The organism is Flectobacillus major DSM 103 (assembly GCF_000427405.1).
Taxonomy (GTDB): Bacteria; Bacteroidota; Bacteroidia; order Cytophagales; family Spirosomataceae; genus Flectobacillus; species Flectobacillus major.
The window spans coordinates 3,645,474-3,703,144 of sequence record NZ_KE386491.1; the positions used below are offsets into that span (position 1 = coordinate 3,645,474).

Sequence of the window (57,671 nt, forward strand, 5' to 3'; positions counted from 1 at the left end):
AAATCGAAAGGGCTCTATCCTGATAATATTCTTTGAGTTTTACACCGCCTCTTACATCTACATCAAAAATCACGTGTTTGCCTTCAGCCCATAGCCTTTCTATTTCGGCTTTCAAAGTACCATAATAAGCCCCAGGGTACACCTCTTCCCACTCTACAAATTCGTGATTAACAATTTTTTTCTTGAATTCATCGGGTGTCATAAAATAGTAATCCTTACCATTTTCTTCGTTGCGACCACGTTTGTCACGTGTACACGCCGATATAGAAAAGCCAAGATTGGTATTATTGGCTAAGAGATGTTTTACAATAGTAGTTTTTCCCGACCCAGAAGGGGCTGAGAAAATAATAAGTTTTCCGTTTTCCAATTTCGAGAACAATTCAATGAGTGAAAGAAAGCCAACAAGCCTAAATAACCTAGGCCTGCGATACAAAATTAGTAGTGTACGAATGATTGAAATTTTCGGAGGTAGGATATTCGATTTATGAAACTTACACCTTCTTTATTCAATTCAATATTAATCATATCCCGAAACTTCATATCCGATATAACATCTAAACTTTTGTACACTTCTTATACAAAATAGCCGATAGCCATTTGTAAAAGCCTTCTGTAAGGCTACAAAATTAAAAGGTTATTAAGTTATATCCGTAAAAGTACGATAAAACTTAATAACCTAATGGGGTAATGTATTGTTAAAGAGACCTATACAATGCCACTTATTTTCTTTTTGATACAATCAATTAATGCAGTAGGTACACATTTTTTCTCTAGCCTCAGCTTCATAGCATCCTTAATACACGTCTCCAATTCATAACCTTTCTCACATGGCAAGCACTTATCCATGTTTTGTTTGAATTGGGCAATTTGTTCGTCTGTAGCTTGGCCGTCAACAATAAGTTGAACTAGCTTCATACATTCACTTTGATGCTCGCAATGAGTCTTTTTTTGTTGGGGAACACCCTGCACCTTCTCAGCCTCGGAAATCATGTCTTTATAGAATTAAGCAGTTAACTTGGTTATTTTCTCTTGAATTTGAATCTATTTTGTCAAAAAATTACCTAACAAATCACATAGCGTGATATAAATCAAGTAGTTAATGAACAGAGTGATTTTGAAAAAAATTCCTGAATTGTAAAAAAGTTTTAATTGTTGACAAATGTCATACTTTTTAGGGCTAATTTTCTGCCAAACTGTCAGCATTAACATCGTACCCTAAGGTTTTTGCATAGCTTTTCAACTTTTCTTTCAAAAGCATTCTAGCCCTGTGTAACCTTGAACGAACCGTACCAATCGGAATATCTAAAATCTTAGCCATTTCCTCGTAGGTAAATCCTTCAATATCACAAAGAATAATAACCGTTCTAAAATCAACGGGAAGGGCGTTTAAGGCATTGGCAATTTCGTCGCCAATTAAGTCTTGAACGGTTTCGGCACGTAAATCTACGGTTTGGGTAGTTTCGGCATCTTCTTCCGAGTTGTAGGTAGTTTCTACATCTTGATAGTCGACTTTTGAGGGTTCTTTTGATTTTTTTCTAAAATCATTAATAAAACTATTCTTCAGGATTCTGAACAACCATGCTTTGGCATTAGTTCCTTCCTCGAAAGAATTAATAAAACGGAATGCTTTGAGATAGGTATCTTGCACAAGGTCATTTGCATCGTCTTCATCGTTGGTCAGACGGAAAGCGAAGTTGTACATAGAATCTATATGAGGCATAAACTCCTTCTCGAAAACTCTGTGTTTTTCGGCATCCGTGTAGGTTTGGAGTGTTTGGATTTCTTCTGGCTCTGACATAGCTGATGATGATGAGTCTCTTTTAAAAATAAAACATTATCAATCTGATTTGCAAAGAATCTGTTTGTTTACAACACTATCCTTTTCGTAAAATCCTTTGAATCCAAATTCAATAACGCTGGAAAACTAATGTGTACAAACAATTTGCCAAGAATGATTTTTGTCAGTATCCTGACAAAAAGGCATGATACTAGGAACTTTCTATTGAAGATAGGTGTCAACACTTATTTACTACCAATAAAACAAACTATGCTTTGGGCTAGAATAACCAAAATAACAAGTATGGTGAAGTACAATATACTGAATTTCAGGCTAAAAGTAACTATTCCTTTCGGAAAAACTGCACAATGACAATCACAAAGTTAGTAAAAATCATACTAGCGGCCACTTTCAACAAAACATGAAAAAACAGTCCCCAATCCGACGCTTCTAGCATAAATAATACTAAATGATGAATGAATGTTAGTACCCCCAAATAAGACAAAAACCAAGTAAATCCCATAGAACGTAGGGTTAAGACTTGTCTTTCATCGTAGCCCCGCTGAGGGGTCAGTAATGTAATAACAGATGGCCTTAAATAGGCTACCAAAGTAGCAGCAGCGGCATTTGCCCCAATCGTATTATAAAAAATATCGACAAATACACCTGCCAAAAAACCTAATACGACCAATTGTAAACGGCTGGTTTCAAAGGGAAGTAAAAGTATGGCTGCAATATATACAAAACAAAAGGCATAGTCAAATAGCACAAGCTGACGAACAAAAAACACTTGTAAAAGTAGATAAAATACAAATGTTAAAATCTGTGGAATAATATTTCGAGGAGTCATTGATTTGAGTCGTGATTTTCAGTTAAGATACAGCCTATGAATACCTTCAAAAGTGGGTATTACACCGAGTATCAGACTTATTTTTTCTTGGTTGTAGGGGCCATAGGAACGTCCTCTAATTGTTTCAACTCCTTTTCAAGCTTATTCTTAATCACGTATACATACGACAACGAGTTGAAATTGGTTGCAACCTTCACCTGAATATCATGAAAAGTCATATCTTTTTTTACACCAACATTGGCCACATATCCAATCGTAATATCGGGTGGAAATACATAGTTATAATCAGACGTAACAATTGTGTCTTTTACCTGAACCGACTTGTAACGCGACACATCGGTCATTTCTACAAAATCAGGGTTCTTGCCGTCCCATTTTACCGAGCCTATTTCATTATTTCTTCGTACTTTGGCCGACATCGTGTACTCCGAGTGCAAAACCGATATTACCCTAGAAAGGTGTTCGCTACACGATTTGATTTTGCCAACAACCCCTGTCGATGAAATCACCCCCATACCCGGAGCCAGGCCATCGGCTGTACCTTTATCAATAGTAATATAGTTATTGAACTGGTTGGTACTCAAATCCAATACTTTGGCCACAATAGGATGAAAACGAGATGCCACAGCCGAATCAGCTTTGTAGTTGATCTTGGGCTGCACCAACTGTTGTGCTTGCATTCTTAAAACCGCTTCTCTCAATCGGGTATTTTCATTGGCCAAATCTCTATTGACATCCTGTAGGTTGGAATATGCCTTTATGGCATTTGAAGTTTTGAGAGCCTGTGCTGCATAATAATTAGTTGTATTAAAAAATACAGCATTAGGATAGTTATTATAAGAATAAAAAAACCACAAACTCAGTACTTCCAATAATACGAACACAATGAAAGCTCGTTGCTTTGAAATGAACTGGAATAGTCTATACATTTTGTACGAGTTGGATGTAAGTTCAAAACTTTGTGAAAACGAGAATGACAATGTTTTCTCAAAAAAAAAGTGAATGAAAGAATGACTTAATGCAAGCTCTCATTCACTTTAATCCGATTCAGTATTTCTATGAAATAAGAATTGGTTTATAATGATCAAGATGCTTCAAGACCTCGCCTGTGCCTCTTACTACAGCTCTTAACGGGTCGTCGGCAATATGGATAGGAAGTTTTGTCTTATTGGCAATACGTTTATCCAAGCCATGTAACAACGCTCCTCCACCTGTCAAGTGAATACCATTATGATAAATATCGGCCGAAAGTTCTGGTGGCGACACTTCCAAGGCTTTCATTACAGCTTCTTCTATTTTAGAAATAGATTTATCCAATGAATAAGCGATTTCAGAATATGTCACTTTTATTTCTTTCGGTATACCCGTCATCAAGTCACGGCCACGAATTTCGTAATCTGCTGGTGGGTTGTCTAATTCTGGCAAAGCCGACCCAACCTCAATTTTGATTAATTCGGCCGAACGCTCACCAATCAACAAATTATGTTCACGACGCATATAATCTACAATATCACGCGTGAATACATCGCCCGCAATACGTACCGAAGCCTCACAAACAATACCCGACAAAGCAATTACTGCAATTTCGGTAGTACCACCACCAATATCTACAATCATTGAGCCATTGGGCTGTTCAATGTCGATACCAATACCAATAGCCGCAGCAATTGGCTCGTGTACCATGTATACCTCTTTGGCACCTGCGTGTTCGCATGAATCTTTTACGGCACGTTTCTCAACCTCTGTAATACCCGATGGAATACATACCACCATACGATGCGAAGGTGTGAAAAAACGACTGCCAGTATCAATCATTTTAATCATACCACGAATCATCAATTCGGCAGCCGTAAAGTCGGCAATAACACCATCTTTTAAAGGACGAATTGTTTTTATATTTTCATTGGTTTTTTCGTGCATCTGCATCGCTTTATTGCCAATCGCCAATACTTTATTGGTAACTTTATCTAAAGCAATAATAGATGGTTCATCTACCACAATTTTATCTTTATGAATGATAAGGGTATTTGCTGTACCCAAATCAATAGCAATGTCGGAAGTCAGGAAACTAAATAATCCCATTTGATTAGTTCTTATTGGCTTGTTTTTTTTAAATCTAAATTTTGTACTAAACAACAAATGTTATTAGCTGGTCACATTCTATGTACTCCCAAACTGAGTACATTTCTTTAATCAAACTAGTGGTTTAAATCGGTATATTACCATAAATTAAAAGGTCAGTAATTGTACAAAATAAAAACAAATGAGCTATCCATTCAACTGATTATCAAACGCTTAATTACTCACTTAATCACTAATTTATTCAATTACTTAATAGGCTCATTGTCAGAACAAAATCTATCTATAAGTGTATCAAGGGCTTAGTGGGTGTGCTCTATTGTGTGTGTCAATGAATACATAAAACGAAAAATCTTCAGAAATATCGTATATGCACCTCTAAATACTATTGATAAACTATCTCTAACATAAGCATTTTCTGCAAGTTATCGAAAACTTTACACTATCCCAAACGCTAGTCTATTACGATATTCTTGTAAAAGTGCAAAATTAGATAGAAAGTTGGAGATTTTACCCTTATCGCTCGAAAATTTATGACTTAAATATTTTTCCCAAAAAAATAGTATGCAAGCATACTATTTTATATATTTGAAATGTTATAATTAAGCTTTTGTAATTTATATACGACATAGCTTTGGTAACGGCTATTGTTCAGATAATCAAGTAACAACAAGATTCACAGCAACAAAAGTTAGTAAGTATCAACGTCGATTAAATTAGTAATTATTACATATCATCAATTAGACTTATAATAGACTATGACTACGACATTTGAAGGATTAAGCTTTCAGCTTTCAGAAGAGCATTTGGCTGTTCAACAAGCCACCCGTGATTTTGCCCAGACAGAATTGTGGGCAGGAGTTATAGAGCGTGATGAAAAAGAGTTTTTCCCCGACGAACTTGTACAAAAAATGGCCAATATGGGACTCATGGGTATGATGGTTTCGCCCCAATATGGTGGGGGTGGTATGGACACCGTTTCGTATGTTCTTGCCATGGAAGAACTCTCAAAAGTAGATGCTTCGGCTTCGGTGATGGTTTCGGTCAACAACTCATTGGTTTGTTATGGGCTAGAAGCTTTTGGCACAGAGGAGCAAAAACAAAAATACCTTACTCGCTTAGCTACTGGCCAAACCATCGGGGCATTTGCCCTTTCTGAACCAGAAGCAGGTTCGGATGCCACCTCGCAGCATACTACAGCCATAGATATGGGCGATTATTATTTATTAAATGGTACAAAAAACTGGATTACTAATGGCGGCCGAGCAGGCATATATTTGGTAATTGCCCAAACGCATCCCGAAAAAGGCCATAAAGGTATCAATTGCCTCATTGTAGAAAAAGGCATGGAGGGTTTTCAGGTTGGTAAAAAAGAAAATAAATTAGGAATCAGAGGCTCAGACACGCACTCGCTGATGTTTACCGATGTAAAAGTACCTAAAGAAAATCGTATTGGACCCGACGGCTTTGGTTTTAAGTTTGCCATGTCGACACTTAACGGTGGGCGTATTGGTATTGCCTCGCAGGCTCTTGGTATTGCCTCTGGTGCTTACGAATTATCGTTGAAGTATGCCAAAGAACGCAAAACTTTTGGAAAGCCGATTGCCGAGCATCAAGCCATACAATTCAAACTAGCCGATATGGCTACCCAAATAGAAGCCGCACGGCTCTTGTGTTTTAAGGCAGCACTCGACAAAGACAATCACCACGACTATGTCAAATCGGCGGCTATGGCCAAGTTATTTGCTTCGCAAGTAGCCATGGACACCGCCATCGAAGCCGTACAAATACACGGAGGATACGGCTACGTCAAAGAGTTTCATGTAGAACGAATGATGCGAGATGCCAAAATCACCCAGATTTATGAAGGAACATCCGAAATTCAGAAAATTGTTATTGCTCGTGAAATTTTACGATAGTCCTTTGGGGCCAATCCCCCCCAAAAGGACTATTTATTGCTTACTATATTGCTGGATATTACTACAAAAAATTGTAGCGAAAAGGTGAGCGATTCATAACTTATATTGGTTGTGAATCGCTCACCTTTTTATTTTTTCGTTAATACTACAAAACCAAATTTTGTGCTATATCCTTGGAAAAACACAAAAACTATGAAATATTCAAATAATATTTTCCGTTATAACCCCTACAACAAAAGGCAATTCTTAGGATATTACAATAATATATTCGTCTAAATCGAATGATTAGATAAAAAAATACTAATACTTTTTTTATTTATATTTTGGAATTTTAATGCGATTTATTAGTTTTGTCCTAAATTTATCTATCATTGTTTTCAATTTATCGAAAATAAGCCGCAGAAATGGAAGATTATAACAAAATAATAGAGTCACTTGGTGTTAAGTTCATCAAATCTCGTAACATTAGAATATTACAACCAATCAGAATCAAGAATTTCTATGATGTAGAAAACACACTCTTGATTTTGTACAACGGTGAGGTATCATTTGGCGAAGAAGCCACCCATGCAGAAGTTGGAGATATGCTATTTATCCCAGGAGGAAAGATGCTTTCTCTTACTTATGGTAATGCCGATAAGCCCAAAATTGTTACCAACGAAGAGTTCATGACACATCGTGAATTGTACTTTGAGCCAAATATGGATTCATCTCGTATTGGTCAAGTAGAAAACTCTTTTGGTTTGGTAGCTTTTGAAGCAAAGGTATTTGATTCGGTAAACTTCTTTACTTCGTTAGATATTCCTCCTTTTTTGATTAAAAGAGACGATAAACTAGCTCACATGCTCAACGAAATCCTTCGTGAAGATATGAGCGATGTACTTGGAAAAGGGCGTGTTATCAAAATCAAAACGGAAGAAATTGTTATCGAAATTATTCGTTACATTATCAAAAACCGTTTGTTTGTTGAACAACTTGCCACCAACAGTACTTATTTCAAAGACCCACGCTTAATCGACATCTTTGCGTATATCAAAGACAATATCGGTGGTGATTTATCCAATAAGGTATTGGCAAACGTTGCTAACGTATCAGAAGACTATGTTGGACAATATTTCAAAATGTTGACTGGTATCAACCCACAAGACTATATCGAGTATCAACGTATGGAAGCTGCTGTAGGTTTGTTACGTACTTCCAAAAAGTCTATCCGTGCTATCGGTGCTGAGGTTGGTTACAAAGATACCGCTTATTTCTGTCGTCGTTTCAAAATGATGTTTGGTATTCCTGCTGGAAAAATGCGTCGTCGTGAATCATTGATGAACCTATAACATAAGTTTTGTCGGCTTATAAGGATATACGATTTCACTTTCAAAATTGATATAGAAGCCTCTGGATTTATTCAGAGGCTTTTTTGCTAGATAGCTCATTCAAGGATTAATTTTATCATTAAGCTTACTTAATTGCTTAATATCTACCAAACGAATCACATCTTTCTTTGAAAATTTCAAAAGCCATAAGCCCAATAAATCTCCTTTTTGGCGATACACAATGCTATCAAGTTTAGTTTTGGCTGTCAATTCCTGTAATTGTGCTTGCGAAAGCCCCTTCAGTTGGTTTTCTAATACAATCGGAGCGGTATAATAATAATATTCTTGGTCGTCGCTTTTTTGGATATTATCAATTTGTGGCAGATGGTTCTCGGCATTATATTGATAGGCATCCAATATTTCATTAACCTTTGGACCCAAACTAGAACTTTGTAACTTTATGGGGCTTCCTACCCAAATACTAATCCGATACGTTTTCTGCAACGAGTCTAAAAGTGCTTGATTTTGCACATTTTTCACCAAATTTGTATTTAGCGTTTGGGTGATTTTTTTACCCCAGTCATCTACCTGAGCCGTAATTTGGGCACTATTGATGCGTTTTACCTGTCTTTCTTTCAGCTCCTTTACAGCAGCCGTTGTGTCTATTCTTTTACTAAAATCACAACTTAACAAAAGGCTGTTGCTCAATAGCACACAGACCCATATTTTTGAGATATTCTTCATAACAAAACTTTTTTGGCAAAGATACAAGCTTAACAACTGAATTGACACAAAAAAACCGAATCGTGTTGATTCGGTTCTATGAATATTCTACCATCGGCCTCGGCCACGATGTTTGTACGAATAACGTGGCTGGTGGCCATACCTTGGTGGTATAACTACTACGGTACGGGGTGGTGGTACTACGTATCGATAACTCGGACGGCCATAGTAAGGTCGGCGATAACCATAATCATAACCTCTTACATGCGTTACACACGACGAAAGCATCATTGATATTCCCATCAACAATACCATTATAAAACCTAGTTTTTTGATTTGAAGCTTTTCCATAGCAATAATATTTATTGTTTAAAACAATTACTGTGGTTTTATGAAGTATCGAGGCTTCATATTTTTTGTTTTTAGAATACCTTATTATCACAATAGTTTAATCTATTCCTAAAATAAACTATTGAAAATAAAAGAGATAGCTTTTACAAAACGGATAATATTGGATTATAGTCTGTAAAAGTAATAAATACCGTAGCCGCCCAAAGGTAGATTCTGAAAAGTAAGTGTAGAACCAAGAAAAAGTATTTTTACGATACTTGAGCTTTGATTGAAGCCCCAAGCTTGATAAACACACTCCTTCTTTGTGCAGGTATCTAACTATTAGACAATAACATATCAACTTACCCCTATTTTATGGCAAAGAATTTTGTATCTTTGCACCCTGAAATTGGAAAATATGGATTTAGTAATACCGAATTTGAAAACATTTCAAACCTAGGGCATGCTAGTTACCAACCAACATCTAACATCCACGACAAATGATAGAACAATTAGAAGCCATCCGTGAGCGTTTCGAAGAAGTTGCCCAACAAATTACGCAACCCGAAATCGTTTCGGATATGAAGAAATTCAAGACGATTAGTAAAGAATATAAAGACCTCGAAAAAATCGTAAATCAGTACAAAGAATACCAAAACGTATTATCTAATATTGATTCGGCTAAAGAGGTTATTGCCACCGAAAAAGATGAAGATTTTCGTGACATGGCCAAGGCTGAGTTAGACGAGCTTTTGCCTAAAAAAGAAGAAATCGAACAGCTTTTGAAAGAAATGCTTATTCCTAAAGACCCTAACGATTCAAAGAACATTATCCTTGAAATCAGGGCTGGTACAGGTGGCGACGAAGCTGGTATTTTTGCAGGCGACTTGTTTAGAATGTATCAGCGTTTTTGTACGCTACAAGGTTGGCAGTTTCAGGTAATGGACTTTACAGAAGCGTCGTCGGGAGGCTACAAAGAAATCGTGGCAAGTGTACAAGGTGAGGATGTTTATGGTAAAATGAAATTTGAATCGGGTGTACACCGTGTACAGCGTGTACCTGCTACCGAATCGCAAGGACGTATTCATACTTCTGCGGCAACTGTAGCGGTATTGCCCGAAGCTGATGAGGTAGATGTTGTCATCAATATGAACGATATTCGTAAAGATACGTTCTGTTCGTCGGGTGCGGGTGGCCAGTCAGTAAACACTACTTATTCGGCAGTAAGGGTAACGCACCTTCCTACGGGCTTGGTAGTACAATGCCAAGATGAACGTTCTCAAATCAAAAACTTTGAGAAAGCCATGACCGTATTACGTTCGAGAATCTACGAAATGGAATTAGAGAAACAACAGTCGGCTATTGCTGGTAACCGCCGTTCGATGATTGGCTCGGGCGATCGTTCTGACAAAATCCGTACTTACAACTATCCACAAGGCCGAGTAACCGACCACCGTATTGGTTATACAGTTTATAACCTTCCTGTAGTAATGGATGGCGAAATTGGTGATTTTATCGAAAACCTTCGTATTGCTGAAAATGCTGAAAGATTGAAAGAAGGTAATGTATAAATAGAAGTGCTAAATGCAGCCTCACTTCTTATATTACTATCAATACCCATGATGTACAAAAGAGAATTCTTTTGTACATCATGGGTTGTATTGGCCAAATAGCTATATTTTCCTTTCAAAAAAATGTGTATCCACTGCCATAATAGGAAAAGATGCTGGTAGGTCTTGTTTGGCAATCAAGCTAAAACCATTGCGTTCATAAAACCGAATAGCAGCTTGAAGGCGTTCTAGTGTGCCAAGATATATAGCATTGATACCACCCTCTTGAGCCGACGATAGCAACAAATCAAACAGTTTTTGAGCTATTCCAAATTCCTTGCCTCGGTACTCTTTTTTAACAAACATTTTACGGATTGCACCTATTTCGCCATCGCAATCTATCAGTGCAATAGTACCAACTACCTTATCTTCATGTTTGGCTACCCAAAAATTCCCTCTTCCTTGCTGATAAAAAGTAGGAATATTCAATAAATCCTGTTGCTCGTTGATAGTAATTGGCACTTGAAATTCTTTTTGCTGAATTGTCAAAATTAAATCTACAATCTGCTCAGTATCTTGATTTTCAAAAGATTGAATTTGTATCATATCTCCATTATTTTAGTTAACAGTCACCATAGGTAAACACTTACGTAAGTGATTACGCAAATATTTATTTTATTTATGAATTATCAAATAGCATAACCTTATTTTTTAATAAAACCCTTGAAATTTATTATTCTGCCTAAAAAACATGATAAAAAAAGGTGTAAACATGGTTGTGTTTACACCTTTAATATTATTTGAGTTTATTCTTTCGAGAGTTTAAAAGAGAAGGTAGTACCTCTGTCGGGCTTAGAAGCTACTGCAATTTTGGTTTTATGAGCATTTAAAATATGTTTAACAATAGCCAATCCCAAGCCTGATGAGCCATCCGAACGGCTACGAGCTTTATCTACTCGGTAAAATCTTTCAAAAATTCTACTCAAATGCTCTGGTGCAATACCTGGCCCATTATCTTTTACCGAAATTTTCCAATCTTTTCTGTCTTCTTCAAATACCACTACCACTTTACCTTTTTCATGCCCATATTTAATGGCATTTTCGACAAGGTTAGTAATTACCTGCCCTATTCGTTGGGAATCGGCACGTACCCACACCCGCTCTTCGGGCGATTTGATTTGTAGGGTAACCTCTTTGGTCAAAGCCTTGCTTTCGAGTTGCTCAAATACCTCTCGGGTAATCTGTTTAATATCAATTTTTTCACGGTTCATTCTAATATCACCCGTTTCCATTTGCGAAAGTGTCAGCAAATCTTTCACCAAAATATCGAGGCCATCCAAGCTTTTAGCAGCCTTTGTCAAAAACTTTTCCCGCACTCGTTCATCGTCCATAGCACCATCCAACAACGTATGGACAAACCCTTGAGCGGCAAAAATAGGCGTTTTGAGTTCGTGCGAAACATTGGCCAAAAACTCTCTGCGGTATTTCTCAAGTCGTTTTAGTTCATTAACTTCCTGCTCTTTTTTAGAAACATAAACAAATAGCTCGTCGTTGAGCTTTTTGAGCGGATTGGCATTTTTATAGAGTTTTTTGCGAGAAACGCCAAAATCCTTCATTTTGAGGCGATTAATCGTATCATACATCTTGTTGATTTCTTGAAAAACCAGATAATCGAGGGTAAAGTAAATCAATAACCCACCAATAATAAAAGACGCTACAAAACAGATAAAAAGGATATTGAGGTTGGCTTCGGGTAAAAAAGACAAAAAAGCCGTGGTCAGAATGGCAATAACAACGGCCAATAAAGAGGCTAATAACTTTGGATTTAATAACATATTCTCAATTTTAAGGATTGAATCTTCAAAGTTTGAGTTTTTTTTCCAAACTCTTTGTGTTTGTTGTGTTAAATCTAAAGAAGTGCAAGCAAAAACTTTGTACCTTTGCACTTTGAAAGCATAATTATGGAACTAAATCAATTAACTGCCATTTCTCCCGTTGATGGGCGATATCGTAAGCAAGTCGAAAGCCTTGCTCCTTATTTTTCAGAGTTTGGACTTATCAAGTACCGTGTCCGCATTGAAATTGAATATTTTATTGCACTTTGCCAAATTCCATTGCCACAACTTGAAGGTGTAAACGCCAATCTTTTCTCATCATTGAGAGACATCTATCTGAACTTTACAGAAGAAGATGCTCTTTGGATTAAAGAAACTGAAAAAGTTACGAATCACGATGTTAAGGCAGTTGAATACTTTATTAAGCACAAACTTGCTAATTTTGGTATTGAGCAATATTTGGAGTTTATCCACTTTGGCTTAACCTCCCAAGACGTTAACAATACCGCTATTCCACTTTCGTTGAAAGAAGCAATGGAAGATGTATTAGTACCCAAATTGCAGGAAGCCATAGCCAAAATTAAATCTTTGGCCAAAGAATGGAAAGACGTTGCTTTATTGGCACATACACACGGCCAACCAGCCTCTCCTACTCGTTTAGGCAAAGAGCTTTTGGTTTTTGCCGAACGCCTCGACCGCCAGATGGACTTGTTAGCTACGATTCCTTATTCAGCAAAATTTGGTGGAGCTACAGGTAACTTTAATGCACATCATGTTGCTTATCCCGAAACTAGCTGGGTAGATTTTGGCAACAACTTTGTACAATCGCTTGGCCTTTCAAGAAGTAAATACACTACCCAAATTGAACATTACGATAATTTGGCGGCATTGATGGATAACCTAAAACGTTTGAATAATATCATTTTAGATTTAGACCGTGATATTTGGACTTACGTTTCTATGGGATATTTCAAACAAAAAATCAAAGCTGGCGAAGTAGGTTCTTCGGCTATGCCTCATAAAGTAAATCCTATCGACTTTGAAAACTCGGAAGGAAACGTTGGTATCGCCAATGCCCTTTATGAATTTTTGGCAGCCAAACTTCCTGTTTCTCGTTTACAAAGAGACTTGACCGACTCTACTGTGCTTCGCAACCTTGGTGTACCAATTGGGCATCAGTTAATTGCATTAACGGCATTGTTGAGAGGCTTAAATAAACTAGAACTCAACCAAGATGCTATCAATACCCATTTAGAAGACAACTGGGCAGTAGTAGCAGAGGCCATTCAAACTATTTTACGCCGTGAAGGTTATCCACAACCTTACGAAGCCCTAAAAGCTTTGACTCGTAAAAATGAAAAAATCACCGACAAAACTATCGCCAATTTTATCGATGCCCTCGAAATTAGCGATAAGGTAAAATATGAATTAAAAAGAATTACCCCATTTAATTATTTAGGAATATTGGAGTAAGCTACAGCCTATATATTACTGGCTTGGGGCAATATTCAAATATTTTATGCAAACTTTTTTTGAAAACCGAATTTTCCGTTTATGTTTGCAGTCAAATAAAAAATACCCAATTCAAATAACAATGACTCATACATTCAAAAATACAGCATGGTGGTGGCAACTGACGAATCTCGGTTGAGCAGTACTATTTTGTATTTTCGATAAGACTATATATGTTCGAAAAGGCTTACTGTTCAACCAGTAAGCCTTTTTTGTTATCTATTGGTTTAAAAAAGTACAAAAAACCTTAACCCAATCGCTATTACACATACCCAATAACTATTAACCGAGTCCTAAAAGGTAGTGAGGGCTACCAGTCAAGCAACATGAAATTTACAGTAAAAACCACTCAAAAAAAGAAATTAGCGGATACTATCACTCCTGTAGGGGTTTTTCTTAAACTCCGCAATAAGTTTAAGAATACCGTAATTTTGGAAAGTGCCGACTACCACGGAAAAGAACACGGCTATAGCCATATTGCTTGCGACCCAATCGCAAGTTTTATTCTTGACAATGATATTGTTACCCAAACTTTCCCTGATGGCAGTACCGAAACTTTTCCCTTGGCCAAACGCAAAGATGCTGTACAGGCTCTTATGAATTTTGCTCAGCGTTTTGAATGGGAACGTAAACCCGATTTTGCTCCAATGGCCAATGGTATGTTTGGGCATATTTGTTACGATGCCGTCGAGTACTTTGAAGATATTGAGATTCAAGAGAAAAATGAGAATACCGAAATCCCTCAGATTATTTACTATGTGTACCGCTACGTAATTGCAATTAATCATTTCAAAGATGAACTTTCTTTGTATGCTCATCAGTATACCGACAACCAAACGGCTTCGCTAGACGAGCTAGAAATGTTGTTAGATATGCCTCATTATGCCACCAAATCGTTTAGAGTAGTAGGCAACGAAATTACCAATGTAACCGACGACCAAATGCGTGAAGTTGTCAAAACTTGTATTCAACACTGTTTACGGGGTGATGTATTCCAGATTGTACCTTCTCGCCGTTTTAGCCGCACATTTGAAGGCGACGATTTTCAGGTGTATCGAGCCTTGCGTTCTATCAATCCTTCGCCTTATATGTTCTATTTCGACTACGAGAACTATCGTATCTTTGGGGCATCGCCCGAAAAACAAATACAAATTAAAAATGGGCAAGCCGAAATTCACCCGATTGCGGGTACGTTCAGACGTACAGGCGACGATGAAAAAGATGCCGAATTAGCCAAACTCCTACACGCCGACCCCAAAGAATCAGCAGAACACGTAATGTTGGTTGACCTAGCAAGAAACGACCTTTCGAGAAGCTCAGACACCGTAAAAGTAGAGACCTTCAAAGAAGTTCAATTTTTCTCGCATGTTATTCACTTGGTGTCTAAAGTAACGGGCCAGATGACCGCAGGCACAAACCCACTACAATTAGTTGCCGATACTTTTCCAGCAGGTACGCTGTCGGGGGCCCCAAAGCACAATGCCATGAGTATTATCAATCGCCTCGAAACCACCAATCGCCATATTTATGGCGGAGCTATTGGCTATATGGATTTTGATGGCAATTTTAATCATGCTATTGCTATCAGAACATTCTTGAGCAAAAACAACACGCTCTATTATCAGGCGGGTATGGGTGTTGTGGCCAAATCGGTTATTGAAAGCGAGATGCAAGAAGTACACAACAAGCTGGCGGCTCTCAGAAAAGCCCTCGAAGTAGCCGAAACGGTATAATATTCTATTTTTCAAAAAACTTTACTTGACTGCTGAAAGCGATTTGCCCAAAGCCCAATCAATACAATCATGAAAATATTAGTGCTCGATAATTACGACTCTTTTGTATATAACCTTGTGTACATTCTAAAAGACATGGGGCAAGACGTAGATGTTTTCCGAAATGACAAAATTGCGTTGGAAGACGTAAAAAAATACGACAAAATTTTACTTTCGCCAGGGCCTGGTATTCCAGAAGAAGCAGGTATTTTATTAGATGTTATCAAAGAATATGCTTCTAGCAAAAGTATTTTTGGGGTATGCCTTGGCCACCAAGCTATTGGCGAAGCCTTCGGTGCAAAGCTCCTCAATATGGGCGACGTACTTCATGGTGTAACCACCAAATGTATTGTTACACAACCCAACGAGCTACTATTTCAGGGCGTACCTAACGAAGTGGAGGTTTGTAGATACCACTCGTGGACAGTAGTACCCGAAACCATGCCAGAAGATTTGATCGTTACGGCAGTTGATGAAAAAGGATTTGTGATGGCCGAAGCTCATACCAAATATGATATTCGGGGAGTACAGTTTCATCCTGAAGCCTATTTAACACAATATGGGGTAAAAATGGTAGCTAACTGGGTAAATTCCTAAGCGTTACAGCCTTTTTGACCATTGCCAACCGATAACATTATCTAAATCATGAAATTTTACCTCAATAAAAGAATAGCTGGAAATACCCTTAGCAAAAGTGAAGCCCAAGAGGCCTTATCTATTATAGGAAAAGGTGAAGCCAATCCGTCTCAGATTGCCTCTTTTCTTACTACCTACATGGTGTTTCCTATTACTCCCGAAGAACTCGAAGGCTTTAGGGATGCCATGTTGGACTTGGCGGTAACGGTAGACCTTTCGGCGTATACTCCCATGGATTTGTGTGGCACTGGTGGCGATGGAAAGGACACCTTCAATATCTCTACAACAGCTTCTTTTGTGGTAGCAGGAGCAGGACAAAATATTGCCAAACATGGTAATCATGGTGTTTCGTCGCTAGTGGGGTCATCTACGGTATTAGAATACTTAGGGGTGAAGTTTTCAAATGACGAAGCCTACCTTCGTCAAAAAATAGAACAAGCGGGTATTTGCTTTTTGCATGCACCGTTATTTCATCCGGCTATGCGATTCGTAGGGCCTATCCGAAAAGAATTAGGACTAAAAACCTTCTTTAATATGCTTGGGCCTATCTTGAACCCTGCCAAAGTTGAAAAGCAAATTACTGGTGTCTATAATGAAGAAGTACTAAAGCTGTACGGCTCTATTTTTCAAAAGTCTAACAAAAATTTTGGGGTATTATATGGCCTCGATGGCTACGACGAAATTTCGTTGACGGGCGATTTTCTATTGATTACTCAACGAGGTATAGAAACCATTTCGCCAAAACATTTAGGTTTCACAAAATGTAGTCCAGAAGAGTTATATGGTGGCTACACCGTTGAAGAGTCGGCCAAAATATTAACCTCTATCTTAGAAAACAGAGGAACTAAAGCACAGACAGACGTAGTCCTAGCCAATGCTGCTACAGCCTTGTATTGTGCCAATAATAATTTGAGCCTCGACGACGCTGTTTTACAGGCAAAAGAATCCTTAGCAAGTGGTAAGGCTTTAAATGCCCTGAAAAAGTTTATTGATTAGTAAATACTCAAAACCATTTTGCCCTTTATCCATGACAATTTTAGATAAAATTATAGCCAACAAAGCACTCGAAGTACAAGCCCGCCAAGCTCAGGTATCTATTGATACCCTAACGAAGAAAGGGTATTTTGCCAAAAGTACTAATTCGCTAAAAACGAGTTTGCTTAATCCTGCCTCGTCGGGTATTATAGCCGAATTCAAACGAAAATCTCCCTCTAAGGGTATTATCAATGCCAATGTTACCGTAGAAGACGTAACCAAAGGTTATGTAGAAGCTGGAGCTGCGTGCTTGTCGGTACTTACCGATATTGACTTCTTTGGAGGCTCTGACGAAGATATTCTCAAGGCCCGAAAAACCAACCCTACGATTCCTATTTTACGCAAAGATTTTATCATAGACGAATACCAAATCTATGAGGCAAAAGCTCTTGGAGCAGATGTTATTTTGCTGATTGCCGCCAACCTTACACCTACTCAAATATTGAAACTAGGCAAAGTTGTAAAAAGCTTGGGTATGGAAACTCTTTTGGAGGTACACGATAAAGGAGAACTTGATAGAAGTATCTGCGAATATATTGATGTTGTTGGGGTAAACAACCGTAATCTCAAAAACTTTGCAGAACAAAATGTCAATGCGTCGTTGGAACTAGCCGACAAAATACCAAGCAGTTTTATCAAAATATCAGAAAGTTGTATTTCGCAGCCCGAAACTATCAAGCAGCTTCAGGCAGTAGGTTATAAAGGTTTTTTGATTGGCGAAACATTTATGAAAACAGAAGTACCTTCTCAAACCTTAAAATCGCTAATTGCTCAAATTCAGTAAATTAATCGTTGGTTTGAGAACTTAAATCACTGAAAATTCTAATTTTTTTTCAGTATTTTTGTTTTTTATAAACATTTACAACCTAACACTAACCGTTCCATACCATGAGATTAAAAATCTGCGGAATGCGAGATGCCGAGAACATTCGCCAACTGTTAGCCTTACAGCCAGACTACATGGGGTTTATTTTTTACGAAAAATCAAGCCGATTTGTTGCCGACCAACTAGACGAAGACCTATTGAGGTCTTTCCCTAAATCAACTCGAAAGGTGGGTGTGTTTGTCAACGCAACACAATCATATATCCTTGATATGGTAAAAAAGTACAGCTTAGACTATGTACAGCTTCATGGCGAAGAACTTCCAGATTTTTGTAAAAATCTCAAATTTAAGGGTGTAAATATTATCAAGGCATTTGCATTAGATAATTCATTTAATTTTGGGAAACTCCACAATTATAAACCTCATTGCGATTTCTTTTTGTTTGATACTAAAGGCGAACAAGCAGGTGGCAATGGCATCACATTCGACTGGTCGTTGCTGAGAAGATACGACAACGAAAAGCCATTTTTTCTAGCTGGTGGTATTAGCTTAGAGAATGCTGCTCAGGTATTGGAAATGAGAACCCTCAAAATTCATGCGATTGATGTGAATAGTAAATTTGAAATAGCTCCTGCTTTAAAAGATATTGACAAAATAGCCGAGCTAATAAAAATATTAAAACCTGAAGAGGTTGAACTTTAGCTACTAAAGCTAGTACTAGCTTCCAAAAACATGACGACAACACAACAATATAATGTTAATGAAAAAGGGTATTATGGGCAATTTGGCGGAGCGTTTATTCCTGAAATGCTTTACCCGAACGTCGAAGAACTCAAAGAACGTTATTTAAGTATTATTGAAGAAGCATCTTTCAAAGCCGAATACAATGCTTTACTAAAAGACTATGTAGGCCGCCCAACACCTCTATTTCTTGCTGAAAGGCTTTCTGAAAAATACCAAACAACGATATACCTCAAAAGAGAAGACCTCTGTCATACAGGTGCTCATAAGGTAAATAATACGATTGGGCAGGCCTTATTGGCCAAACGCTTGGGCAAACGCAAAATCGTAGCCGAAACAGGGGCTGGTCAGCATGGTGTAGCTACTGCTACGGTGTGTGCCTTGATGGGGCTTGAGTGTATTGTATATATGGGCGAAATTGACATAGAGCGTCAAGCACCAAATGTTGCTCGTATGAAAATGCTTGGAGCGGAGGTTCGGGCGGCTAAAAGTGGCTCAAAAACACTCAAAGATGCAACCAACGATGCCATGCGTCACTGGATTAATAACCCTGTAGACACACATTATATTATTGGCTCGGTAGTTGGCCCACACCCATATCCCGACATGGTGGCTCGCTTTCAGTCGGTTATTTCGGAAGAAATTAAATGGCAATTAACCGAAAAAATCGGTAAGCCTAATCCCGACTATGTTATTGCCTGTGTAGGTGGTGGCTCAAATGCCGCTGGTGCGTTTTATCATTTCTTGGATAACACCGAAACCCTCTTAGTTGCCGCAGAAGCTGGTGGACATGGTATTGCTTCGGGCTTATCGGCGGCGACAACGTTTCTGGGAAAACCTGGAGTTTTGCATGGAAGTAGAAGTATTTTGATGCAAACTGAAGATGGGCAAGTTGTAGAACCTCACTCTATTTCGGCTGGTCTTGATTACCCAGGTATTGGCCCAATGCACGCCCACTTATTTGATACCAAACGAGCTAAGTTTTTTGCTATTACCGACGAGGCTGCATTAAAGTCAGGCTTTGAGTTATCTAAACTAGAAGGCATTATTCCAGCCCTAGAGTCGGCACATGCTTTGGCCGTATTAGAGGAACTAGGTGCTACCAAAAATGAAACAGTGGTAATTAACCTTTCTGGTCGTGGCGACAAAGATTTGGCTACTTATATGAAATACTTGTAAGAATGATAGCATACCAACAAAAATCCCCTTGACTTTCGCCAAGGGGATTTTTGTTGGTATAACTTATATTTTATTAAGCCATATTCCTTGAATTACTGACCTAACAAAACTTCTAATTCTTTTTTGAATTCCACCAAAAGGGTTTCTTTCATCGAGATTTTGCGTTTTTGGGTATTAATCTTATTAATAACTAACTTATCACCCATCTGACCTGAGTATTGCGACTCAGAGATAAAAGAATCCAATTCGTTTTTCTCTTTTTTGGTCATATAATCCATCTGATTAATCATAATCTTCAATTGCTCGATACGAGGTTTTTCGTTCAAAGCAGGATGACGATAAGAAATCACACGCAATAAGTAATTCATCTCGAAAATCTTATCGCAAATATTACGGAAACGCTCGGCAAGGTTTCTATCAACACTTTTGGTAAGGGTTGACAACTCTTTCCATTTCACCAAATACGCTTTTGCTTTCTCGGCAGTTTGAGGAATATTTACTTGGTCAGGGAAGTTTCTTTCCAACTCGGTAGTCATATCCATCATTTGTTGCACACGAGGGTCTATTCTTGGTTTCGAAACAATACCTTTTACATTATTGTAACGTTCAAAGAAGAAATCGCTCGAACGCTTAAACTGCTTCCAAAGCATACTTTGCTTTTTGGGTGGCACCTGACTGATAGTTTTCCACTCACGTTGCAAATCTTTGATTTTTTGGAAACCAGCATCAACATCCTGTTCATAACGCAAAGACCTTGCAGTATCAACGATTTTTTGAAGTTGAGCCAATTTTTCATCGATAATACGGTTTTTCTCAGCGTAATATTCTCTACGACGCACAAAGAAATCATCTACAATATCGTTGAATTCACTTTCGATACTATCTTGAAGAGCTTTATCAACAGGGCCCGTTTTCAGCCATTTGGTTTTAATTTCCATAATGGAGTCGGTGGCCTTTGCCCAGTCATCAATAGCACCAGCTTGTTTGGTTTCTTCAATCAAAGCTCTCTTGATTTCAAGATTCTTGATTTGATTATTTAGAATTAGCTCACGCAACTGCAATTCTAACTCGTCTAACTTGTGAAGTAGAGGGAGAAAATTACCCAAACCGTCAAACTCTACGAGGTTTTTTCGCAGTTGGAGTAATTTAGTTAGGTAAGAGCCTTTGTTTTGAGCTTCATCTACTTGTGAAAAAAGTAAATTCACTTTGTTTTCTGCAATAGAAAAGCGATTTACAAAGTATTGAAGAGCTTCCTCTTCGGTGTTGCGAACAACACCAATCAGGCGGTCTGGGTATTCCAAATATCCTTTTAAGTAGACCTTACCATCTTTACAATAGCCATACTCGGCTGCATTTTTTACTGTATTTTCCATTGGTTTACGTTGCGTGGTTAGAGTTTTTGGCAATGCTCATAGCTCTAACGGGATTCATGGTTTAGGTTAATTTGACAATTGTTTTAAATTATTTATTTTCATTAACATCTATTCTCTTTGAATATACTCTACATTAACGAATAAGTCTTGATTATAACCTATAAAAGTTAGACAAATTTATTGAAACAGTTCTATGTGTATTAATAATTCTCTAATTATTTTTCCCGCAATATACTGAATTTCAGTAAAAAATCTAACAATTTACATACATTATCCATTTTACGGATAAATTTTATGATTAGTCTTTATAAAAATATTGAAATATAGCTTAAAAACAAAAACTAAGCCATATCCACTGAATCCCCAGTACCCTTTTACTATCTTTGATACTAAAATAGGTAGTCAATCATTACCAAGTAAAAAAAAACTTAATAAGTGAGCAAATAAGTCCTCATAAAACTATAACATTGAGGTAACTTTTTGTTCAAACACAAAATCAGTGACAAACCAAGGTAAATGTTGTTGGGATTGACAACGCTGAAGTACTTTTCTCCATCGAGATAGCATTTTATGGCTTTTAATCTCATACCTTACTAAGGCTTATTTTGAAATTTTACTTTCCATGATTGATTCTACTAATATAAACCGACATTCAGAATAAAACAACAAACAATGAGTCAAGAAACCATTATTTTTTCGATGGAGCGGGTTTCCAAAACTGTTCCTCCTCAAAAAACAATCCTCAAAAACATCTATCTATCTTTTTTCTACGGTGCTAAAATTGGGGTACTTGGTCTAAACGGTTCGGGTAAGTCTTCCTTGCTCCGTGTTATTGCAGGTATCGACAAAAGCTACACGGGCGATGTAGTATTTTCGCCTGGGTATTCAGTAGGTTTGTTAGAACAAGAACCTAAACTAGACCCCGACAAAACGGTTAAAGAGATTGTCGAAGAAGGTGTTGCCGAAATTGTAGCTTTGTTAAAAGAGTTTGACGAAATCAATGAAGCTTTTGGCGACCCCGACGCTGATTTTGACAAATTGCTGGCTCGTCAGGGCGAGGTACAAGAAAAACTCGACCATTTCAATGCCTGGGAATTAGATACCCGCCTAGAAAAAGCCATGGATGCTCTTCGTTGCCCTCCTTCCGACGCTTTGGTAGGAAATCTATCGGGTGGTGAAAAACGCCGTGTGGCTTTATGCCGCTTATTGCTTCAAGAACCCGACGTATTACTTCTGGATGAACCTACCAACCACCTCGATGCCGAATCGGTATTGTGGCTTGAAGAACACCTCAGACAATACAAAGGAACGGTTATTGCTGTTACACACGACCGTTATTTCTTAGACAATGTAGCAGGTTGGATTTTGGAACTTGACCGTGGCGAGGGTATTCCTTGGAAAGGTAATTATTCGTCTTGGTTAGAGCAAAAACAAAATCGTTTGGCTTTAGAAGAGAAAACCGAATCAAAACGCCAAAAAACCCTACAGCGTGAGTTGGAATGGGTACGTATGGCACCAAAAGCTCGTCAGGCAAAATCTAAGGCTCGTTTGGGGGCTTACGAAAATTTGCTTTCGGAAGAAAACAAACAGAAAGAAGATAAATTAGAGTTATTTATTCCTCCAGGGCCAAGATTGGGTAACAAGGTTATTGAGGTAAATAATGTGTCAAAAGCTTATGGCGACAAACTTCTCTTTGAAAACCTTACATTCTCGTTGCCACCTGCAGGTATTGTAGGTATTATCGGGCCAAACGGGGCTGGTAAAACTACATTATTCAAACTTATTACAGGAAAAGAACAACCCGACGCTGGAACATTTGAAGTGGGCGAAACTGTAAAAATGGCTTATGTAGACCAAGAACACAACCAATTACAAGGAGACAAGACAGTTTTTGAAACTATTTCGGGTGGTACAGAACATATCCTGCTAGGCAATCGACAAGTAAATGCTCGTGCTTATGTGAGTAAGTTTAACTTTGCTGGTGCCGACCAAGAAAAGAAAATAGCAAATCTTTCGGGTGGAGAACGTAACCGTGTCCACTTGGCAATGATGCTAAAAGAGGGTTCAAACTTGTTGCTTCTGGATGAGCCAACCAACGACTTGGACGTAAATACACTTCGTGCCCTTGAAGAAGCTTTAGAAAACTTTGGTGGGTGTGCTGTAGTTATTTCTCACGACCGTTGGTTTTTGGACCGTGTGGCTACCCATATTTTGGCTTTTGAAGGCGATTCTCAAGTATATTGGTTTGAGGGCAACTTCTCTGACTACGAAGAAAACCGCCGTAAGCGTTTGGGGTCGGATGCTACGCCAAAACGAATTCGTTATAAAAAATTACAATAGCATAATCATTAAAAGGTCGGAAGAAATATTTCTTCCGACCTTTTAATGATTAGAATTTAGGACATCGAAGTTCAGCTTTTCTTGGCCTATATTTAGGCTTTGGCTCAAACAAATCGCTGAATATATAAGATAAGGATATTTCGTGAGCTCCTCCTGTTGATGCCCCAAGGCTCGAAATTGTAGCATCATAGCTATAACCAATCGAAAAGTTGTCTTGTCGATAACCAATAAGAATAATAGCGGCATCGTTGCTCATAAAACTCTGTCCATTTTTTTGATACGATTTCAAAGGAATACCCCTATACCAAGCACCCAATACCAATGGCGAATAAGTTAAATACAAGCCTAAATCAAGCTGGTCAGAAACACCCTGCCGTTTATAGTGAATTACAGGCGTAAGACTTTTTTCTTTCTCGATAGCATCACCTAAATTATTCCCAATTTCATAATCAGCAATCGGAATACGATACCCCGCCTGAATACCTATTTTGATAGGCAATCGAGCATCGGCATTATTGAATGACTGATTGGGCTGATTGATATGATGCACCGATACCCCTGCCCAAAAGCGGTCGGAATAGACAATCCCACCCGACGAAAAGTCCCAGTATTTTAATTGTGGAGCCAAATTGCCATTATTGGTAATAGGGTCGGATGTTACTGGCGGATAGCCATTTCCATCTAAATACGATTGAATTTGGTCGGCAAAAATATAGTCCCCAAAATTGATTCCGCGCATCACATAAGACCCCTGAACACCTAAATTGGCAGAAAGCCCATCCGATATTTTGAGGTGATAAGAGTAAATAGCACCAATATCGGTTGTTTTTAGATTAGAAAACTGGCGGTCGTTGGTTAACAAAATGCCCACACCACTGTTTATTCTATCAAAATACATATCGCCCGATAGCGAAGATGTTACAAAATTGGCACTTAGCGAAGGCCATTGGTTGCGATGATTAAAATTAACCCGAGGAGCCATTGCCGAACCAGCAAAGGCAGGATTCAAATATAGTGGTGCTGCATAAAATTGCGAATATTGCGGGTCTTGGGCTTTCGCACAAAACACACTTATTACTAATATAGACAGCAAGAGAAGGATATTTTTAAACATAAAATCAAAACAATTTATTTTCCATAACTATTTATGAAAATTTGTTATTATTGACTACAACTTACTTAGCTAAGCGGTATGATTTTTTCGTATATACTAACAATACTTATGTTTTGTCGAAATGGCAAGTAGTTTTGTCTTTAACTAAAATTTTTAAGCTTATATTTCGTTTAATTTAGGCATGAATGTACTCATTTTCTAGCAGTAATACATATTTGCCATGATTGGAATAGCCCTCAAATGTAGAAAATAGTATCAAATCTAGTGCCATATCAAAACCTTAATACAACCCTTTTCAGTTTCTAATGGTCTATTAAAGTAATTTAGTAAAAGTATCACGAACTAGATAACGAAGAAATGTCGAATTTTGGTAAAACATATCAGTTTTTTTTGAGCCTACTACTAGGTTTATTAATATGGGCTGGAACCAATACGACAACTGTCGCCCAAATAAGTGCCACAAAACTATGCTTGTCAGAATGTCAGGACTCTACAGCCGCAACACAGTTTAAAGATACCTTTAGTACGCCAGCCACTGCATGGCTCTGGGATTTTGGTGACCCTACCAGTGGCAACAAAAATACCTCTACTTTAAAAAGTCCTGCACACTTATATACAACACCAGGCAAAAAAACAATTACTCTTACCCGTACAGAGGTAGGTGTACCAAAGGTGTATACCACCGAAATTACTATTAATCAGCCTCCAACGCCTTTTTATTTGGGTAATGACCCTTCTCAACAAGACACTACCATTTGTAAAGGTGATAAACTCAAACTAGACCCTTATCGCACTGGCGGAGCATTACCACAATACAAATATAGTTGGTTTCCTAAAGGCGATACCACCCAAACTATTTTTGCAGATTCGACAACGTGTTATTCTGTACAGGTAACCGATACACTTACAGGGTGTTCGTCAGAAAATAAGCTCAATGTAAAACTTTGCGTACCACCACCCCCTGAGCCTCCAAAAGAATATTGGTATTTTGGTAAAGGTGCAGGTATGTTGTTTTCAAATGGTTCGCCAACAGCCGACGACCAAGGAAAAACCGATGCCATAGAAGGGGTGTCGTCTATTACAGATGCCAAAGGAAATACTATTTTTTATACCGATGGCCGCAAAGTATACCGTAAAGACGGAACACTCATGCCTTCGGTCAGCCCTGCCGATACCCTACTCGGCAGTTCGTTTGCCACTCAAGGAACTGTTATTATACCTGTACCTTCCTGCAAAGGCTGTCAGTCGCTGTATTATGTGTTTACTACAACAGATATTAATGGCCAAAAACAACTTACTTATTCGGTAGTTGATATGCGAAAAGATGGTGGCAAGGGAAAAATTGTTGAAAAAAATATCCCTGTAAATGATGCTCAAACAACCGAAAGTGTTGCATCGGTATATGTTCCCAAAGATTCTACTTATTGGGTAGTTACCCACGACTACGGTAATAATACCTTTAGGCTCAATAGGGTTACTAAAAATGGGCTTTCTATTTCCAAAACCATAGATATCGGTTCAGCTGTCGATTCGGTAAGCAAGGCACAAGGGTATCTTAAATTTTCGGCCGATAATACAAAAATGGCTTATGTTATTCCTGGCCCTTACAAAAACCTTATTGAAATATATGATTTTGCAGATTCTACAGGAACAATCTCTGGCAAAAGGGTTATCGATCTTGGGCTAGCACCACCTACCCTTTACGGAGCAGAGTTTTCGCCCGATGGTAATAGCCTGTACGCAACCCTTACTGCAGGTGTAACAACACTTCCTCCTGCTGATACTACTATTAAATCGCAATTATTAAAATTTGATATTACTACAACCGACACCGCTACTATCCGAAAATCAAAGGTATTAATCGATAGTACAAGTACCCAAAATTTTGGAACACTCAAGGTAGGGCCCGATGGCAAAATATACATGGCTATTCAGGGAAGTTCTTTTTTGGGTGTAATAGGCAAACCCAATGTACAATTACAAAGTACCGACAAGCTAGATACACTCGAATACAAAAGAAATGGTTTTGACCTCAATGGAAAACTAAGCCAGTTGGGGTTACCCAATACTACCTCTGTTACACCAACACAGGACGAACAATCGGGTATTTCGGTGTCAGATACGTGTTTGGGGTCTCCTACCAATTTTCAAGCGAACCACTTATGTGGCGATAAGCTCAAAAATACCAAAACCCTGTGGTTGGTTTATCGAGGTAAAGCCCCACAAAATAACCAACCTGAGGGTTCTCCTATAGCTACGCTTGGCGGTGGTGCTGGTGACAAAGATTTACAGGCTAGTATTACCCTTACCGAGCCAGGTGTTTATCATGTTAGGGTGGTTATGGCCAACCGCTGTAAATCCGATACGACTTTGCCTGCACAGGAGTTTACGATAAAGCCCATGCCAAGCCCCAACCTTGGTAATGATATTGAGCTTTGTGCGGCCTCTACTATTTTAAATTCTAACAATACCCTCGATAGTAGTAATTATTTCTGGGTAAAAGATGGCTCTTTTCTCCCTAATGATTCCCTCAGAACTCTCACGGTTACTCAGTCGGGCAAATATAGAGTATTGGTAGAACGCAATGGTTGTATCAAAGACGATGAAATAAATGTTGTATTGGCTCAGGCTCAGCCTTTTAATCTAGCCGATACCACTATCTGTAATTCTTCAAGTATTATTTTGGACGCTTCAGTTGCAGGAGGCTCTAATAGCCAATATCGATGGAGTTCAGGACAGACAACGCCTTCTATCGTTGTTACCACAGCAGGTAAATATACCGTGACCGTAACCACACCAATAGGTAATACAACGTGTACTGTAAGCGATGATATTAATGTAGCCCTAAGGCCACCAACTAATTTTAGCCGACTTATTACAGCCCCAACAGCTTGTAATAAACAAGATGGCTCTATTGTATTAAGTAATTTTAACCCAGCCGATACCTATACTTTTGTCTGGTACAAAGATGGTATACTACAACCAAATTTGACTGGTGCGAATATCAGCGGGCTTAGTACAGGTACTTATCAAGTAACAATCAATAGTCCAAGCTCTTGTGGAAAAACTGAAACATTCAGCCTGATTCCTGCGGCAACTCCATTAGCCAATATTACTACAAGGGTCGACAATGTGACTTGTTTAAGCGATGGGGCTATCAATATCAATGTTCTTAGCACAAGCAGATTTATCCCTTTCAATTATATTTTAATAAAACAAGGTACTCCCGACATACAAGCAGGTAGTGGTGGTATGGCTTCTATTTTTGTTTCGTCGGGTATTTATAAAATCAAAAACCTTACTACAGGTACATATATTATCAGCTTTGAAGATGCGGCTGGCTGTAAATATACTACAGGCCCTATTACCATCAACAGTGTAACTAGAACTGCCGTAACTATTACCCCTCCTGCTAGCAAATGTGAAGGCGAAACCATAGAACTGGAAGCATCTAACTATTCGTCTGGAAACATTGTGTGGAATACTGGAGCTACTACCCCAAAAATAGCAGTTACTAATTCGGGAACTTACACCGTAACAGTAACCTCTTTGGACGGTATTTGTAGAAATGTAGCCAACACAACAGTTACCTTCAGGCCTAGCCCTAAAGTAACTATTATTGGGCCAAATACTGTTTGTTTAGGTACATCTCCTATACAGCTTACTGCAACTCCTGCTGGTGGTGTGTGGTCAGGAACAAACATTAGTACAAGCGGCTTATACACGCCTCCAGCTCTTATCAAAACCGACGCTATTAAATACCAATTCACTCAAAATAACTGTGTAGGAAGCGAAACCAAAAATATCTCTACGGTTAGCAAACCACAAGTAAATTTGGGTAATGATATCAATTTCTGTAGAAATGAAATCAAAATGATTGGTATCAATACTGAGCCCAACTTGACGTACCGCTGGAATACGGGCGAAAATACAGCTAAAATATTCCCGTCACGAACAGGAACTTATACCCTAACGGTATCGAATGGAACGTGTAATACCATTGATGACATCAAGGTGAATATCTTGGCAATACCTTATATAAGCCTAAAATCTGAAACACCAATATGTGTACCCGATGGCTTACCTGTACAGTTAGACGCAGGTAATGGCGGGGGCTTTATGACCTACAATTGGATACCAACAGGCGAAAACACCCAGAAAATAGCAGTTTATACGCCTGGTTTTTATACGGTAAAAGTAACTAACCCCGCAGGATGTATCAATACTGCTACCACAACAGTGTATGATTTGTGTATTCCTGATGTTATTGTTCCTAATATTTTTACGCCTAATAACGACAGTAAAAACAATACATTTCAGATTTTTGTCAAGCATATTTCACGAAATGATTTTACCCTAAAAATCTATAACCGCTGGGGCGAAATGGTTTTCTTGTCTAACGATTGGGACGACCGCTGGGATGGTAAATACAAAGGCGTATTATCGCCACCCAATAGCTACGTTTGGGAGATTACGTATCGGCCCGAATATCCCGATGCTGGTAGCGAAATCAAAGTAAAACGAGGGGCTGTTACAGTAGCGTGGTAATCAAACGTGAGTCATCTCAAATTTTAAGTAATATTAAAAGAGCCCCTATTGGTGTTTGTTGGGATTTATAACGTCGTCAAGTAAATTTTGAAGAGATTTATCAATTGCTCAAATGATAGGAATTTAGAGGGTATTCATACAAAAGGCGGTCGAAAAACAATTTTCGACCGCCTTTTTTTATGTTAAATATCAGCATAACACATCTTTAGCCGCAAAGCATTACATCTCTACTGGTGAAAAGCATATTCAAAAATATTCACTAAATATGAAATAACTCATGTTTATGATAATATTCCATATTTTTATGCTCCTTTAATCGCTTGTACAAAAGCCTTAATATCAGTTTGGAGATTCTTTGAAGTCGAAACAACCTTGATAAATGCACTACCAATAATAGCCCCAGCAGCATGAGAAGAAGCTTTGACAAATGTTTCATTATCTGAAATACCAAAGCCAATCAAGCGAGGGTTAGTAAGATTCATGGCATTGATTCTAGCAAAATACTCTTCCTGAACATCCGATATTCCAGATTTTGCCCCAGTAATACTTGCCGACGAAACCATATAAATAAAGCCAGCAGAAATAGCATCGATATGTCTGATTCGGCTTTCTGAAGTTTGAGGTGTAATCAAGAAGATATTCAAGATACCATATTTATCGAATATTGCTTTATATTCCTCTTCATAAACATCTACTGGCAAATCGGGTAAAATCAAACCATCTACGCCTACTTCTTGACATTTTTGGCAAAAGTTTTCGATCCCAAATTGCAACACAGGATTGATATAACCCATCAAAAGTATCGGTACTTTCACAGAAGGTCGTATGCCAGCTAATTGCTCAAACAAGAGTTTGACACTCATGCCATTGTCCAAGGCAATTTGGTTAGAAGCCTGAATGGTTTCACCATCAGCAACAGGGTCTGAGTAAGGCATACCTATTTCTACCAAATCGGCACCACTTTCGTCTAGTGCTTTTAAGACAGTGGTAGTATCGTTCAATTCAGGGTATCCTGCCGTAAAATAAACATTTAATATATTATTCTTCTTTTGTTCAAAAAGTTGTGTTATTCTGTTCATGATTTGAGTAAAGTTCTTTTGCAAGGTAATAGAACATCATTTTTGATGCGTATTTGCCATTACCTATCCCATTTATTGAAGTATTTGATTTGAAATTTCCGCAAAATCCAGACCATTGAAAGTCCCTGACGACATCATCAGTAAATTTGATCCACGCCATCGCTTGGTCAATAAGTAGACTTTTAAGGATTCGTTATCGGTAAATACTTCTAAATGTGGTGTACCAAAAGCAGCTTTAATTTCTTCTACCGAAATAGCAGGAAGTTTTTTGTGTTCAAGTGTTTTTGGACTAAAATAAACTATTGCGGTGTCGGCACTATCTAATTTATGGGCATATTCTTTCAAAAAGTTCTTATTCAAACTACTAAAAGTATGTAGTTCTAAACAAGCCACTAAGTGCCGTTCGGGAAATTGGGCTTTCAGAGCTTTTGTAGTAGCTTCAACTTTGGACGGAGCATGGGCAAAATCTCGATAAAAAATAGTATGCTCGTTTTTTGCAACCAGTTCCAAACGCTTGGCAGCTCCTTTAAAAGAAGCAATAGCCTCGTAAAACTCGTCCTCTTCGATACCGATTTGACTCAACACCAAACGAGCCCCATTAAGGTTTTTGAGGTTATGCTCACCAAAAACAGCAATTTCTAATTCTTTTTTATTAGGTAATATCAAAAAAGTCTTACCATTTTTTACTTTGGCAGGATGGGCTCTATAAGCATATTTTTGAATATCGGGATATTCGACAGCACCTATTTTAGCCACCAAGGGGTCGGTTTCATCATAAATCAAACTGCCTGACTTAGGTACATCCTGTGCCAATAGTTCAAACTGGTGTAGATAGTCTTGAAACTCGGGGAATACGTTGATATGATCCCAAGCAATACCCGAAATAAGGGCTACGTGTGGATGATAATGTAAAAACTTGGGCCTGCGGTCGATAGGCGAAGCTAAATATTCGTCACCTTCAATAACAATTACGGGAGCATCCGACAGCTTGGCCATGGTATCGAACCCTTCGATTCGAGCCCCAACCAAATAGTCAAACTTTTTATGATGGTATTGTAGCACATGAAGAATCATTGAAGTAATGGTAGTTTTTCCATGACTTCCAGCAATCACAACTCTTTGTTTATTTTGGCTTTGCAAATAGACAAACTCAGGATATGAGTAAATATTCAATCCTAATGCCTGAGCTTTTAGTAGCTCGGGGTTATCTACTCGGGCATGCATTCCTAAAATTACACAATCCAAATCACTTGAAATTTTTTCTGGAAACCAACCTATTTCGGCTGGCAAAAGGCCATTCTGAGCCAATAAACTGCGAGAAGGCTCATAAATCTCATCGTCAGAACCCGTAACCAGATAACCATTATTGTGTAGGTCGATAGCCAGATTGTGCATGGCTGCTCCTCCAATGGCAATAAAGTGAACTTTTTTCATAGAAATTTAACTCGAACTTTCCAGCCCGAAACAATGTTTCTTAAATTAATTGTGGTTTTGTGATTGCTATGACTTTTCCAAGAAACTAAGTGGCTGATAATGAGTTGTTTTAGTACCCCAAACAGCTTTGAAAAGAGTAATAGACCATAAGTACAACTATTTGATTATCAAACAAATACAAGTTCTTTTACAAAACAGATTATTAAATAATCATAAATCCAAATTATATTCTTGCAAAGGTCATACTTTTATTGCACTTTTGCACGTTTTTTATGAGTAAAACTCCGCAAGGTTATTTTCTTTGATGAAATTTCTTGCGGTTTTCGTTTCTTAGGACGAAGGCTCACAAACTTAAATAATTTCCAACATAAAAACTCGCTTTATGCTTTTCGCAGTAGGATGAAAAATTACATTGACCTCATTGACCAGACCATTGAGTTTCCAACTCTTGAGTTCAACATTGACGAAAACAATGAACTAATGTTCAACAATGTGCCGTTAATGGATATTATTAAGCAGTACGGTACGCCACTCAAAATCACGTATTTACCCAAAATTGGTGAGCATATTGAAAACGCCAAGCGTATGTTCAAGAATGCTATAAAAAAGTACAATTATAAGGGCAATTATACGTATTGTTACTGTACCAAATCTTCTCATTTTAGATTTGTGGTCGAAGAGGTTCTTAGTCACAATGTTCACCTCGAAACATCTTCGTCTTTCGACATTCCTATTATTCGAAAGTTATACGATGAAGGTAAGATTTCAAAATCTACCTACATTTTATGTAATGGATACAAGCTTCCTTTGTACACGCAATATATCAGCGAATTAATCAACGAAGGATTCAATTGTATTCCGATTTTGGATAATTTAAAAGAAATTGACTTCTACGATAAGTCTGTTACTGCCGAAACCGTTAATCTCGGTATGAGAATCGCTACAGACGAAGAGCCTGATTTTGCTTTCTATACTTCACGTTTGGGCTTACGCTACTCTGACGTGATGGATTTGTATAAAAATAAGATTCAAAACAGTGAGAAATATAAGCTCAAAATGCTTCATTTCTTTATCAATACGGGTATTAAAGACAGTGCCTATTATTGGTCTGAGTTGAGTCGCTTCATTTACAAATACTGTGAAATGAAGAAAATCTGTCCAGAGTTGGATTCTATTGACTTGGGTGGCGGTTTACCGATCCAAACGTCTCTACAATTTAATTATGACTACCAAGCCATGATTGACGAAATTGTAGAATCTATTTCTTGGATTTGTAACAAAAACAATGTGCCTGTACCAAATATCTTTACCGAGTTTGGGTCTTATACGGTTGGTGAAAGTGGTGCAGTATTGTACGAAATTATCGACCAAAAACTCCAAAATGATAAGGAACTTTGGTATATGATTGATGGTTCGTTTATTACGCAGTTGCCAGACTCGTGGGGCATGAACCAAAAGTATATTATGTTGCCTGTTAATAACTGGGGATTCCCTTATCAGAAGGTAAACTTGGGGGGCTTAACCTGCGATTCAATGGATTTTTACAATACTGAAGCCCATAGCTCAGATTTGTATTTACCTATTTTTGAAGAAGGGCAAGAACGTCAGTTTGTTGGGTTTTTCCATACAGGAGCTTACCAAGAATCGTTGGGTGGCTACGGTGGTATCCAGCACTGTTTGATTCCTGCTCCCAAACATGTATTGGTTGACAGGCTAGAAGATGGAACTATTACAACTCAACTTTTTGCACCAGAGCAAGGTAGCGATGGTATGTTGGGTATACTAGGCTATGGCAATGCTCCTAAGCAATCTGAACCCCAACAGCTTGTTTTGACACAAGAAGACATGAAACGTGCTGAAAATCTGTCACTTGTAGAACAATAAATTTAGGGTTTTAGAGTTGTGCATGAAGAGATATTTGTAAATTTGTTGTAAGATTCTCAATTGTATCAAACTTTAATCATTTATATATCCTCATGAAAAGAGCTTCCATTATTTTAGGTATGCTGGCTTTGGTAGCTTTGGCATCTTGTGGTAGAAAAAACAACTGCCCTGCTTACGGTACTACAAGCATCGATAAGCCTGCTTACAAGGGTAGAAACTAAGATTTCATAAATTTCTATAAAAGCTGTATTACGCAAATTTTGTGTGATACAGCTTTTTATTTGCTATTTCTTGACAATAGTAAAAAATACTTAGTTATGGGAACAAATTATATTGGTTTTAACGTTTGCAATATTGTTGCATTGTATTAATTTTGCAACAACATTACAAATATGAATCATTCGCACGCACATACGTTCAAAATGGAAAAGGTAGGTTTCTACCTTTCGGTACTTTGTGCAATACATTGTATTGCTACGCCTGTTGTTGTTACAATATTGCCTTATCTTGGTAGTAAATTATTCCATGACCACTCGTGGGAAATTTGGTTTATTGGCGGAAGCTTAGTTTTGGCTGGTGTAATTTTGTATAATGATTACAAAAAACACCATGCAAAGTTGCCTTTTGTACTATTACTGGGTAGTCTCTTTATCAAAGTACTTGAGTTTGTATGGATAGGCGAACAATACGAATTTATTACAGGAACATTAGGTGCTTTGTTTATCGCATTGGCCTACTATTTCAATTGGAAATATAAATCTGCTTGTAATTGCTAAAAGCAAGCCTTATAGATAGCCAAATATGAGTAATCCCGAATTTAATGAAGGTGTAATTATTTTTGAAGATGCTTTGTGGCTAAAGATGTGTCATTCTAATATTTAACATACAAAAGGCGGTCGAAAATTGTTTTTCGACCGCCTTTTGTATGAATACCTACTAAATTTCTATCATTTGAGTAAATGATAAGCCTCTTCAATGTTCTCTTGACGACCTGATGAATCCCAACAAACACAAATAGGGGGTCTCTTTTAATATTACTTAAAATTCGGAATGCCTCATGTTAGTGTTACTTATACGAATATTCCAAGCACACAATTAGTATTCATCCATTAGTTAATTATAATAGATACTGAGCCCAAATAACTATTTATCACTCTATTCCCAATGTTATATAAAATGCTTACAGTCCTTCATAATACGTCTATTTAGTTACTTAAATGTAATACCTAACCGCACAACCATTCTATTGAATTTCATATCATTTTCCATAATAGAAGGAAACTCTTCCGTACCTTGGTTTTGAAAACTTTTTACACGGTTATGCTTGTATCCAACACTCAGGGTAAACTTGGCATTTCCTCCTGTTGGAATCAATAATCCTATTTGTGGATTAAGATTGACACCTCCATCGATAGTTTGATTGGGGAGTTCGTCGCTGAGCCAAGTCAATCCATAGCCAGCATCGATACCCAAAAACGGTTGAATGGATTTTGACAGTGGATTATTACCAATAGGCTTGCGAATACCCAACGACACAGGTAATATTTGATAAGCACTATACCAATCTACCCCCACTGTAGCCCCAATAGCCCAATTTTTGTATATTTCTATACCGTTAAAGGTTTGCATAGTAAAATTGGTGCTAGCCTTTACAGGATAACTGTACATATAAGAATTAGAGATATTATATGCCTTGCCAAACAACGCCCCGACCTCGGTATAATTCACAAAGTGATGCTTCAAGAATTCTCTGCCAGCTTTGGGGTCTTTTTGCTGACCAATAGCCATATATGAGCCTATACAGCAAAAAAAGAATACTTTTTTGAAGAAATTTTCCATCTGTATAGCTAGGTTTATTGAGCAGATTTAACTTTTATAACACTTAGTAACTTTAAATTTGTTTTGTCGGTATAATCATATTGGTACAATCCTTCTTTGCCAATAACCATAAGGATATTATTGAGCGGAATTACGTCAAAAGCATTAATATCCTTGAAATGTTGTTGGAGTTTAATATCGAGAGGATTACTAGCATCAAACGATTTCAAGCCCTTATTTCCTTCACAAATAAATAAGCTTGCGTTATCTATACCCAATCCATAGGGGTTTTCCATAGCAAAGGTTTTCTTCAATACAGGCGATGTGGGTACTGTTACATCTATTACATCCAACTGATTGTTGATAGCTGGCCCACATGCACCGAAAACATTTACCGAACGTAAAGTTACATAAGCCATATCGTTTTGTACTACGACGGGGTCGCAGGCTCTGGCGTGTTCGAGGCGAGACAGAAACTTGGGGTTATAGGGGTCTTTATTACTCCAAATTTGTAGTCCAGTAGTTGTACCTATAAACAGGTTGTCTTTATATGGAAAAATTGTTTCTATGCCAAAACCTAGTTTTACGGTAGTTTCCATAGTAGGTTGAGCAGGGTTTTTGAGCCCAAAGAGTTTCATATCTTCGCTCGACACAGCATATAATAAATTATTACTGATGGTAAAACGAGCCATCGACCCACCTTTTCCAGTTACGGAAGAACCATTCTGAGTAAAGCTTGTCGAAAACGATTTATCTAGGGCATAAGGATAATAAGACCAATAAGGGTAATAAATAGGTTGTAAATCACAAGAGATTTCTTGGGAAACAGTAGTTTTTTTCCATTCTCCATCTACGATTTTTTTCAAGTCTACATTATAATACCATGTTATGCCATCGATTGTCCCAGACTTGAAGACATCTGATACACGACCGAGCTCTTTGATATTGCGAGGGTCGTTAATATCTATGGCTACCATATCGGTATAGCTGTCGGCATACAGAATATTGTCTTGTACAGCTATATCTACATTTCCTAGGATCTCGATAAAGGCTATATTCAAGGGAGCTTTAGCATTGGTATTATCAATAATATGAATACCTTTTTTTAATTCATTAATAAACAAAAAATTCCCTTTGATATAAATTTTACCAGGTTTTTCGAGGTCACGAGCAGTTGCCGATTTGATAGAATTACGAATATTAGCGATGTCAATCTGGGTAGACTGTACACTCATATAGGTACTTGTTTGTACACACTTGTCCTTACAGGCCAACAGAAATCCACTCAGTATTGTTAGCAACAATACCTTACTTATTGTTTTTACCATGACTATAATGTGTTTTTAATGGACAGTTTTATTGAGCAGTACACAATCCGTTCACACAATTCACAACAGGAGGCGACAGTATCATACAATCAGACATTCTATTGTACTTCTTATTTAATTCTTTTTGAAAATCGGTATAGGCTTGTACTTTGGCTACCAGTAGTTTTTCATCTACCTTCGACACCGAGTATACTAAATACTGTGTAGGACCACCACAAGCTTTAGCCCCCATAGGTATTACACGACAATCATCGCCAGAACAAGCCTTATTTTTGGCAAAATCCTGAACATCAACGCCTAATTGTTCTAGTTTTTGGTTATCGGCTGTTTCTCCCGAAAGTTCATTCGATACACCCGAATCTTTTGAACAGGCCCATAAAAATAAGTTGGCAAAGGTTAGAATAATAAGCTTTTTCATAGGGTTTTATATTTTACTTGAATTTTAGATTCTTCTCAATATCCATTAAAATAGAGCTATACTGGCTTATCATATCATCTAAACGCCAGTTTTTGAGTGCTTTATTCTTCTCTTTTACTTGTACCAATAGCATTCCGCCATCGGTACAACCAGGGCAGCCTACCGTTTGTATACTATTACCATCATTTTGTTCTTTGGCAATGACGGTATTTATCTGACTAATGATTTTGGCTGCTTTTGTAGCTTCTGCATCGGGCAACAGATAGCCCTTAAACTGGTATTTTTCATGTTGTTGGCAATAACTACCGCTACTATCGGCATACAACTTATTATTAGCCAACATATATAGTACGGGTGTACGGCAGCCCCATCCTACGCCCACTCTACCAAAAACGATGTAATTGTCAGGGGCATTTTTTGTAACATCTATACTAGTCAGTGGCGTAATGTTTTCTGATGAGTTAGAGGTTGTACATTGCCAAAGTACCCCCCATATACACAATACCAATAATATCTTTTTCATAATAGTGTTTGTTATATTAAATACAAATCATAGCAATATTACCTTCTTAGAGCCGCTACTTATATAAAACCAAGCTTACGGCTGATAAACCCCGCCACCTACCGAAATCCTAACATTTTTAAGGATATTTTTCTTTTGAGGTTTAGGCTTTATCATAGGTTTTTCCTCAAAATAAGGTGTATTGGTTGAAGGCACATCGGTATAATGTAATACCGTAGTACGGGTTTGAATCGGAATGTAATTGGGGTTCATCGGCGTTAGTATATTTAATGAATCTACCACATTTTTTTCAACAACAACCTCCTCGACTGGGGCTAGTGGCTGTATGGTATTTTCTTCTACTTTAGGCTCGTGCTTTGGTACAACATACTGTTCTTCCTTTACTACTTCTGTTGGTGGTATTATAGGTTCACTTGCCAGAGGCAAAGCTTGCTCAATAATAGGGCTACTTGGCAAAGGTGTTACTTGGGGGTCATTAGTAAGGCTATTTTTCCAAAACCATAAACCAAGCAAACCAAGCCCAACAATCGCAACGATAGAATAGAGCATTGTGCCATTCATCGCAATTCCTCCGCCAGTAGAAGGCTCGGCAGATGGACTTGTTGGTGCGTCTAAGCTCGATTCAATCCTCTCCCAGACTGATTCGGAAGGAATCAGAGAGGCATCATCGAAGGCTTCACGCCATTGGTCCTCGAAAGAGTTATTTGATAATTTGCTCATTATAATGACTTTGTCTGTAAATTTTTCTTCATATAATCCATGCTATGCTACTGAGTACTGATACAATAGCGATCAATCATCTTTGAATTTTATCTAAAGACAATTGCGTTTGCAGCAATTGTTTAGCTCTTGAATATTGTGATTTAGAAGTACCCTCCGAAATACCCAACATTTCAGCAATTTCGTGATGCTGAAAGCCTTCGATAGCATATAAGTTAAAAACCGTTTGGCATCCTTTAGGTAATTTTTGAATCATAGCAATCAGTTCTTGAAATTGTATCCCCTCTATACTGGTGAGGCCATCGGTAAATTGATTTTCGTATTCGGACACATCCGAAACATCTTGCCAGTGTTGCTGCGAACGAATATGTTTAATAGCCGTATTTACTACAATTCGTTTTATCCATGCTCCAATAGTACTTTCTCCTCTAAAACTTCCTAAATTTTGGAATATCTTGATAAAGGCATCTTGTAAAATATCTTCAGCCTCAGCCTTGCTTTGGGCATAGCGAGTACAAATCACCAACATACGCCCCGCATAAGCCTGATAAAGCTTTCGTTGGGCAACTCGGTCATTTTGTAAACAAGCGTTTATGAGGTCTTTCTCAATTTCCAATGTCTATGAAGTATTTTTAAAGGGCTTATGGATTTTCAATTATACAAGTTTTCGTACTAAAATCCCATTGGGGGGATTTTTATACTACTCCTTTATACTAAAGACCACTTGGCCATAGATTAGGTTGGAATTTATTTAATTTTTTTTTGAAAACCATCAAATTTACAATCACTTAGCTCAATGAACCCATTCCATCACAAGCTTTTTACTATCTTTGTGCTTCAATATGCAACGAGGCTCTTGGCTTGTTATTATTTTAACATTACCATGAATCCTACAAACTGAAACTTTTATTCTGTGAATCAAGAAATTAGAGACAAATACGAAGTCGTTATTGGCTTAGAAGTACATGCTCAGCTACAAACAGAGAGCAAAATTTTTGCAGCAGATTCAGCCTCTTTTGGAGCTGCTCCAAATACCCATATTTCCCCAATTACACTGGGGCATCCAGGCACCCTGCCCAAACTCAACAAGAAAGCCGTAGAATATGCTATCAAAATGGGATTGGCTGTTGGTTCTAGAATCTCAGAATATCAATATTTTGATAGAAAAAACTATTTTTACCCCGACCTCCCAAAAGGCTATCAAATTACCCAAGACAAAACGCCTATTTGTATCGGTGGGGGGTTAAAGGTAAAACTTTCTACTGGCGAAAAAGTGGTGCGCTTTCATCATATTCACCTTGAAGAGGACGCAGGAAAATCATTGCATACCGATAATTCGTCTGACAGCTTGATTGACTATAACCGTGCTGGTACTCCGTTGGTTGAGATGGTAACCGAACCCGAAATTAAATCGTCGGAGGAAGCTGCACAGTTTATGACCGAAGTACGAAAATTGGTACGCTATTTGAACATCTGTGATGGCAACATGGAAGAAGGTTCGTTGCGTTGCGACGTAAATATTTCGGTAATGCCTGTAGGTAGCAAAGTGTTTGGTACAAAAGTAGAGATTAAAAATATGAACTCTATTCGTTTTATCCAAAAAGCTATTGATTATGAGGTAGGTCGCCAAATTGAAGCGGTTGAAGCTGGTGAAAAAATCATTCAGGAAACCCGCAATTTTGACCCTGCTACTGGCCGTACATCGGGTATGCGTGAAAAAGAGTCAATGAACGACTACCGCTATTTTCCTGAACCCGACTTAGTGCCTTTGGTTATTTCAGAAGAACTACTAACATCGGTCAAAAATCAGATGCCTGCACTGCCTTGGGAGCTTTTCGAGAAGTTTACCAAACAGTACGGCTTACCCGACTACGATGCAGGGGTACTTACCGACAGCCGTGATATTGCCGAATATTTTGAAAGTACATGTAGTTTTTCAAAAAATTATAAAGCTATCTCTAACTGGATTATGGGTACAGTAAAGTCGTACTTAAACGACCATAATCTAAGCATAGCCGAGTTTAGCATTAGTCCCGAAAAACTGGCTCAGTTAATCACAATTATCGATGAAGGCAAAGTAAGTACCTCTACGGCAGCCCAACAGATTTTTCCTGAAATGCTTACCGATACCCAAAAAACACCTCTACAAATTGCTGAATCGAAGAATTTGATTCAACAAAGCAATACCGATACACTTCAGTCGTTAATTGATGAGGTTTTGGCAGCAAACCCAGCAAAAGTAAAAGAATACAAAAATGGTAAAAAAGGCTTACTAGGAATGTTTATGGGCGACATCATGAAAAAGTCGAAAGGCTCGGCCGACCCAAAAGTAACTACCAGTCTTTTACAAAAAACACTTGATTCGATCTAATATATTCAATCCCATATCAAGAGGCATCCATTAGGCAATACATCATTTTTATTTTGAATTGTTTAATAGATGCCTTTTTTATTTAACCACATTTCGTCGCATGAAAAACATCTTTTTAGGTACAGCTTGCCTTTTGTTGGGCATCAATACCATAGCTCAAACACCCCTAAAAAAGGTCGAAATAACAGGCAAAGTTCAAAATGTAGCTCCCGACAAAAAAGTGTATCTTCAGTCTATCAATGGCCGAGGTACAGCTATCAATATCGATTCGTCTACTGTAGATGCCAACAAAAACTTCAAATTCAACACGCCTATTCCAGAAGGTGGAGGGTATTACTTGGTCAATTTCTTTAACCTCGAACTGAGCCAGAAATTGCTGTTAATCTTGGAAGGTGGCGAAAAAGTAGATATCCTTGCCGACGGTATGGATACTCCACAGCAACGTGGTAAGTTTCAAATCAATAGCACCTCAAAAAACATCCAGTATTTCAACCAAATCATCAAAATCAACCAAGATTTACAAGCCAAGGTTGACAACTGGAATAAGCAAGTAGCCACTGCTACAGCCAAGAAAGACGAAGCTACGCTAAAAAAAATTCAAGCAGAATTTCAGACAGCACAAGATATCACTATCACAAAAATTAAAGCTTTGATTCCTGAAATGGGTACAGATTTGGTAGCACTTTGGACAACAGGTAATTTCCTAAACCCTGAATCTGATATGGATTTGATTGTGTCGGTTGCAGAACGTTTCAAAAAAGAGAAGCCCAACTCGCCCAACCCACATATTAAGTCGTTTTTGGAACAAGTAAAACGCATGAAGGGTATCGACATCGGTTCGGAAGCCCCCGAGATAGCCTTAAAAAACCCTCAAGATAGCCTCGTAACGTTATCGTCGCTAAGAGGTAAATATGTTCTTATCGACTTCTGGGCAAGCTGGTGTGGCCCTTGTCGCCGTGAAAACCCCAATATTGTTAGGATTTACAACCGCTTTAAAGCAAAAGGATTTGATATATTAGGTGTGAGCCTCGACCAAGAAAAAAATGCGTGGGTACGTGCCATCGAAAAAGATGGTTTGGTTTGGAATCAAGTATCAGACCTCCAATTCTGGAATTCGATTGCAGCCGTTGCCTATGGTGTACAGGCCGTTCCTGCCCAGTTTTTGCTCGACAAAGAAGGCAAAATTATTGCCAAATATGTAGGTAGCTCGGCTGATTTAGAGAAAAAACTTGAAGAAATTTTCAAAGACTAATCTTTGATTTTTAGCATAATACCTTTTCTTTTTGGTAGAAACCCAACCTGACAATATTTTCTAATACTGTCAGGTTTTTTATTGTAATTTTGTTGGGTAATCAATTTTGACCAAAAAACTAATTAAAAAATGAAAGTTGCAATTGTCGGTGCTGGAAATATGGGAATGGCTTTTGCTAAGTCGTTTATTCAATATGACTTAGTAAAAAAAGAAGATTTATTTCTGATTGAAAAAAACGCAGCAAGAGCAGAAGCCCTTCAACAAGAAAAAGCAGGCGTAGTAGTTGATACAATTTCACCTAAAATTGGGGATTACGATTTAGTGATTTTATCAGTAAAGCCTCAGGATTTTGCCTCGCTCCAAGAAGAACTCAAGGCCGTAATACAGCCAAAACAGGTTGTTTTGAGTATTATGGCGGGGATTTCTATCGAAAAGATTCAGGAGTCGCTCAATCACCGTTTGGTAGTACGTGCTATGCCCAACACACCAGCCCTACTAGGTATGGGAATGACCGCCTTTTCGGCAGCAGGCGATATTACCCTAAGCCAATTAAAAAAGGTTGAAAACCTTATTAACTCGACAGGTAGAGCAGTTTTCCTAGAAGATGAATCACTTTTGGATGCCGTAACGGCATTGAGTGGTAGTGGCCCTGCTTATTTTTTCTACCTAGTAAAAGCGATGATAGAAGCAGGAAAAGAAATGGGCTTTGAAGATTCTATGGCAGCTCTTTTGGTAAAACAAACTATGTTAGGTTCATTTCATTTAATCAATAATGCCGAAAAAAGCCTCGACGAATTGATCAAAGCTGTAGCCTCGAAAGGTGGTACTACCGAAGCCGCTTTGAAGAAATTTGAGGAAGGTCTTTTAGCTCAAAACTTAAAAGATGGTATTTTTGCGGCTCAAAAACGAGCTACTGAACTTTCAAAATAAAACCACAATACCCAAGCCTCAATTGTAGTATTTATGAAGTTATTTCGCTATTTTTCTCGAAGTTATAGATATTCAATTAATACATTTGCTTATTTTTAACATTATAATTCCACTCAGTTTGACCTATTAGATAAGCTGAGTGGAGTTTTTTACAAGCCATTCATCAACTTCCTATAACAACCTAAACTAGGTATTTTCTAAAGAAATTTAGATAAATAATTGTAAATCAATAAATTCCTCATGAAAAATAAGGAATTTTACACCATGAATTATTGTTATCAAGATAATCGGCCTATCTGAACTAATAACTTCCGTGAAAGTTTTTAGCATTTCATAGCTTACAATAGCAGTAAGGAATAAGATTTGTAGTAAATAATAAAGAGGTAAAATAAACCCACAAATCCCCTGAATGCGATTATAGACACATATATTTTTAACAAAACATCTTTTTACATGCTAGTAAAAAGGTATTTACACATCAATGACTAAACCCAAGCAGAGCAAAGAACAAAAATTTCGTGAAGGAGTTAAAGCTGAAATTTTAGCATTTTTCGAATTAAATGACGACCGTAGTTGGTCGCTCAACCAAGTACATAAAGCTTTCGCCATAAGAGACCGCAGTACAAAAGAACTATTCTCGACGCTTATTGAAGATTTGACCAAAGCAAAAAAACTTATCCGTCAAAAAGACGGCAGTTATACTATTGACCATGTTACCGAGTTTGTTACAGGAAAAGTAGACCATGTAAATGCTCGCTTTGCCTTTGTAGTAGTAGAAGGACGCAAAGACGATGTTTGGATTGCCGTAAAAGACCTCAATGGAGCTGTAGATGGCGACATTGTAAAGGTGTTGGTGGCCGCAGGCCGCAAAAAAGACTCGGATCGTGCCGAAGGTGAGGTTGTAGAGATTATTCAGCGTGGTAGAGAAGAATTAGTAGGTACTATAGAAATATTGCCTAACTATGCCTTTGTAACCCCCGACTCCAAACGCATATACCAAGACATTTTTATTCCTCGCGAATACATCAAAGATGTATTTCAAGGCGATAAAGTGATTGTAAAAATCACTAAATGGGCTACTGGCGAACGCAAAATGGAAGGTATCATTAAAGAGGTACTCGGCAAAGCTGGTGAGAACAATACCGAAATGCACGCTATTTTAGCAGAATTTGGCTTGCCATATCATTTTCCTGAGGTAATCAATGCTGAAGCCGATGGTATTTCTGAACGTATTCCCAATGCCGAAATTGCCAAAAGAAGAGACATGCGGAAGGTTACGACCTTCACTATCGACCCTATCGATGCCAAAGATTTTGATGATGCCCTCAGCTTTGAAAGCTTAGAAAATGGTAACTACGAAATCGGTGTACACATTGCCGACGTAACTCACTACGTAAAAACAGACTCACTACTTGAACAAGAAGCTCTTAAACGTGCCACATCGGTATATTTAGTCGACCGAGTAGTGCCTATGCTTCCCGAAAAGCTATCGAATGGCTTGTGTTCCTTACGGCCTAACGAAGATAAACTAACATTTTCGGCGATTTTTGAAATAAGCCCAGAAGGAAAAATCAAAAAAGAGTGGTTTGGTAGAACTATCATTCACTCCGACAAAAGGTTCTCGTACGAAGAAGCTCAGGAGGTTCTTGACCTATCCAAACCTGTAGAACAGCCCTCTGTTGAAAATACCACAGAAGAAGTTGTTGCTGAAAAACCAAAACGTGGCCGTAAGAAAAAAGAAGAGACCTCTGAAAATACTGTCTTTTTAGCCCCATATCAAAGCGAGCTTACGATTTTGAATAATTTAGCTCATATTCTTAGAGATGAACGCTTTGCCAATGGAGCTGTAAATTTTGAAACAGTTGAGGTAAAATTCCAACTAGATGAAAATGGTAAGCCTTTGGGTATTTACCAAAAAGTGAGAAAGGATGCTCACAAGCTAATTGAAGAGTTTATGCTATTGGCCAATAAGCGTGTGGCCGAATATGTTTATAAATTACGTAAATCAGAGCCTAAAAATACCATGGTGTATCGTGTTCACGAAGCACCAGACCCCGAAAAGCTACGTTCGTTTTCTACCTTTGCCAAAAAATTTGGTTATACCGTAGATACCGACGTAACCAAAATCAGTGGCTCTTTTAATCAATTGATGGCTGGTGTAGAAGGAAAACCCGAACAAAATATCTTGGAAAGCTTGGCTGTTCGTACTATGTCGAAAGCTAAATATAGTACCGACCCAATCGGACACTTTGGCTTGGCATTCCCATTTTATTCGCACTTTACCTCGCCAATACGCCGATACCCCGATATGATGGCTCATAGAATGCTTCAACACTATTTGGATGGTGGCGAACCCCTAGAAAGAGCCCCTTGGGAGGCACGTTGTAAACACAGCTCTGAAATGGAAAAACTTGCTAGCGAGGCCGAACGTGCTTCTATCAAGTACAAGCAAGTAGAATATATGAGCTTGATGGAAGAGAAAAAAGTATGGGATGGTATTATTTCGGGTGTAACCGAATTTGGTTTGTTTGTCGAAATAACCGAAACAGCTTCTGAAGGACTCGTTAGAATGGTTGACCTAACCGACGATTTCTACGACTTTGACCGAGAAAACTTCCGAATCGTTGGCCAACGCAATGGCAAAGTATTTACTTTTGGCGATGCCGTTCAAGTGCGTGTCAAAGAATGCAACTTGGCTCGCCGAAGTATGGATCTAGAATTGGTAGGTATGACCGAAGAACGTGGCCGTAAAAAAGCTTTTGATAGAAACTCTTCTCGACATAGGTCGAAGGGTGAAGCCAAAGGCAGCAGAAGACCATCGGGTGAAAAAGATAAAAAACGCTCGAATAACAAAGATAGAAAACGCAAATAATTGCTAAAAAAAACTCCACGAGTGTATTATACACTTGTGGAGTTTTAAGTTTGTATAGCCTCTTGTTTTAGAATATCCCTCTCTCCATCCATTCCTAACCTTTGGTGATATACTTGAACATAATCGTAAAAGCTAAAGGGTGTAAATGTCACACCGTATCAAATATAAAGTATACCCCATATCACTCAGGCCTATAGCCTGATGATATTTTGCAAACTTGCTATTCATTTATCATACAGGAACAATCACTTCGCTTGCACCTAACAAAGAACCCGTTGTTATTTCAGAAAAAGACTCTTCAGGTTTTTCGGTAATATGAATAGTTTTTACGCCTACCCTTTGTCCAGCTTTAATGTCTCGATGAGCATCACCAATCATCCATGACTGATTAGGGTCTATTTTATATTTGGCCATAGCTTTTTCAATCATCAGCGAGCCAGGCTTGCGAGTCAACGATGCCGAATTAAAGTTTTCGTGATGAGGGCAAAAGTAAATATCGTCTAACAAATTACCACATTGTTCTTGAAAATAATTGTGACAATTCAGCACGTCTTCACGCGTATATATTCCTTTGGCAATACCCGACTGATTAGTAATAACAATCAAAAGGTATCCTGCGGCTTTCATTCTTTGTAAGGCTTCAATTGTTCCCTCAGGAATAATCAAATCTTCGATGCGATAGACATAGTCAACCCTATCTACATTTAACACACCGTCTCTATCTAAAAAAATGCACTTATTCATATCTTCACAAAGTTAATCAGTTTTATATAAAATGGTTGAATGGTGATAGTCCAAAAAATAGTATCAAATCCTAATATTTGTTAAAATATAACTTTATAAATATTTTTTTTAATAAAAAAAGCAAAAACTACGCATAAATCAAATTTTTCCTGAAGCCTTTTAAGATAAATTAGCAAATGGCAATAAAAAAAAGACCTACCGATAGATTTCGATAGGTCAATTCTTTACGATTTGGGGTATTTATTGAGCTAATCTTTCCCAAGGAATACCTGCCAAAATTAGCACTAATCCGATTCCAAAGAAAACAAGTGCATTTTTATGTCTTTTAGCATCTACGATTTCTCTCTTATTTTTAGAATGTCCAATAGTAATTAATACCAAAGCAATAAGCATTATTACTACGTGTTCTACGGCAATCTTGCGATAAACAGGATTTCCCATTACTTCTTTCATTCCTAATGAAAATGCTTGCACACCAAATGGGCTAGTCACAAAATACAAAACCAAGCCGATTAGTAATTGTGTATGGCAAGAAATCATAAAAAATAAGCCCAATTTACGGTCGCCTTCCGTAAAAGCAGCTTTAGAAGAAATACCAATAGCGGCTTTAACCAAAGCAACAACGCCCAATAATAATACTAACCAACGAAGGTATGAGTGTACACTAACAAGAATGTCGTTCATAATTTTAGTTTTTTTGTTTGACAAATAGCAACAAGTGGTGCTATGGTTTAAATTCTTTTTCAAAGATAAGCAACAATGAAATCGTACAATGTGTAATTTTATAAAAATGTGTGTTATTTATTTTGTTTTTAATAGCCATGAATATGTTGTTTAGCTAAAAACGAGCTATTCTACCACTAATAGATACCTTTTCTTATAAATTTAAGACAATCTATCTTTATGTATCATCCTACCAGAAGTCTTATGAAAAAGCGTTACGTTTTACCGTTGATGTGTTTAGGGAGTATGTTACTAGGTGGTTTTATAACCAAAATACTAGAGAACCCTCCCCTTTCTGTGGCTATCATTAAAAATGCTGAACAATTGATTGGTCTCGATTTCTCTCAAGCCGAAGCCGATTCTATGCTCAACGACCTAACCGATAATCGACAAGGCTTTCAAGAAATACGCAAAATAAAGCTCGACAATGATGTTGCTCCTGCTTTATTTTTTAATCCATTGCCTATTGGCTTTTCTTTTTCAAAAGAAATATCTCGGTTTGCAGCCTCTAAAGTTCTGATAACACTTCCCAAAAATAAAGCTGATTTGGCTTTTATGAGTGTTCGTGAACTGGCAGAACTTATCAAAACCAAACAAATCACTTCGGTAGAACTTACGAAGTTTTTTATAGAACGTCTCAAAAAATATAATACTCAATTAGCCTGTGTAATTACTATTACCGAAGACCTAGCACTACAACAAGCCCAAAAAGCCGACCAAGAAATGGCTAAGGGTATTTATAAAGGTTTGTTACACGGTATTCCGTACGGAGCAAAAGATTTATTAGCTAAAAAAGGTTATAAAACTACATGGGGCTCTGTACCTTACCAAAACCAAGTACTCGATTATGACGCTACTGTAATTACTAGGCTCGAACAGGCAGGAGCAGTACTATGTGCAAAACTTACCTTAGGAGAACTGGCCTGGGGCGACGTTTGGTTTGGCGGTACAACCAAAAATCCCTGGAATTTGAAACGAGGTTCATCTGGCTCATCGGCTGGTTCGGCATCATCTGTGGCGGCGGGTTTATTACCCTTTGCCATAGGCTCCGAAACACTTGGGTCGATTGTCTCGCCATCTTCTGAATGCGGAACTACAGGCCTTCGTCCAACCTTTGGGCGTGTGCCTCGTACAGGAGCAATGGCCTTGAGCTGGTCGATGGATAAACTTGGGCCAATTTGCCGAACAGTCGAAGACTGTGCCATTGTTTTTAATACCATCAAAGGAACAGACGGAAAGGATTTAAGTATTATTGATGCTCCGTTTAGTTTTGATGCCAATCGCAAAAGCCTCAAAGGCTTGAAAATTGCTTACCTAAAACAAGATTTTGAGCGAAATTATCCTACCAAAGCACAAGATTCGCTAACACTGCTAACTTTACGCAAATTAGGGGCAACTCTTATTCCGCTAAAATTACCCAAATATCCTGTTAGCGATATGACCATTATCCTGAATGCCGAAGCCGCCGCCGCTTTTGACGAGCTTACGCTTTCGGGCAAAGACGACCTTATGGTACGTCAAATCAAGAACGCTTGGCCTAACTCTTTTAGGGCATCAAGGTTTATTCCTGCCGTAGAATATTTACAAGCCAATAGGCTCAGAACACGCTTAATTCAAGAAATGGAGAATAAACTCAAAGGCATCGACGTTTATTTAGCTCCAGCCTTTGGTGGCAGCAACTTAACATTGACCAACTTGACAGGACATCCTTGTGTAGTATTACCCAATGGGTTCCGAGCCGAAGGTCGTCCAACAAGTATTACTTTTATGGGTAAGCTATTTGGAGAAGGGAAGCTATTGGAAGTAGCCAAAATCTATCAAGACGCTACTATTTTTCATAAGCAACACCCCGACTGGTTAAAACAATAATAACCCTCAATTGGCTTGGAAAAAGCGTATCGTATTTTATCAAGCTATATTCCTAATGAAAAAAAGCAATTTCACCATTCTAGCACTTTGCTCGCTTACTTTTCAAGAACCTCAGCAAAAAGAGGCTTTAAAAGGTATGATTTTAGCCGAAAAAGCATTTGCACAAACGTCTATTGATAAAAATACGCAAACGGCATTTTTAACTTTCCTCGCCCCCGAAGCGGTTGTATTTGAGAAAGGCATGCCTATCAATGGCCTTTCCAAATGGAAATCCATTGACTATAAAGGTGTATTAAAATGGCAACCTAATTGGGCAGGAATGGCCATTTCGGCAGATATGGGCTATTCGATCGGTAATTGGCAGGCTTACCCTTCCAAGGAAGCTACTCAGGCTAGTGCTAGTGGCAGTTTTATTTCGCTCTGGAAAAAACAACCTACAGGCGACTGGAGGGTATTGGCCGATATTGGGGTAGTGTACCCCAGCAAACCTTCCGATAAGTTGGAAGAACGGTATTCGACCTTTAAGCCTCTTGATATTAAAAACCTAACAACCCAAACCGAGCGTTTTGCCTTTATGAAAGACCATTTTTATTGGAAAAATACCAAAACAGCTCTTAATCCTTTCGAGCCTCATTTGTCGGAAAAAGTTATTATTTTTAGAAATAATACCCAGCCCCTCATAGGCAAAACGTTAAGTAATACTTTTTTACAAAAGAATTTTGACAAAAACCTTATTTATACGGGTCTCAAAACACTTGTATCTAATGCTGGTGACATGGCCTGTATTTACGGTACAATCTCAGGAAAAAACAAAGCTGGCAAAGTAGTAGTAGGTAGCTATTTGAGAATCTGGCAACAAGAAGCCAAAGATATTTGGAAAATTGTCGTTGATGTAGAAACAACAGAATAATCATGTATAACAAATTACTGTTTTAGTCCTTATTTTATGCTTTTCTTGCTAGAATCATTTCATACCGAGAAATACAATTTTCTCTTTGAGTTTGTTTCATGCTTCAAAAATCTATTTTGCTATGTACGCACTAAAAAATTGTCAAATCTTTACTTCTGAAAAAGTATTGACCAATCATTCTATTGTTATTAATGGAGACCAGATTGCAACTATTATTCCTAGCCACGAAGTTCCAGAACATATCAATACCGTAGACCTAAAAGGGTTAAGTATAGCACCTTCCTTTATTGATATTCAAATTTATGGTGGTGGTGGCAGCCTTTTCAACTCGCATACCACACCCGAAACTATCGAAAACACATATCAAGAGATTCGCCGAGGGGGTACTACACATTTCCAAATAACACTATCGTCAACACCACTCGAAAAAATCCTTGAAGCTATTGATATTTCAAAGCAATATTTGGATCGGGGTGGCAAAGGGTTGGTAGGCTTACACATTGAGGGGCCTTTTTTTAGTTTCCCCAAAAAAGGGGCTCATGTGGCCGAATTTATTAGAAAACCTAGTATCGACGAATTAAAAACGATTATTCAGGCTTGTAAAGGCTTACCTACTTATATGACGATTGCTCCTGAAGAGTTTACAGAAGAGCAATTAGACCTCCTTTTAAAAAGCCATATCATTTTATCGGCAGGCCATAGCTCGGCTACTTATCAGCAAGCTACACAAGCCTTTGGCAAAGGTGTCAAACGAGTTACGCATTTATTCAATGCCATGTCACAATTACAGAGTCGTGAACCAGGGCTTTTAGGGGCAACTTACGATTCGGATGTATGGGCTAGTATTATTCCCGATGGGGTGCATGTTGATTATGCTTCGGTTCGTATTTCTAAAAAAATCATGGGCAAACGCCTATTCATGATAACCGATGCTGTTACAGAAGATACATCGGGCGACTATAAGTTTGTCCATGCTGGCGACCGCTACACCGACCTCAACGGTACGCTGTCGGGTTCGGCACTTACGATGATTCAAGGAGTAAAAAACTGTTATTTGAAAGTGGGTATTTCGTTAGAGGAATCGCTACGTATGGCCTCAACCTACCCTGCCGAAGTACTCAATATCAATCATCTAACGGGTAAGCTAGAAGATGGCTATTTGGCTAATATGGTTATTTTCGATGAAAATTTGGCCGTACAAGGAATCATCGAATCAGGACATTTAGAATGGTTTTTGGATATTTAAGTAAAACAATGGGATTGTTGACTCTCCTTGTGTATTTTGCAACAATATTTTTGCGTCATCATTTCAATGCACATAGAATCTAAACAACCCCATATTGGCACAACCATTTTTACGGTTATGTCGAAGTTAGCTGCCGACCACGGAGCATTAAACCTATCACAAGGATTTCCTAATTTCGATGGTTCTCCTAAGCTAATCGAGCTAGTGTCGTACTATCTCCAAAAAGGAATGAATCAGTATGCTCCGCTGTCGGGCGTACAGGCTCTCCGAGAAATTATTGCTCAAAAAACAGCCGATATTTATGGAGTCAACTACCATCCAGATAGCGAAATAACAGTTGTATCGGGTGCTACCGAAGCCCTTTATGCTGCCATTACAGCAATCGTTCATCAAGGCGACGAAGTGATTTTGCTTGAGCCTAATTACGATTCCTACGAACCTGCCATACGCCTTAATGGCGGTGTGCCTGTGTATGTAACACTTGTTCCCGAAAATAATTATCAGATAGATTGGCAGATAGTAAAATCAAAAGTTACCGAAAAAACTAAATTGATTATGCTTAATACACCGCATAATCCAACGGGAACGGTTTTGAAACAACAAGATTTAACGGCACTGGCCGAGATCGTAAAAGACACCAATATTTTCATCATCAGCGACGAGGTTTATGAACATATCATTTTTGATGGAAAAGAACATTGGTCGCCAATTCGCAATACTATTTTACAAGAACGTACTTTTGTCTGTGGTTCATTCGGAAAAACTTTTCATGTAACAGGCTGGAAAGTAGGCTATTGCCTAGCCCCAAAGGCCCTAACAGAAGAGTTCAGAAAGGTACATCAGTGGCTTACTTTTTCAACAGTAACTCCTATTCAATACGCTTTGGCCGATTTCCTCAAAGAACCTGATAACTATTTATCGATTCCTGCGTTTTATCAGCAAAAGCGAGATAAATTTATATCATGTATTAGCAATGCTCGTTTTTCATTTACGCCAGCTCAGGGGAGTTTCTTTCAATGTGTCAATTACAGTGCTATTACCGACGAAAATGATTTGGCACTGGCTCAAAGACTTACCAAAGAAATTGGCGTAGCGAGCATTCCTGTTTCTGTTTTTTATCATCAAAAAAACGATTTTAAAATATTAAGATTTTGTTTTGCCAAAGATGACCAAACCTTGGAAAAAGCAGGGGAGCGACTTTCAAAATTATAATAACAAAACCATGATTAAGAAATTACTTGTGTTACTGATGGCCCTAACAGGGCTAGCGTCTTGTACCAAACAACCTAAACTTGATGGTATTGATTTGGAGAAATGGCGTGAAGATAGAGGTGGCTGCTCTGGACAAAGAGCCGCCATGAAAGATCAAATCAAAGCCTTGAAAGAGGAACTCAAAGGCGTTAGTGCCAACGATATGGATGATTATTTGGGCAAGCCAGATATTCAGCAGTTAGCCGATAGAAATCAGAAATATTATATTTATTTTCTTGAAAAAGGAGTTCACTGCGAAGACAAAACCAAGAAATCAGACGCTGAGTCGTTGGGAATTAGATTTAGTGCTATGGGTATGGCTACCGAAATTACCTTTCAGAAAGGTACGCCCTAATACCACAAAAGCATTTTTATCAAAAAGGGTTACAATCGATGATTCATTGTAACCCTTTTTGATTATTGCTTAAACTGCTTATTAAATTACATCAGCAATATTTCTATCGTTCGACAAGCGAGGTACTTTGTTTTGCCCCCCTAATTTACCCTGTGATTTCATATAGTCAATAAAAGCATTGGGAGGAAGCGACCTTATTTTGAGCTTCTGCAAGATATTACCAGTTATCAAATCATCATAATAGACATTCAGTTCAGTTAGTTTTTTGTCTAAGTCACTAATAAAGGCTTGCATATTGTTTGGTTCTTTAGCAAATTCAACAAGCCATTCATGATAAGGTAAACCACCTTCGGCAGGTGTAACTTGTGGTGCAACTGTAAACTCAACCACCTCTACTTCAGGATGTTGCTGCATAGCATATTGCATGGCTTTTTCTACTTCTTCGCCAATAACATGCTCGCCAAATGCAGAAATAAAGTGTTTGATACGACCCGACACCACTATTCTGAATGGATTTAGCGACACAAATTTTACGGTATCACCAATTGAATACCCCCAAAGCCCCGCATTGGTATTCATCACCAAAGCATAATTAACGCCCAACTCAACCTCTCCGATGTGCAACCTACGAGGATTAGGTTTGAAATAGTCTTCGGCAGGAATAAATTCATAAAAAACACCAGAGTTGAGCAACAACAACAACCCTTCTGCTTTTTGTGAATCCTGATAAGCAATGAATCCTTCAGAGGCAGGATAAGTTTCGATAGAATCTATTTTTTTACCAATAGATTCACTAAGTTTTGCCCTGTAGGGTTCAAAGTTTACACCTCCATAAACAAATACCGAAAAGTCGGGAAAAACATCCTTGATTTTTTTACCTGTCCGAGCCTGAATTCGGTCAAAATACATTTGTACCCAAGGTGGAATTCCCGAAATCAAGGACATATTTTCGGGCAAAGTTTCATCTATAATTTTATCGAGTTTACTTTCCCAATCGTCCATACAATTGGTTTCATAACTTGGCAATTGATTACTTCTAAGATAACCCGGTACGTGATGATTGACAATTCCTGAAAGGCGACCAATATGAATCCCGTGTTTTTGTGTCATTTCGGGCGACCCCGACAAGAAAATGAGCTTTTTGTCCAAAAAACCAGCATTTCCAGTTTCATACACATAGCTCAACAAAGCATCTCTAGCTCCATTGATATGATACCCAATAGATTCTTTTGAAATAGGAATATACTTAACCCCCGAGGTAGTCCCCGACGTTTTGGCAAAATACAGCGGCTTACCTTTCCACAAAATATCCTCCTCGCCAGCCACAACTTTCTCGACATAGCTTTTTAGCCCTTCATAATCTCGAATAGGAACGGCATTTTTAAAAGACACATAATCAGTAATATTACTAAAATGGTGGTCTTTACCAAAAAGCGTATTTGCAGCTGATTCAACCAAAGATTTCATCAGATTGAGTTGTGTTTCAACGGCATTGGTTTCCCACTTTTTGCGTTGGTTTATCACGTATGCGGCGAAAGGCTTTGCCAAAAAGGCTCTTATTCCCATAATATTTTTAATGATTTGAAATACATCCAGTTGAGTTTAACAAGCTCAGAAGGCTTTGGGAAAACCCCTTGTTGAATCCTTCTTGAAGCCAAAACTTTGTCAATTTACATTCTAAAACTCATTCGGTGCAAGGGCGTTGTACCAAATTCTTGAATAGCTTTTCGGTGTTTTGGGGTTGGATACCCCGCATTTTGTTCCCAACCGTACTGAGGGTATTCCAAGGCATACTGCTCCATAAGGTCGTCGCGGTGCGTTTTAGCCAAAATAGAAGCAGCTGCAATATTCAAAAACTTGGCATCGCCTTTGACAATACAAGTATGAGGAATAAGCGGATAATTAGGAAAACGATTGCCATCTATGAGCAAATGTTCGGGGCGAATAGCGAGCTGATCTACCGCCAAGTGCATAGCTTTCATACTGGCTTTCAGTATATTAATAACATCAATTTCCCAATTTGACACCTCGGCTACAGCCCAAGCAAGGGCATCTTTTTTGATGTCTTCTCGCAAAATAATTCTTTGTTTTTTACTCAATTGCTTAGAATCATTAAGAAGCTCGTGTGTATAATACTTTGGCAATATTACTGCCGATGCCACTACAGGCCCAGCCAAACATCCACGCCCAGCTTCGTCGAGTCCTGCTTCAATAAGCGTTTCATTATAAAAACTTTTTAACATAAATTTTATATTTGTATTCATGACAAAGTTAAGAGCAATAAATTGGTTTGATATTTGTAATGAATAAAGAATACCCTAATAAAAACCATATTCTTTTACAAAAACCAATTTTGGAAAGTACAAGGATGATTTCAGATGATATTTTCGTCATAGAAACTACCAGAGATTCCCTTAATCATATAAGAAAAATACAATTAACCCTTGGCATGATTTATGCTTTAAATTCACCTGAGAATTTAGTTGTTAGCTCATAAAATTGACAAAATAGTAGCATCAATTTGATGAAGATTTCTGGCTAAAATTTCAAATTTAAGAAATTTAGACAATGCCTAAGATAAAAAAAATTGGAATCACATTCATTCTGACCGCTATTTTATGTGTACCAATAGTAGCTCAGACCAACAACTCCTTACTCAAAGATGCTATCCGCCATTTTGAGCTATCGAGCTTTGTTACTGCCATACCCAAATTTGAACAAGTTCTTCAAAAGGATTCTGCTCAACTCTCTTCTTCCGAACGATTTGCTACATTATTACAACTAGCATATAGTTATAAACAGGTGCAAAATATGCCCAAAGCCGAATCAACGTATCGGCAAGCTTTGGATATTCCTGTATCGGTATCGGGCGACCAACTCAAATCATATCTTTATTTTGCCCAAGTATTGGTCAATAATAACAAATACAAAGAGGCTCAAGAATGGTTTGATAAGTACAATACACTCAGCTCTACTCTTAGCGAAAGCACCATAAGTTCTCGCACCAATCTAGCCAACGATGTTAGTGCTTTGTATAATACCAATGCCAAATACTTGGTCGAATATCTTAGCTTTAATACCAACAAGCCAGAGTTTAGCCCGATGTATTATAAAAATGGCCTCGTATTCTGTTCTGGAAAAGGCTCAGGTAGTGGCCTTACAGGCAACAAAGGGTATTTGGATTTATACTACCTCAGCGATTTGGCACAGTTATCGGGGATTTCAGAAGACGAATTGGATGTCAAGAAAACCCCAAAAACAACCTCCAATACTGGAGATAAAAGGTTAGGAAAAGACTTTTATACCCGTTTTACAGCCAATGATTCAAAAACATTGAATTTTTTCGATATTCCTTCTACTGAAACAGTTACTGTAACTCCCAAAGGTAAAATTGCAGAATCCGAAGTTTTTAGCAAAACTCTCAATACAAAATTTCATGAAGGGCCTGCTACTTTTAGTAGCGATTTTTCAAAAATTATCTTTACCCGAAACAATTATAACGACGGCGAACAAGGTAAAAGTGAAGATAACGTAACAAAGCTAAAACTCTATATAGCTAATTTTGAAAATGGGGGTTGGGGCGAAGCTCAAGAATTACCATTCAATAGCGACGACTTTTCGACAGCTCACCCTGCTTGGTCAAAAGATGGGAAATATTTATACTTTGCCTCTGACCGCAAAGGAGGATTTGGCGGTATGGACATCTGGGTGGTCGAATACAATAATGGCAAATGGGGAAACCCCGTTAACCTTGGCAAAGATATTAATACAAAAGGAACAGAAGTATTCCCTTTTGTTGATGATCGTGGCAATCTGTATTATTCATCCGACGGCCTCAAAGGACAAGGAGGCTTAGATATTTTTTGGGTAGAAACCCAAAATGGTTTGGCCACCAAAAAGCCTTTTAATATCGGCGAACCATTCAATTCTGTCAACGATGATTTTGGTATTATTACCGATACAGAAAGAAAAACAGGCTATTTCAGCAGCGATAGACGACGCGGCGAGGATGATGATATTTATCGCTTTAGCCGACAAACATCGTTGTACTCTTGCCGAGAGATGACCGTTAGTGTTTATGACAGCGAAACAAAAACTGCTATTGCCAATGCCAACATAGAACTAGAAATTAAAGGTGGAACTAATGAAAAATACCAATCTGATGATTTGGGAACGGTAAAGTTTTGTATTGGCCGAGATTTGGACTATGTTATTGGTATCAAAAAAGAAGGTTATACCTCCAACTATTTAGGGTATTCAAGTAAAGGCGAAGCCGACAATGCTCCTTCTCGCCTAGAAATACCTTTAATGCGACTTGTTATGACCGAACCTATTTCCGAAAAACCTATCAAGGCAGATACCATCACCCCTACTAAGCCTAGCATACCAACAGTCGGTAAATCCGATAAAAGCTCGCTATTGAAGGGGGTTATAAAAACCGAAATTGAGAAAATCCCGATAGAAGGTGTTTTGGTAACATTTAGAAATGAATGTAA

Annotated in this window: 50 protein-coding genes (2 of these 50 cut by a window edge); 26 read left to right on the forward strand and 24 right to left on the reverse strand. The window is 38.1% G+C overall.

Going from position 1 to position 57,671, the window contains the following annotated elements; genetic code table 11:
- From gmk to FLEMA_RS0134920, 6 genes are all read right to left on the reverse strand, one after another.
- Positions 1-367: the 5' portion of a guanylate kinase gene (gene gmk / locus FLEMA_RS0134870; RefSeq protein ID WP_044172411.1), read on the reverse strand. The gene continues 203 nt to the left of window position 1, outside the view; 367 of the gene's 570 nt are visible here — the first part of the coding sequence; its start codon is at positions 365-367; its stop codon lies off the left edge, out of view.
- Positions 368-705: 338 nt separating this feature from the next.
- The gene (locus tag FLEMA_RS0134885) at positions 706-915 is read right to left on the reverse strand and encodes a phosphohydrolase (protein WP_144080129.1); all 210 of its coding nucleotides are present in this window, start codon (positions 913-915) and stop codon (positions 706-708) included.
- 262 nt (positions 916-1,177) lie between these two features.
- On the reverse strand, positions 1,178-1,798 hold the full coding sequence (locus FLEMA_RS0134895) for a sigma-70 family RNA polymerase sigma factor (protein ID WP_026996515.1): 621 nt from the start codon (positions 1,796-1,798) through the stop codon (positions 1,178-1,180).
- 322 nt (positions 1,799-2,120) lie between these two features.
- Positions 2,121-2,627, reverse strand: a complete 507-nt coding sequence (locus FLEMA_RS0134905) for a hypothetical protein (RefSeq protein WP_026996516.1) — start codon at positions 2,625-2,627, stop codon at positions 2,121-2,123.
- A gap of 77 nt (positions 2,628-2,704) precedes the next feature.
- A complete protein-coding gene (gene mreC, locus FLEMA_RS0134910) occupies positions 2,705-3,556 on the reverse strand; it encodes a rod shape-determining protein MreC (RefSeq protein ID WP_026997883.1) in 852 nt (283 codons plus the stop codon).
- Positions 3,557-3,683: 127 nt separating this feature from the next.
- A complete protein-coding gene (locus tag FLEMA_RS0134920) occupies positions 3,684-4,709 on the reverse strand; it encodes a rod shape-determining protein (RefSeq protein WP_026996517.1) in 1,026 nt (341 codons plus the stop codon).
- 755 nt (positions 4,710-5,464) lie between these two features.
- Between FLEMA_RS0134920 and FLEMA_RS71285 the strand changes: the two genes are divergently transcribed.
- On the forward strand, positions 5,465-6,625 hold the full coding sequence (locus FLEMA_RS71285; protein ID WP_044172417.1) for an acyl-CoA dehydrogenase: 1,161 nt from the start codon (positions 5,465-5,467) through the stop codon (positions 6,623-6,625).
- A gap of 404 nt (positions 6,626-7,029) precedes the next feature.
- Complete coding sequence (locus FLEMA_RS71290; RefSeq protein ID WP_044172424.1) at positions 7,030-7,956, forward strand: helix-turn-helix domain-containing protein; 927 nt, start codon at positions 7,030-7,032, stop codon at positions 7,954-7,956.
- Between the two features lie 99 nt (positions 7,957-8,055).
- Here the strand turns inward: FLEMA_RS71290 and FLEMA_RS0135030 are convergent, their stop codons facing one another.
- Positions 8,056-8,679 (reverse strand): hypothetical protein, encoded by a 624-nt coding sequence (locus FLEMA_RS0135030; RefSeq protein ID WP_044172427.1) that lies wholly within the window; start codon positions 8,677-8,679, stop codon positions 8,056-8,058.
- A gap of 87 nt (positions 8,680-8,766) precedes the next feature.
- On the reverse strand, positions 8,767-9,009 hold the full coding sequence (locus tag FLEMA_RS71295; protein ID WP_044172430.1) for a hypothetical protein: 243 nt from the start codon (positions 9,007-9,009) through the stop codon (positions 8,767-8,769).
- A gap of 354 nt (positions 9,010-9,363) precedes the next feature.
- On the opposite strand from FLEMA_RS71295, the gene FLEMA_RS77285 reads away from it, so the two are divergent.
- Both FLEMA_RS77285 and prfA read left to right on the forward strand, forming a co-directional pair.
- Positions 9,364-9,492 (forward strand): hypothetical protein, encoded by a 129-nt coding sequence (locus FLEMA_RS77285; protein WP_262486519.1) that lies wholly within the window; start codon positions 9,364-9,366, stop codon positions 9,490-9,492.
- Complete coding sequence (prfA, locus tag FLEMA_RS0135055; protein ID WP_026997884.1) at positions 9,489-10,559, forward strand: peptide chain release factor 1; 1,071 nt, start codon at positions 9,489-9,491, stop codon at positions 10,557-10,559. Before FLEMA_RS77285 ends, prfA begins: the two co-directional genes overlap by 4 nt.
- A gap of 102 nt (positions 10,560-10,661) precedes the next feature.
- On the opposite strand, the gene FLEMA_RS0135065 is transcribed toward prfA, so the two are convergent.
- Positions 10,662-11,144 (reverse strand): GNAT family N-acetyltransferase, encoded by a 483-nt coding sequence (locus FLEMA_RS0135065; protein WP_026997885.1) that lies wholly within the window; start codon positions 11,142-11,144, stop codon positions 10,662-10,664.
- Between the two features lie 200 nt (positions 11,145-11,344).
- Complete coding sequence (locus tag FLEMA_RS0135085) at positions 11,345-12,373, reverse strand: sensor histidine kinase (RefSeq protein ID WP_026997886.1); 1,029 nt, start codon at positions 12,371-12,373, stop codon at positions 11,345-11,347.
- Between the two features lie 126 nt (positions 12,374-12,499).
- Here FLEMA_RS0135085 and purB point away from each other — a divergent pair, with 126 nt between their 5' ends.
- From purB to trpB, 7 genes are all read left to right on the forward strand, one after another.
- Complete coding sequence (gene purB, locus FLEMA_RS71300) at positions 12,500-13,846, forward strand: adenylosuccinate lyase (RefSeq protein ID WP_044172433.1); 1,347 nt, start codon at positions 12,500-12,502, stop codon at positions 13,844-13,846.
- A gap of 365 nt (positions 13,847-14,211) precedes the next feature.
- On the forward strand, positions 14,212-15,618 hold the full coding sequence (locus FLEMA_RS71305; protein WP_044172436.1) for an anthranilate synthase component I family protein: 1,407 nt from the start codon (positions 14,212-14,214) through the stop codon (positions 15,616-15,618).
- A 69-nt stretch (positions 15,619-15,687) separates the two neighbouring features.
- Complete coding sequence (locus tag FLEMA_RS71310; RefSeq protein ID WP_044172439.1) at positions 15,688-16,254, forward strand: anthranilate synthase component II; 567 nt, start codon at positions 15,688-15,690, stop codon at positions 16,252-16,254.
- A gap of 48 nt (positions 16,255-16,302) precedes the next feature.
- On the forward strand, positions 16,303-17,289 hold the full coding sequence (gene trpD / locus FLEMA_RS71315; RefSeq protein ID WP_044172441.1) for an anthranilate phosphoribosyltransferase: 987 nt from the start codon (positions 16,303-16,305) through the stop codon (positions 17,287-17,289).
- 31 nt (positions 17,290-17,320) lie between these two features.
- A complete protein-coding gene (gene trpC, locus FLEMA_RS71320) occupies positions 17,321-18,112 on the forward strand; it encodes an indole-3-glycerol phosphate synthase TrpC (RefSeq protein ID WP_044172443.1) in 792 nt (263 codons plus the stop codon).
- A 104-nt stretch (positions 18,113-18,216) separates the two neighbouring features.
- On the forward strand, positions 18,217-18,855 hold the full coding sequence (locus FLEMA_RS71325; RefSeq protein WP_044172446.1) for a phosphoribosylanthranilate isomerase: 639 nt from the start codon (positions 18,217-18,219) through the stop codon (positions 18,853-18,855).
- 30 nt (positions 18,856-18,885) lie between these two features.
- The gene (trpB, locus tag FLEMA_RS71330; protein WP_044172448.1) at positions 18,886-20,073 is read left to right on the forward strand and encodes a tryptophan synthase subunit beta; all 1,188 of its coding nucleotides are present in this window, start codon (positions 18,886-18,888) and stop codon (positions 20,071-20,073) included.
- 92 nt (positions 20,074-20,165) lie between these two features.
- Here the strand turns inward: trpB and FLEMA_RS0135305 are convergent, their stop codons facing one another.
- Positions 20,166-21,446 (reverse strand): DUF349 domain-containing protein, encoded by a 1,281-nt coding sequence (locus FLEMA_RS0135305; RefSeq protein ID WP_026996528.1) that lies wholly within the window; start codon positions 21,444-21,446, stop codon positions 20,166-20,168.
- A gap of 672 nt (positions 21,447-22,118) precedes the next feature.
- Between FLEMA_RS0135305 and ettA the strand changes: the two genes are divergently transcribed.
- On the forward strand, positions 22,119-23,786 hold the full coding sequence (gene ettA / locus FLEMA_RS71335) for an energy-dependent translational throttle protein EttA (RefSeq protein WP_044172450.1): 1,668 nt from the start codon (positions 22,119-22,121) through the stop codon (positions 23,784-23,786).
- Positions 23,787-23,835: 49 nt separating this feature from the next.
- Here the strand turns inward: ettA and FLEMA_RS0135375 are convergent, their stop codons facing one another.
- The gene (locus tag FLEMA_RS0135375; RefSeq protein WP_026996530.1) at positions 23,836-24,900 is read right to left on the reverse strand and encodes a PorP/SprF family type IX secretion system membrane protein; all 1,065 of its coding nucleotides are present in this window, start codon (positions 24,898-24,900) and stop codon (positions 23,836-23,838) included.
- A gap of 357 nt (positions 24,901-25,257) precedes the next feature.
- Between FLEMA_RS0135375 and FLEMA_RS76220 the strand changes: the two genes are divergently transcribed.
- Positions 25,258-29,448 (forward strand): T9SS type B sorting domain-containing protein, encoded by a 4,191-nt coding sequence (locus tag FLEMA_RS76220; RefSeq protein WP_052354161.1) that lies wholly within the window; start codon positions 25,258-25,260, stop codon positions 29,446-29,448.
- A 302-nt stretch (positions 29,449-29,750) separates the two neighbouring features.
- Here the strand turns inward: FLEMA_RS76220 and trpA are convergent, their stop codons facing one another.
- Positions 29,751-30,527 carry a tryptophan synthase subunit alpha gene (gene trpA, locus FLEMA_RS0135485; protein ID WP_026997887.1) on the reverse strand — a complete coding sequence of 259 codons (777 nt, stop codon included), beginning with the start codon at positions 30,525-30,527 and terminating at the stop codon, positions 29,751-29,753.
- Positions 30,528-30,599: 72 nt separating this feature from the next.
- The gene (locus tag FLEMA_RS0135495; RefSeq protein WP_026997888.1) at positions 30,600-31,961 is read right to left on the reverse strand and encodes a UDP-N-acetylmuramate--L-alanine ligase; all 1,362 of its coding nucleotides are present in this window, start codon (positions 31,959-31,961) and stop codon (positions 30,600-30,602) included.
- Positions 31,962-32,360: 399 nt separating this feature from the next.
- On the opposite strand from FLEMA_RS0135495, the gene FLEMA_RS71345 reads away from it, so the two are divergent.
- The 3 genes from FLEMA_RS71345 to FLEMA_RS71350 all read left to right on the forward strand — a co-directional run bounded on the left by FLEMA_RS71345 (position 32,361) and on the right by FLEMA_RS71350 (position 34,621).
- Positions 32,361-33,845 (forward strand): type III PLP-dependent enzyme domain-containing protein, encoded by a 1,485-nt coding sequence (locus tag FLEMA_RS71345; protein WP_044172452.1) that lies wholly within the window; start codon positions 32,361-32,363, stop codon positions 33,843-33,845.
- 92 nt (positions 33,846-33,937) lie between these two features.
- On the forward strand, positions 33,938-34,066 hold the full coding sequence (locus tag FLEMA_RS77290; protein ID WP_262486520.1) for a hypothetical protein: 129 nt from the start codon (positions 33,938-33,940) through the stop codon (positions 34,064-34,066).
- A gap of 171 nt (positions 34,067-34,237) precedes the next feature.
- On the forward strand, positions 34,238-34,621 hold the full coding sequence (locus FLEMA_RS71350; RefSeq protein WP_044172455.1) for a MerC domain-containing protein: 384 nt from the start codon (positions 34,238-34,240) through the stop codon (positions 34,619-34,621).
- 433 nt (positions 34,622-35,054) lie between these two features.
- Here the strand turns inward: FLEMA_RS71350 and FLEMA_RS71355 are convergent, their stop codons facing one another.
- The 6 genes from FLEMA_RS71355 to FLEMA_RS0135620 all read right to left on the reverse strand — a co-directional run bounded on the left by FLEMA_RS71355 (position 35,055) and on the right by FLEMA_RS0135620 (position 39,268).
- Entirely contained in the window at positions 35,055-35,684 is a 630-nt protein-coding gene (locus FLEMA_RS71355) for a hypothetical protein (RefSeq protein WP_144080130.1), read from the reverse strand.
- 14 nt (positions 35,685-35,698) lie between these two features.
- Positions 35,699-36,991 carry an LVIVD repeat-containing protein gene (locus tag FLEMA_RS0135585; protein WP_044172457.1) on the reverse strand — a complete coding sequence of 431 codons (1,293 nt, stop codon included), beginning with the start codon at positions 36,989-36,991 and terminating at the stop codon, positions 35,699-35,701.
- Between the two features lie 28 nt (positions 36,992-37,019).
- Entirely contained in the window at positions 37,020-37,409 is a 390-nt protein-coding gene (locus FLEMA_RS76225; protein ID WP_052354163.1) for a hypothetical protein, read from the reverse strand.
- 13 nt (positions 37,410-37,422) lie between these two features.
- A complete protein-coding gene (locus FLEMA_RS71365) occupies positions 37,423-37,932 on the reverse strand; it encodes a hypothetical protein (RefSeq protein ID WP_044172459.1) in 510 nt (169 codons plus the stop codon).
- Positions 37,933-38,007: 75 nt separating this feature from the next.
- Positions 38,008-38,652, reverse strand: coding sequence for a hypothetical protein (locus tag FLEMA_RS71370; RefSeq protein ID WP_044172461.1), 645 nt, complete (start codon positions 38,650-38,652; stop codon positions 38,008-38,010).
- Positions 38,653-38,728: 76 nt separating this feature from the next.
- Complete coding sequence (locus tag FLEMA_RS0135620) at positions 38,729-39,268, reverse strand: RNA polymerase sigma factor (protein ID WP_026997890.1); 540 nt, start codon at positions 39,266-39,268, stop codon at positions 38,729-38,731.
- Between the two features lie 297 nt (positions 39,269-39,565).
- Here FLEMA_RS0135620 and gatB point away from each other — a divergent pair, with 297 nt between their 5' ends.
- The 4 genes from gatB to FLEMA_RS71390 all read left to right on the forward strand — a co-directional run bounded on the left by gatB (position 39,566) and on the right by FLEMA_RS71390 (position 46,077).
- Positions 39,566-41,023 carry an Asp-tRNA(Asn)/Glu-tRNA(Gln) amidotransferase subunit GatB gene (gene gatB, locus FLEMA_RS71375; protein ID WP_044172463.1) on the forward strand — a complete coding sequence of 486 codons (1,458 nt, stop codon included), beginning with the start codon at positions 39,566-39,568 and terminating at the stop codon, positions 41,021-41,023.
- Between the two features lie 100 nt (positions 41,024-41,123).
- Positions 41,124-42,275: a TlpA disulfide reductase family protein gene (locus FLEMA_RS71380; protein ID WP_044172465.1), complete on the forward strand. Its 1,152-nt coding sequence runs from the start codon at positions 41,124-41,126 to the stop codon at positions 42,273-42,275.
- Positions 42,276-42,404: 129 nt separating this feature from the next.
- Positions 42,405-43,205 (forward strand): pyrroline-5-carboxylate reductase, encoded by an 801-nt coding sequence (gene proC / locus FLEMA_RS71385; RefSeq protein ID WP_044172467.1) that lies wholly within the window; start codon positions 42,405-42,407, stop codon positions 43,203-43,205.
- 481 nt (positions 43,206-43,686) lie between these two features.
- Positions 43,687-46,077, forward strand: coding sequence for a ribonuclease R family protein (locus tag FLEMA_RS71390; protein WP_044172468.1), 2,391 nt, complete (start codon positions 43,687-43,689; stop codon positions 46,075-46,077).
- 231 nt (positions 46,078-46,308) lie between these two features.
- On the opposite strand, the gene FLEMA_RS0135800 is transcribed toward FLEMA_RS71390, so the two are convergent.
- Together FLEMA_RS0135800 and FLEMA_RS0135810 are read right to left on the reverse strand one after the other, a co-directional pair.
- Positions 46,309-46,821: a D-glycero-alpha-D-manno-heptose-1,7-bisphosphate 7-phosphatase gene (locus FLEMA_RS0135800; protein WP_026996549.1), complete on the reverse strand. Its 513-nt coding sequence runs from the start codon at positions 46,819-46,821 to the stop codon at positions 46,309-46,311.
- 240 nt (positions 46,822-47,061) lie between these two features.
- Positions 47,062-47,505, reverse strand: coding sequence for a hypothetical protein (locus FLEMA_RS0135810; protein WP_026996550.1), 444 nt, complete (start codon positions 47,503-47,505; stop codon positions 47,062-47,064).
- A 243-nt stretch (positions 47,506-47,748) separates the two neighbouring features.
- On the opposite strand from FLEMA_RS0135810, the gene FLEMA_RS71395 reads away from it, so the two are divergent.
- From FLEMA_RS71395 to FLEMA_RS71415, 5 genes are all read left to right on the forward strand, one after another.
- Positions 47,749-49,413, forward strand: a complete 1,665-nt coding sequence (locus FLEMA_RS71395) for an amidase (RefSeq protein ID WP_044174925.1) — start codon at positions 47,749-47,751, stop codon at positions 49,411-49,413.
- A 55-nt stretch (positions 49,414-49,468) separates the two neighbouring features.
- Entirely contained in the window at positions 49,469-50,323 is an 855-nt protein-coding gene (locus tag FLEMA_RS71400; RefSeq protein ID WP_044172470.1) for a Cif family virulence factor, read from the forward strand.
- A 121-nt stretch (positions 50,324-50,444) separates the two neighbouring features.
- On the forward strand, positions 50,445-51,569 hold the full coding sequence (nagA, locus tag FLEMA_RS71405; protein WP_044174927.1) for an N-acetylglucosamine-6-phosphate deacetylase: 1,125 nt from the start codon (positions 50,445-50,447) through the stop codon (positions 51,567-51,569).
- Positions 51,570-51,635: 66 nt separating this feature from the next.
- Positions 51,636-52,781 carry a methionine aminotransferase gene (locus FLEMA_RS71410; protein ID WP_044172472.1) on the forward strand — a complete coding sequence of 382 codons (1,146 nt, stop codon included), beginning with the start codon at positions 51,636-51,638 and terminating at the stop codon, positions 52,779-52,781.
- Between the two features lie 10 nt (positions 52,782-52,791).
- Positions 52,792-53,175, forward strand: coding sequence for a hypothetical protein (locus FLEMA_RS71415; RefSeq protein ID WP_052354412.1), 384 nt, complete (start codon positions 52,792-52,794; stop codon positions 53,173-53,175).
- Between the two features lie 81 nt (positions 53,176-53,256).
- Here the strand turns inward: FLEMA_RS71415 and FLEMA_RS0135955 are convergent, their stop codons facing one another.
- Positions 53,257-54,741: a GH3 auxin-responsive promoter family protein gene (locus FLEMA_RS0135955; protein WP_026997891.1), complete on the reverse strand. Its 1,485-nt coding sequence runs from the start codon at positions 54,739-54,741 to the stop codon at positions 53,257-53,259.
- Positions 54,742-54,845: 104 nt separating this feature from the next.
- Positions 54,846-55,418: a ribonuclease HII gene (rnhB, locus tag FLEMA_RS0135970; protein WP_026996553.1), complete on the reverse strand. Its 573-nt coding sequence runs from the start codon at positions 55,416-55,418 to the stop codon at positions 54,846-54,848.
- 325 nt (positions 55,419-55,743) lie between these two features.
- On the opposite strand from rnhB, the gene FLEMA_RS71420 reads away from it, so the two are divergent.
- Positions 55,744-57,671: the 5' portion of an OmpA family protein gene (locus tag FLEMA_RS71420; RefSeq protein ID WP_044172474.1), read on the forward strand. Its footprint extends 553 nt past the window's final position; 1,928 of the gene's 2,481 nt are visible here — the first part of the coding sequence; the start codon lies at positions 55,744-55,746; its stop codon lies off the right edge, out of view.

Bases quoted from the DNA above. Each gene is read 5' to 3' on its own strand.
- FLEMA_RS71415 (WP_052354412.1), top strand. From the start codon at position 52,792: ATGATTAAGAAATTACTTGTGTTACTGATGGCCCTAACAGGGCTAGCG.
- FLEMA_RS71285 (WP_044172417.1), top strand. From the start codon at position 5,465: ATGACTACGACATTTGAAGGATTAAGCTTTCAGCTTTCAGAAGAGCAT.
- FLEMA_RS0135065 (WP_026997885.1), bottom strand. From the start codon at position 11,144: ATGATACAAATTCAATCTTTTGAAAATCAAGATACTGAGCAGATTGTA.
- FLEMA_RS0134885 (WP_144080129.1), bottom strand. From the start codon at position 915: ATGAAGCTAGTTCAACTTATTGTTGACGGCCAAGCTACAGACGAACAA.
- FLEMA_RS0135085 (WP_026997886.1), bottom strand. From the start codon at position 12,373: ATGTTATTAAATCCAAAGTTATTAGCCTCTTTATTGGCCGTTGTTATT.
- FLEMA_RS0135375 (WP_026996530.1), bottom strand. From the start codon at position 24,900: ATGTTTAAAAATATCCTTCTCTTGCTGTCTATATTAGTAATAAGTGTG.
- FLEMA_RS0135305 (WP_026996528.1), bottom strand. From the start codon at position 21,446: ATGGAAAATACAGTAAAAAATGCAGCCGAGTATGGCTATTGTAAAGAT.
- FLEMA_RS71310 (WP_044172439.1), top strand. From the start codon at position 15,688: ATGAAAATATTAGTGCTCGATAATTACGACTCTTTTGTATATAACCTT.
- trpD (WP_044172441.1), top strand. From the start codon at position 16,303: ATGAAATTTTACCTCAATAAAAGAATAGCTGGAAATACCCTTAGCAAA.
- FLEMA_RS0134905 (WP_026996516.1), bottom strand. From the start codon at position 2,627: ATGACTCCTCGAAATATTATTCCACAGATTTTAACATTTGTATTTTAT.
- purB (WP_044172433.1), top strand. From the start codon at position 12,500: ATGGAACTAAATCAATTAACTGCCATTTCTCCCGTTGATGGGCGATAT.
- FLEMA_RS0134895 (WP_026996515.1), bottom strand. From the start codon at position 1,798: ATGTCAGAGCCAGAAGAAATCCAAACACTCCAAACCTACACGGATGCC.
- FLEMA_RS0135810 (WP_026996550.1), bottom strand. From the start codon at position 47,505: ATGAACGACATTCTTGTTAGTGTACACTCATACCTTCGTTGGTTAGTA.
- trpA (WP_026997887.1), bottom strand. From the start codon at position 30,527: ATGAACAGAATAACACAACTTTTTGAACAAAAGAAGAATAATATATTA.
- FLEMA_RS0135495 (WP_026997888.1), bottom strand. From the start codon at position 31,961: ATGAAAAAAGTTCACTTTATTGCCATTGGAGGAGCAGCCATGCACAAT.
- FLEMA_RS0135955 (WP_026997891.1), bottom strand. From the start codon at position 54,741: ATGGGAATAAGAGCCTTTTTGGCAAAGCCTTTCGCCGCATACGTGATA.
- FLEMA_RS71400 (WP_044172470.1), top strand. From the start codon at position 49,469: ATGAAAAAAAGCAATTTCACCATTCTAGCACTTTGCTCGCTTACTTTT.
- FLEMA_RS71325 (WP_044172446.1), top strand. From the start codon at position 18,217: ATGAGATTAAAAATCTGCGGAATGCGAGATGCCGAGAACATTCGCCAA.
- FLEMA_RS77285 (WP_262486519.1), top strand. From the start codon at position 9,364: ATGGCAAAGAATTTTGTATCTTTGCACCCTGAAATTGGAAAATATGGA.
- FLEMA_RS71410 (WP_044172472.1), top strand. From the start codon at position 51,636: ATGCACATAGAATCTAAACAACCCCATATTGGCACAACCATTTTTACG.
- FLEMA_RS71370 (WP_044172461.1), bottom strand. From the start codon at position 38,652: ATGAGCAAATTATCAAATAACTCTTTCGAGGACCAATGGCGTGAAGCC.
- FLEMA_RS71345 (WP_044172452.1), top strand. From the start codon at position 32,361: ATGAAAAATTACATTGACCTCATTGACCAGACCATTGAGTTTCCAACT.
- nagA (WP_044174927.1), top strand. From the start codon at position 50,445: ATGTACGCACTAAAAAATTGTCAAATCTTTACTTCTGAAAAAGTATTG.
- mreC (WP_026997883.1), bottom strand. From the start codon at position 3,556: ATGTATAGACTATTCCAGTTCATTTCAAAGCAACGAGCTTTCATTGTG.
- FLEMA_RS71290 (WP_044172424.1), top strand. From the start codon at position 7,030: ATGGAAGATTATAACAAAATAATAGAGTCACTTGGTGTTAAGTTCATC.
- FLEMA_RS0135030 (WP_044172427.1), bottom strand. From the start codon at position 8,679: ATGAAGAATATCTCAAAAATATGGGTCTGTGTGCTATTGAGCAACAGC.
- FLEMA_RS0134920 (WP_026996517.1), bottom strand. From the start codon at position 4,709: ATGGGATTATTTAGTTTCCTGACTTCCGACATTGCTATTGATTTGGGT.
- FLEMA_RS71390 (WP_044172468.1), top strand. From the start codon at position 43,687: ATGACTAAACCCAAGCAGAGCAAAGAACAAAAATTTCGTGAAGGAGTT.
- FLEMA_RS71295 (WP_044172430.1), bottom strand. From the start codon at position 9,009: ATGGAAAAGCTTCAAATCAAAAAACTAGGTTTTATAATGGTATTGTTG.
- FLEMA_RS71305 (WP_044172436.1), top strand. From the start codon at position 14,212: ATGAAATTTACAGTAAAAACCACTCAAAAAAAGAAATTAGCGGATACT.
- FLEMA_RS71365 (WP_044172459.1), bottom strand. From the start codon at position 37,932: ATGAAAAAGATATTATTGGTATTGTGTATATGGGGGGTACTTTGGCAA.
- FLEMA_RS0135585 (WP_044172457.1), bottom strand. From the start codon at position 36,991: ATGGTAAAAACAATAAGTAAGGTATTGTTGCTAACAATACTGAGTGGA.
- FLEMA_RS0135800 (WP_026996549.1), bottom strand. From the start codon at position 46,821: ATGAATAAGTGCATTTTTTTAGATAGAGACGGTGTGTTAAATGTAGAT.
- rnhB (WP_026996553.1), bottom strand. From the start codon at position 55,418: ATGTTAAAAAGTTTTTATAATGAAACGCTTATTGAAGCAGGACTCGAC.
- FLEMA_RS71355 (WP_144080130.1), bottom strand. From the start codon at position 35,684: ATGGAAAATTTCTTCAAAAAAGTATTCTTTTTTTGCTGTATAGGCTCA.
- prfA (WP_026997884.1), top strand. From the start codon at position 9,489: ATGATAGAACAATTAGAAGCCATCCGTGAGCGTTTCGAAGAAGTTGCC.
- FLEMA_RS71395 (WP_044174925.1), top strand. From the start codon at position 47,749: ATGAAAAAGCGTTACGTTTTACCGTTGATGTGTTTAGGGAGTATGTTA.
- FLEMA_RS77290 (WP_262486520.1), top strand. From the start codon at position 33,938: ATGAAAAGAGCTTCCATTATTTTAGGTATGCTGGCTTTGGTAGCTTTG.
- trpC (WP_044172443.1), top strand. From the start codon at position 17,321: ATGACAATTTTAGATAAAATTATAGCCAACAAAGCACTCGAAGTACAA.
- FLEMA_RS76225 (WP_052354163.1), bottom strand. From the start codon at position 37,409: ATGAAAAAGCTTATTATTCTAACCTTTGCCAACTTATTTTTATGGGCC.
- FLEMA_RS71380 (WP_044172465.1), top strand. From the start codon at position 41,124: ATGAAAAACATCTTTTTAGGTACAGCTTGCCTTTTGTTGGGCATCAAT.
- ettA (WP_044172450.1), top strand. From the start codon at position 22,119: ATGAGTCAAGAAACCATTATTTTTTCGATGGAGCGGGTTTCCAAAACT.
- proC (WP_044172467.1), top strand. From the start codon at position 42,405: ATGAAAGTTGCAATTGTCGGTGCTGGAAATATGGGAATGGCTTTTGCT.
- trpB (WP_044172448.1), top strand. From the start codon at position 18,886: ATGACGACAACACAACAATATAATGTTAATGAAAAAGGGTATTATGGG.
- FLEMA_RS71350 (WP_044172455.1), top strand. From the start codon at position 34,238: ATGAATCATTCGCACGCACATACGTTCAAAATGGAAAAGGTAGGTTTC.
- FLEMA_RS76220 (WP_052354161.1), top strand. From the start codon at position 25,258: ATGTCGAATTTTGGTAAAACATATCAGTTTTTTTTGAGCCTACTACTA.